This window comes from Leptospira saintgironsiae, from assembly GCF_002811765.1.
Taxonomy (GTDB): domain Bacteria; phylum Spirochaetota; class Leptospiria; order Leptospirales; family Leptospiraceae; genus Leptospira_B; species Leptospira_B saintgironsiae.
Window position 1 is genome coordinate 1 of sequence record NZ_NPDR01000008.1, and the last position, 57,671, is coordinate 57,671.

Sequence of the window (57,671 nt, forward strand, 5' to 3'; positions counted from 1 at the left end):
CATCACCATGGAACAATCTCAGCTAATAAAAAATTTTAATTTCTCATTCGCAGTTATATTTGTTGTTAAAGAACTGATTATTTGCCTCAGCGAGTTTTTCTTTTTGAGGGAAGAGGGCTTCCGTCTTTTTGACTCGTTTGGCTTTGCCGACGATTTCCCATACGGAAAAGGCCGTAAAAACCAATGTAGAGAATTGATGCGACCGGTCAAGGAAAAACGTAGATAATCGATCCAATTTTTCACAGGAAAATCGGAAAAGAAACCGGAAAAAGAATCTTGTTTGCACTGCGGAAAATGCCGATACCAAAGCACTCAATCACAGATTTCTAATATACCCGTATTTTCGTAGAATCGATCACCACCATTGTCTTCTATGATAACCCAACCGTTGGAATCATATTCTAATTTATACCCTCCATCTGCTATCCCGATGGGACGGGTTCCACCACTGGCATAATTATAGCCATAAGCACCACTGTTCTCCGGGAATCCATTCGTATCGTAATCGTTAAACGATTCCGTACTTGAGCTCATTTCGTTCTTTCTAGACAATAACCTTTGAGAAGAATCATACGTATATGTATAATGTTGTCCCACAGTGTTTGCTGGCGTTATCAGCTTATAGCTCTTTAAACCCCTTTGAGAAACCGGCACAGGAGACTCCGGCGGATCGAATAACCCTAACTTAGCATCATTTGCAGAAATATAAGTTCTTACATAAGAAACCCCGGATGCTTTGCAGGTATACACTAACCCGGACGTGGAACATTGATAAGTAGATATAGTCGAAACACCATCATGTTTTCTGACTGTTTTAGGCACAGTCACACAATTCCTGCCGAGTAAGGCGAGAACAAGGGAATCGTTTTTTGAATCTTCTCCACAATTCAAGTGAAAAGTTAAAAGCAAGAAGAGAGGGAAAAATAGGATGCGGTTTTTCATGTTTATGAGTTCTCCAATATATTAATTTTTGTTTTTAAACAGTTTTAGATCATTAGGGAAGCATTAGAATTCAGTAATGCGATAGCGATGTGAAGGGGAAGTCGCGAATGCGACCGGAGCGACAGCGTAGCCCGTAGCAGCGCGACTCCCGCCAAGCGGGAGGATCGCCCAAAATTTGGATCAATCACAGATCTGTAAGGACCCAGTATTCTCAAAATAATAAGTATCTCCGTCCTCGAGTCCTATCGCCCAACCGCTTGGCCCAAAAGAGATACTAGTTCCGCCGACTGTTATATTACCCGGGCGCTTACTTCCTGGTGCATATGAATAGGTTGCAGGGACTCCATCTACGTCTAAGGGAAATCCGTTAAAATCATAATCTCCATAAATGCGATCATTAGAATCAGTCGCGTTGATAGCGGACACTAGGCGATGAGAAGAATCATACGTGTAAGTAAAATCGTAAAATACATTGGTCGGATCGGAATCACTCACGGTCTTATTTCTAAGAAGTCCTCTTTGAGAAGGGAAAAATCCAAAACCTTGGTTACCTCCAGGAGGGTTTACCACTCCTAATAACGCACCTTCGATGGATGAATAGGTTCTGGTTTGGATTATATTGTCTCCGCTGCAAATATAAGCCTTACCGGATACTGAACAACTAAAGTCTACTACAGGATTTCCACCTGAATCAAGTACAGTGACGTTCTTGGGAAGGTTGACACATTTTTTGTTCAATAACAACGCAAGAACTGCGCTTTGATCATCTGACGAGCCATCACAATTGGTGAATATTATAAGAGAGAGAAGTAACCCGAGAGCGTAAATTTTCATATAGAGGTCCCTGAAGAATATGGTAAAAAACTTTTTTAGTTTCAACCAACCGGGATTCTAACATGGGCGGGTTTAGGGGACAAGATCGGCTTCTACTAGGAACTCTTCCGTTTCTTAGTAGAAATACTAAAAGGGCAAAACTTCCTCACCGGTTTCTACTAAAGGAAGCCAGGTCTTTTTTTGTATTAATATTCGTCCTCTTCTGTAGAATAATTCTCGCCTATCGAAAATGCACAAATACGGGATAAGTGAGTATATGATAAGCCGGTTTCTTCTGCCCAAACATTGAATTGTTTCTGAATAGCCGCCAGATCCTTTTTGGATTTACCTGCAGAAGACAAAGGCAAACCTACATCACGTAAACATAATATAACATCGGAAGACAGGATAAAAGAATCTCTTCCGATAAAGCGCAAGAAATATTGGCCGGTGTTCCCACCCAATCTGGAACCGTGTTTGGAGAGAAAATCCAAAAGTCCGATCTGATCCTGGATAGGCCAATCCGCCAAAAATTTTCCGAAACTACCATGTTCCTGGGCAATCTCCACGACAAATTGTGCATTCTTTCTTACCGATGAGATCTTTTGTGCATTACGAATGATCTTTTCGTTCGATCCTAAAGCATCCCAAAATCGGTTTGGCTGTTTAAGCAATTTTGCAGGATCAAATCCTAGGAATACTTCTTCAAATCCAGGCCACTTATTTTCTACAACCTTCCAAACAAAACCCGCGGAGAAAACTCGTTTTGCCATTTCACTAAGCACTCGATCATCCGAGAGGCGACTAAGTTTGTTCTTAGTACTTACTTTAGGAAGAAGAGATTGTAGAGCCTTCTCTCCACCTTTTCTTTTGGCCGCACGCTTTTGGATCTTGTCAAAAGAGCTCATTCATACTCCTAAACATAAACGATAAGATCGTAAAATAAAATGCCTGTGAAAAGTACGAATTTACGCAGCAAGGGAAAAATCCAAAATTTTCGCATCCGTTGTCACATCTCCTTCCTTAGAGCGTCTTTCTTTTAAAAGAGGAAATAAATGAACGCAAGATTCAATTACGCCAAAGTGTATCCCCAAGTTTTAGAAAAAATGATGGAGATGGAAAACTTCGCTAAAAGTTCAGGGATTGACATCAAACTTTACGAGCTAATTAAGATCAGAGCTTCTCAGATCAATGGATGCGCATTCTGCATCAACATGCACACTGTGGATGCTAGGAAATCAGGAGAAGAAGAAAGAAGGATCTATCTTTTGAACGCTTGGAGAGAGGCCCCTTATTATACAGAAAAAGAAAGAGTCGCTCTGGAATTAACAGAGTACGTGACTAAAATTTCAGAACATGGGGTTTCGGATGATCTGTATACAAGAGTTAGAGCTCAATTTGAAGAAAAAGAATTTATCGCTTTGATCGTTGTGATCAATACAATCAATTCTTGGAATCGGATTGCAATCTCCACTGGAATGACCGCTCCAAACTAAAGAGGAGCTTGTTTAAATCTTCATACGTGTCTTTGGATCGGCTTCCGATCGAAGGACGTATGAAATATTCTTTTGAGCTCGCGCTTATGCCCTACTCTAACTTAGTAGCTTCAAGAGTTTTTGTTAAAGATTGAGAAGTAACTTTTAATCTTTCTAAACTAGTTCTGAGCTTTTCTGTGATCTCGGACATTTCCATTGATCTTCTGCTTAAATATTCGATCCCATTCAGGATCTGTTTTGCTCCATTCGATTGTTCTAATGTAGAATTTTTCATCTCTTTAGAAAGATCACGGATATGTTTGTTCTTATCTTCCACTTCTGTAGAAAGGCTTTTTTGTTTATCCACAGAATCTCCTACCTGAGCGAGTGCTTCTCCAATGGAGCCAATTCCAGAAGTCAATTCCCGGAAAGCCTGGACTAATTCTCCAAATTTTTCCGAACTTGTATCGGAGGCTTCTCCCAAAGCACCTATCTGTTTTACGATCTCTTTTGCATTTCGAGAAGAAGAATCCGCAAGCTTACTCACTTCCTCTGCGACTACTGAGAATCCTTTTCCAGCTTCTCCTGCTCTTGCAGCTTCGATAGCTGCATTCAAAGAAAGTAAATTTGTTTTTCCTGCAAGATCTTGGATCACTCCTAAGATCTTACTAACTTCTTGGACCGTACCTTTAAATTGAGAGAACACGTCCAATGCAACTCGGACTGTACCCTCTCCTTCTATCGCAGTTGCTGCTGAACCTTCGCCCAGACTCCTAGCAAAGGATACTGCCTCGAATACTCGGACCATTTGATCTTTCCATTTATCTATAGAAGTAGAAGTGTCATCCCCAAATTCGTCCTGCTGTTCGGCCATCTTTGCGATGGAGTCGATACTTGCGCCCATTTGCTCTAAAGTAGCGGATGTTTCTTCTACCATGCTTGCAAGATCACGGCTACTATCTTCGTTTGCTCTAGCTACATCCTCCACATCTATTAAGGATTTGCGAAGTTCTTCTGCAACCGTTTCGGAACTATGTAAAATTTCCTTCGCAGCAGTATAGTTTCGGATGGTTCTTTCTTCTGCGCTTTGCGCTTCTTCCACTAATCTTCTTACAAACTTGGTTGCATAAGAAATAGTAACTCCGAATGCGAATAAGAATACTCCCATCAAAATTACCAGAGGGGATCTCAACCGAATCATTCCATCGTAGCCCATGGTCAGAAGTTGCGGGTTTAGAATAGTAAGTGCCATCGCCATTGCAGTGAATTGAACTGCAAGAACTGTAGAAGTGATAAAAGTAAATCTGGGATTGAACCTAAAAATGGTCCCTGCTAAAATTAAAAAATAGATCCCATAGTTAGCGGGGCTTAAAATACCATTTGGTTTCCATTGGTCTTCTGTTCCGAAATATCCAACCTGCACGATTGCGTAACCGATAAATTCCATGAACACTGTAGCGTATTTCAGCCAAGGTCTGTAACCGAAAAACTTCATTACAAAAATGGAAAAGAAGATGATGAATGAGTATGCGACGATCCCGCCTATATAATAGCCCAAAACTGCTTGGATACCGCTTTTCCAGATCAGTCCGAATGCAGTCCCGAATATAAAAACTACGGTTAAAAAAATTCGTAGATAGTTTGCTGCAACTTCTCCTTGGCGCTCTAATTCCAAATTTCTATTCATTATTCCTCGGTTAGGCGGTTTTAGTTATTGGCCCAAAATCGCTTCAAATCGACCGAGTGTCAAGCAGGGATATTATGCAGATCTAAATTAGAAGAATTAAAAGTCGATTGGGACCATCAAAGCGAGTTCAAGCGTGCTCATGTGGATTGTATATCCTGAATCTTTGAACAACGGTCCATGCCAACTTAACCTGGCTTTTACAAATCCGAATTTAGGAGTTTCTACATATATCATATATGCGAAAACTTGTTTGTCCTTCGCATTGATGCTTGTCCTAGACAAAGCGCTCAAGGCTAATAATTCTAGAGGATTGTACTTATCCTGCAAATTCGCATAAACTAAAAGTGATATTATATCTGTAGAAAAATGGGTCCCCTGGCTAGCGAGATACGCACCCATCAATTCTAAATTATTTCCTTGGCTTAAATTTACTAAAAGATAATTGAATATAGCATCTCCCCTTCTCAAATCCACCAATCCGGAACTTAATTGTATAAAACTCAATGTATTCAGAAAAGTATCTCTGTCACCCATTGCTCCATACATTTTTCCGATCGTTCCTCCTGGATCCCTAAAGTCCACATTCCCTCTTATTCTCATATCCGCTAATCCGAAACCAAAGCCCATACGAAATCCATCCACTTCCGGATTTCCCCAATAGAATGTGGGTATTATATAATTATAATCTACTTTTACATTAGTTCCAAGATCCGCAGTGACTGTATTTTTATCATTCTTACCTGTGCTATCACTACTGCCAGAAGAAGAGGAACTCGAATTGGAAGAAGAACCTGTATCAGGAGCAGGTACAGAATAGACTTGTTTATCGAATTCTTTTCTGGCAGAATGGAAGAGAAGTTGGAATCCAAATGCTTCGTTAATCTTATAGTCCTTACTTCTGATATCAAAAAAGAAATTCGGCTTTTGAGATTCTGTGGTCATCGAAGCAGACGCTCCTCTACCACTAATATCCAAGTCAGAAATAAAATCATAACTTCCTCCAGGTTGGATGGAGAAAAATCTAGCCTTAGGACTTTTAGGAACGCCTAAATCCCTATCAAACTTATTTGCCTTTTGTGTAGAATCATAATGATCTCTGATCTCCTTTAAAACATCTTCATCCAAGTCTGCTTTTACGGGAGAAGCAAAATTAGAGATCGGAAATAGAATGAAGAATAAAAGTAAGAAGTAAAATTTTGTTTGGATATTTCGCTTCATGTAATACAAAGAAGAATATTGCTTCTATCAATCCCATCTGAGTCAACTAACAAAACAGATTGAATAAGTAATGCTATCATTTAAGATGGAACCAATGGACGGCAGATTTAGATCCTTACTTTTAGTTAGCTTATCCTTCTTATACTTAAATTGTTTAAAAACATTTCCGGTATTAGAGGAGCCAGCTCCAGGAGAAGAAGGTTTAGTCGCTTTCGGACTAATCGTTGCCAAGGGTGGTATCTCAAATGGGATATTCAGAGGTATCGAAGAATCCATTGCAAAAGAAACTCATATCTCTTCTATTACAGGTAACGCCTTACGCATCAATTTAGAAGATCCAGGCAAAGAAATGGAGGGAGATGGAAATTACAGATTCTTATGGGTCCAAAAATTACGATTAGGAAAATCAGAAGAAGGAGTGGCTAAATATTTTGTAGTTACACGCCTCCCACAAAACCAATCTTTAATTTTAGATAGCGCTTCTTATACTTATACTACCACTCACACTTATACAACTGTAAATAAATACGGACAGGTACAAACGCATACATATACAGTTCTTCATACAAATTCTATTCCGATAGAATACGATCCATTAGAAAAACCTAAATTTTCATTCTACAATCCGGGAGGATTGGAGATCCGCTTTATAGGAAATTTTATCGCTCACCCAAAAGGTTTAAATCTATCACTGGGTGGCCCTTATACTGGAACTTATGTTCTGACAAATATAGATACGTATCTAAAAGAAAATCCAAGTCTTACACCTGATTTTAAAAACAAATTTTATGGAAATGAAGAAGTAAGTCCAAAAGGAGCGGAGATCTATTTCCTCAAAAGATTTATCAAAGAAAATCGATCTCGCTATTGGCAGGATATTGCTATCAAAAAACTTTTTAAATTGGATCCTAAAACCAGAGAAGCTGCAATCAAGGCAAAGATACCAATTCCTTCTCAGGACTTAAGCTCCGAAAATCCAATACAACAAAATTAAAATTTCTTTTCTCTGCCCAAAAGTTCGGCTAACAAAACACCTGTAAGCACCAAACTACATCCAATTAAACTTGTAGCATCCAATCTTTCTTCCAAAGTGAAATAGGCAAGGATGGCGGAGAAGACTGGCTCCAAAGAAAAGATAAGACCAGCTCTTGTAGGAGAAATCCCCTTTTGGTATTTTGTTTGTAAGAATGTAGTTCCTACAGAAGAGATCAAACCGTTATAGAATAATGCAGGCATTACTCTTGAATCCATTTTGATAAACAAAGGTTCAAACTCTGTCCAATGTAAGATGAACGCCAAAAGAAAAGCGAATATACTGGTCACTAATGTTTGGGATAAAAGCAGAATGTCCAAAGGACAGGACTTACTCGCCTTATCCACATAGATAATGTATAAGGAAAAGAAAAACGCACCACCTAAGGTAAGAACATCTCCTAGATGATAAGATATTACAAGTTTATGATCTTCTCCTACTGACTCTGCAGAAAGGAAAAATAGACCGAACATTACTACGATCACTCCTAGTAAGTTTCCGGAGCTGGGCATCCGTTTCAAAAATAAAGTTTGTAAGATAGGAGTGATAACTACTAAGGTCCCAGTCAAAAATCCAGACTTAGTAGCAGTTGTGTATTTTAAACCTATTGTCTCGAATGCGAATCCCATAAACATCCAGAAACCCAACAAAAATGCTAAGAAATATAGAGGCTTATTTGTCTTCCAATCCGGATAAGACACTGGGTTCTTTCTGTTCTTAAGAAAAATATAAATTACAAAAACAAAAGTTGCGATCGCAAACCGGATCCCTATGAATAAACAGGAAGAAATTGAAACTAAACTTAATTTTGTAGCGGAGAAGGTTCCACCCCAGATCAAAGTGCAAAAAATTAAGGCGGCCTCGTTTTTATATCTGGTCATGATCTTATTGGGCAGGAGTTTTCTTCCTTAAAACTATATCCAATGCCTTCCAGGATCTCCACGTAGTTCCTTCCCAGTTGACCGTTTCGTATCCTTCTTTTTCAACTTTTAACTTAATACCACGTATCCCAGGAAAAGATTGGAAAAACATTCCGTCTTCTTTACGAGAAGTCCTAATTTCTCCATGATAAAAAAGAATCTTATCGTATTTGATGTTTGCTACTATAGGATTTCCTTGTTCATCTTTGATCTTGAAGTAAAGTTTACTTCCATCTGCAATTTCCTCTAAAAGGATTGTCCAAGCAGGTCTCAAAGATTCTACAATTTTAGGAACATCTGAATAAGGTGGATTCAAGTGAGAAGATTCTATTAAATAAGCTAGAGTCCCGTATTTAAAGAAATAATAATCTTGGTCTACTCCATCCACTCCATAGATATTTTTTTTAGCGCTGAAATTATGATTTGGATTTTTACTTTCTACAGAAGAAGCGATTCTTTTACCTAAATTCCAAACCAAATCAGGTTCAGGATTAGAAGTTCCATCTATAGTATATGGAACCAAAATACAATTCGCAAATGCATGATAACTAATAGAAGCGGCGAACCTCTCCTTCTCCGCTAAATTCATCATTGCTTGTGTCTCAGGTTCAGAACCCGGGTAAGGTCCTCTGAAAAACACACTATTTGATACAGAAGAAGTTTGATTCGATTTTGTTTTTCCCCAAAAGAATGGATAGTTACGATTTATATCCACTCCTGGATTATCTTTTTCAGTGACCTGTCCCCAACCAGGATATCCATTCTTTCTTCCCATAGACATATTCTCATGCCAGAACACACGAGAACCATCCGGGTTTACGATTGGAACCACCCAGATTTTTAACTTCGCGAACAAATCGTTATACTTCTTCTTATGAGCTAAAAGTTCATAGATCACATCATAACAATGTTCTACAGAAACAACTTCATTAGAATGATGGGCACAATTGAATAAAACTGAAATTTTATCTTCGTCTGGAATATTTGAATCAGTGAGTAAAATTGCAGGGATCTCTCTTCCCCTAGCAGATTTTCCGATTATCTTATACTGAGAATGTTTGGGAAAGAGACGATGCACCCAAAACAGATAATGAGAATTTAATATATTATCTTTATAACCTTTCTTGATGTCTGCTAATGCAAAAATGGATTCTGATAATGAATCCTGGTAATTTCCGGAGTAATATTTGAAAGGCATTCCCTTTGCGATATTGATACCTTCTTTAGGAAAGCCATAAACTTTTAGTTTTTCCCTTTGGATAACTGCATAACTATGATCCTTCTCTATGAATGTATAAGGAATTTCCCAAGAAGTGACCTTCTCGAATTCTTCTCTTGCGTTTTTGTCTATTTTAAGAAGAACAGAAATAGATCCGTCGTTTAATGGTCTAGAAGGAATTGTTTCCCTAAGAATCGAGCAGGAAACTAAATAGGAATAAAAGTAGAAGCCGAGTAGAAAGACTCGAAAGAAGCCCGTCACAGTTATAGTTTTTTGAAAGTGAATCGGAAAGAAAAGAAAGAATTCAGTTATTGAAAGGAATATTTATAAACTTATATGAGGAAGGAGGTAACTAATTCGGGAAAAAGTTATCCTCTTCCCCGAACCAGAAATGAATATCAGATTATTTTTTCTGCCAGAATTGGGAACGACCAATCAAGGAGAACCCGATATAACCGCGGACTTCTAATTTTTTTCCGCCATCGGTTGCTTTCAGACTACATTTGTACCAAGTTCCGTCATTTGGATCTAAAATACGTCCGCCAGTCCATTTGTCTCCGTCGGCTCCTAAACCTTTAATGATAACCATTCCTAAGATCGGTTTATCTTTTTCAGCTCCGTCACATTCAGTACAACGAGCTGGTTTTCCATCTTTATCATTTGGATCTATAAGGCTTAGGATTTTTCCGAAAATTTTTCCGTCTTTCTCATAAATCTCAACCGTAGATTCTTCCTTAGTTCCTGCATCATTGAATGTTCTCCATACTCCTGTAACTGGAGCAGGATCTGCAGAAAGACTAAATGCTCCCGCAAAGAATAATGCGAATAAGAATATTGCGCTGATCCTCTTCATCAAATCACCTCGTAAAAATAGAAATAAAACGGGGAGAATCCTCCCCGCTTACTTGGAGTTTTATTTTTTAAGCCAAGTTTGAGTTCTACCGATCAATGAAAAACCGATGAACCCTCTAACGCTCAATTTAGCACCACCGTCAGTGGCTTTTAGTTTACATTTATATGTTTTGCCGTTATTCGGATCCATAATGGTTCCGCCGGAATATTCGTCATCGTCCAGGCTCAAACCTTTGATGATAACAAGACCAATAACAGGCTTGTCCTTATCTGCACCTTCACATTTGGTACAAATTTTCGGCTTACCATCTTTATCCAAAGGATCTCTTAAGCTGGCGATTTTTCCGTAAATTTTGCCACCTTGCTCATAAAGCTCTACTACGGACTTTTCTTTACCGTCTTCGTCATCAATGGTTTTCCATTTTCCGACTACTGGAAGCGCATCAGCAAATATAGATTCGCCAACTAAAAACGCCGCCAAAACGACAAACAAAACGAGTGATTTTTTCATTTTTGATTAACCCCTTAACGTTTCTATTGAAATCGGTTATATTTAGTCTTCTTGGGAACCTAGCAAGCAAACTATTCTTTGAACCATTTTTTTTGCTCAAAAACCTGGATTTTCCAGGAAAAGAGATAGGGTTTTGCGCAAAAACATGCAGTCATATAGGTTAATTATAAGAGAAGCCCAGGTTTAACTGTTTCTCTTGAGTATTTATTATGTTTTTGAATCGTTTTCTCCCCTATTTGCGAGTATTTTCATTCGCCTTAATCTCTGTATTTTTCCTATTCTATTGCTCTCCAGTAGATAAAGGTTCGAAAACAAACGATTTAGTAGCGTTATCCTTACTTACAAACAGAGACCAAGTAGCAGAGGCCTTAACTTCAGCTATGGATCCAGTATCAGGCTCTATGGAAGGTTTAAGCGGAGAAGGTACATCAGTTGCTATCCGAGGAAATCGTATCAGTTGGCCGGAAAGGATTAGTTCTTTAGGACATCGCATTTGGAATAAAGGACCTGATTTCGGAGAACTAGAAGCTTACAATTTTTCATTCAATTGTTGGGGCGGAGGAAATTATTCCAGACAAGTATCTTCTACTGATACAAATGCATACGACTTCTTAGATTATATTTTGAATGGGAACGATCCTTCTTCTTCTTTCTTAGTTTCTAAAGAATTCGGGAATTGTAGATTTTTACCTTTCAGCAATTGGGTGATTGATGGACTGACTGAAAATATTTGGAGTAATCTTTCCGGTTCTTCTCCTTTCGTACAAAACGGTACGAATTTGAAAATTGGAGTGAATCGTACCATCCAAAATACATTCCAAGGAATTTCGGTAAAAGTTACTGGAACTGGCGCACCTCTTTCTTACGCTGTAGGAACTCCAACAACCAATCAGGCTTACTCTTTAACCTGGAATAATATCCTGACTGGAGCTTCTCCCGGAATTTCTTCGTACTCACAAGATGTTTCGGTTTTGAGAGAAGGTTACTCTGGATCAGATCTAATTTTCTCTCACCAAGTTTCTTCTTTAAGTTCCTTACAATATGGAGCGGATAGAAGCGACTCTAATCCTTTATCCTGGTATCGTTTGTGGAGTGCGGGTTCTTTACAAGTAGTCCATGTGGAGAAAAATTTCACATTAACACTTTCAGTAGATGAGCCTGTAAAATGGAAATACATAGACTGTCTTCCTAGAGCAGGAAAAGTATCCTTCACCTTGAGTGGAGATCTGACCGGAACTGGAACTATCTCCTTCTCCAGTGGATCGGGTTATTATGTGTATACTGTGACCGATTCCAACGGGAATAATTCTACGGAGCAGGGAAACCTAGACTTCTCCTCATGTAGCGTTCCACTTTTTATTCTCTAAAATTTTTCGGATCAAAACCTTTCTGAACGGGAGGATGGTCTCCCCTATTCAGTCAATTTTTCTCTTGCATAAGAATGCACCAGGTCGAATCCTCTTGGGAAAGGATTTTTCCAGGTTTGATGAACTCATATTCATTTCGTCCGATCCATTTTATCATTCTATTTTTATCTCTAATTTTCCTGGCTGCTCCCCATGTCCTTGGATCTCCCGACCCAAACAAACCTTGCTACGGAAAAAAAATCAAAGGAATGCAATGTATTCCAGAAGGATTTTTTATCCGTGGAAGTAACACTCACGATGCAGACGAGGCGCCAGAACAAAAAATTTATCTAAGCGACTTCTTCATAGATATATACGAAGTCACAAATGAGGACTTTAGCAAATGTATAGAAGAAGGTTCCTGCAAAGATTGTCTTTACAACGGTACCTGCGATTATATTGGTCCTGCTTATGGTGATCTATATTTAAAACCAAAACAACCTGTACTCGGAGTGAGTTGGTATACTGCAAAAGAATATTGTGAATGGGTAGGCAAAAGACTTCCAACAGAAGCAGAATGGGAGAAGGCAGCCAGAGGTCCGAAAGGAAATTTATTTCCTTGGGGGAATAAACCCGCGAACTGTAAGTTAGCCGTCATCGAAGAAGATGAAAGAAAAGGTTGTGTATATAAAAAAATCAATCCTCCAAATTTAATGCCGACTGCGCCTGTAGGAAGTAGACCTGCTGGAGTATACGGGTTATTTGATATGGCAGGAAATTCTTGGGAATGGGTCCAAGATTGGTATTCCGAAAATTATAAAGTATGTGGCGAAGCATGCAACGGAAAAGATCCAAAAGGACCTTGTGAAGGAGAAGATAACTGTCCTGGTTTTGATAAAAAAACCTTAAAAGGTGGATCATGGTGGTGGCCCTCAAGTTATGCAAGAGGTTCCAAAAGAAGGGCCCATGTTCCTCAAAATTATCCAGAATATCATCATTTTGGCTTCCGTTGTGCGAAAGACGCTGGTTAAAAAGCTATACAACGGACAGCACTCTTATAAACAAATGTAAGAAGCCAAAAATGGTCATGCGAAATGAAAACAAAAAATCTAAAGAAACCAATCGTTTCTCTCATGTTGGTCCTCCTACTGGGATGTGGATCTTCAGGGCCTACTCCAATCGCAGGATCGGAGACCCCATCTACAAATTGGGAACAAGACAAAAGTCCTTACATAATTTCTAATTGGGCGTTTTCAGAAGTTCCTCCCGGAAGTTTTTTCCATGGACATTTCCCAGTTCTACCAGGACAAAATTCCGAAAATCCTTCCGGCCAAGATTCTTACAAAATAGAATCTTTTTTAGCCGCACCTTCTAATATCTCTAATTATAATCCTAAAAGAAAGGATTCCTCTTTTGTATTCTTTCATTCCGTTAAAAGAAGTAAGAACGATCTGGATATATTAATTTCTGCTTATATACCTTTTTGTCCATCAGGATGTTATCTAGGAGTAAAATCAGAAGGAAAAGAACAAATGATCGTACCTGGAGAATCAGAAGATTCCTCCAAACCAAGGATCGTAGTTATTCCATTCCAAAATGAAGAAGTTACACTAGCACTACAATTATTCCCTTTTAACGGCCCCAGGAACATGATGGAAAATCCTGTAGTAGGCAGTTTTTCGGAAATACAAACTGTTTATCTGGTAAAAGCTCTTAGAGTTTTGTTATTCAGCTCTTTGGAGTTTTTTTCCTTCTTCTTTTTTGCGTTCATCTATATCCGAAGGCCTCAAGACAAATTTAATCTTTCTTTTGCTCTTTTAAATTTATCCTTAGCAATCTGGTATCCTGCTTACGAAGGTTGGTTCCAATACGTAGTGGATTCTCCTTGGACCTGGGTTATCTTTGGATATTCTTTAGGAGCATTTCTTCCTATCCTATTTTATGAATTTACAATCGGCATTTTTCAAGCACCCCGAAATATTCCAGGAAGAACATTACAATTTCTTTTTATTCTGCTGACCATCTGGCCTTCTCTGGAATACGGGATCACAGGCGGGCACCAATATTTCGGAAAGGTAGCCTTTCATATATTTTTAGTCATATTAGTATTCTTTTATATGAATACTTTATACATATTTTTCAGATATAGATGGAGCAGTATACTTTCCTTCCGATGGGTGGTCACAGGTTTAATTTTAGTCGCTGTATCATCTTTTTACACTGTGCTTAGTTTTGCAGGTTTTGGCCAAGCCCAGCCTTGGGTGAATGAAAGTTTCTTAGGCTTAACATTATTATTCAGCCTAGCTCTTGCTAAAAGATACGCAGAAGTTTTTAGAGCCTTAGAAAAATCAGAAGGTAAACTCAAATCCTTGAACGAATCCTTGGAAACAAAGGTAGAAGAAAGAACTCAAATTATAGAGCTCCAAAAAGCAGAATTAATACAAAAAGGAAGAATTTTAGCAAAAGATCTTTCTATCGCAGGAAAGATCCAAAACTCACTTCTACCTCGAGAACTTCCTGTTATACCAAATGCAAGGATCTCATACAGATACAAACCAATGATGGAGATTGGTGGAGACTTATTAGATGTGATATACGATCCTTCGACAAGTTCTTTGGGAATGTTCATTGGGGATGTAACTGGCCATGGAGTTTCTGCAGCACTTTTAGCATCCATGTTAAAAATGACTCTGGGAGATTGGTCAATTCTTCTTCAGGATCCATCTTCTCTTCTATTACATATTCGTAATCAATTTGAAGGAAAATTGGACGGACATTTTATCACTGCAACTTTAGTTACTGTGGATCTAAGATCCGGCAAAACACTGATCGCAAATGCAGGGCATCCTGAATGCCTTGTTTTAAGAAAAGGTGGAGTTGTAGAATTTTACAGACCCAAAGGAGTCGCGATCTACGAAGCAATTCCGACCACTTACCAAACTGAATTTGTGGATTTAAAACCTGGAGATAAAGTAGTATTGTATACGGATGGAATTCCTGATTCAAGAAACATAGAAGGGGAATTTTTCGGAGAAGATCGTTTGTCTGATTTGCTTAGAAAAAATTCGGATCAATATCCTGAAGATCTATGTGATTCAGTCATTCATGGTGTACAAGCTTTCCAAGGGGAATTCCAAAACCAAGATGATATGGCTTTGTTAGTCGTAGAATATTTGGGATAATTTAGTTAAATCCAATATTTTTCCAACGGATTTGGGCCTTTGCAAACTTTTGAAAAGCACCAAGATCACATTCAGGATGCCCGGAAAGAGGTATAGATTCTTCCTCTAATTCTCTACATTCAGAATCTTTCCAGTTAACAGAAAATATTCTGATCGAGATCTTTCCGACTATATCCTTTTTTTCTAATGGAGGATAGAAGATAGGAACTATTCCATAGGTCCTATTGTCTTCCAAAGCAACATATTGGTCATTTCCCAAAGTAATCACTTTAAACGGAAAATACAAAAAGAGAGATAATACTGACTGAGGACTTTCGCTGGAATAAATCGTTCTGTATGTTTTCCCGAAATTGGTTTCATCCAGAGAATGATTTAGATTGGTTCTTTCTCCATTCTCCCCCAGATTTACGAAATCTCGATTGAATTCTCCGGAGCGGATAGGGATCCCATTTACATTGATTTCAGTTAATGCAGGAAGATTTTCCTGAGAATATTTATAAGAAACAGTGTCTCTAGGCAAACCGATAAGTCGAGAAGGAAGAATTCCATTCTCCTCAGTTCTTTTTAAGATGGCATCTCCCCTTTTTGGTTCAAAGCCCGATTTTTGGACTAAAACTAGATCTCCCCTTTGAAAATTTGGCTCCATAGAGTCTGATCTGATTTCATAAACATCTATCCAAAACTTTCTTACAAGTTTAGTCCCAAAAATAGAGATCACCAATAGGAATATTAGAAAAGTCGCAAATATATAAATTTTTCCATACGGAAAGAATAAGAAGAAATTTTTATCTTCTTCATGTATGAAATAATATTTTCGAGTGAAATAGAATAACAAAAACGGATAAGCTAATATTCCTAATGCGGAAATCCAAAAGATCAGGTAAGATAAAAATCCTTCTCCGAAAAATCTAAAGAGGGAAAGTAACACCAAGGGAAAAAGATAAACTACCGAAGCCAAAACAACTGAAGAACGAATATCTTTTAAAACCAGAAATCCTGCTGGAGGTAAAAGAAGATTCAAAATGTAAGAAATAGTAAATCGCACAGAAGAAAAGACGGCCAAAAAAGAAAATATACTCTTCCTAATGGATTCAGGCACGGCTAGGTTCCGTAATTTTTAAAGAAAGCAACGAGTTTGAATATTTAGGTAAATGTAGATCTTCTGCGAGTTTCGAAGCTTCACTTAAATAAGAATTAATTAGATCAGAGATTTGCCTTTCTAATTGTATTTCTTCGAAAAGTCCTAAAATTTCCTGCTTTTTATCCCTTTTCCAGTCCTGCCTTTTGTCTTCCGGAAGAAAATAGATCATAGAAGAGATATCGTCATTCTCTAAATCTTCGCTTAAATCCTGGTAATCGTCCAAAAGTCTCCAAGCAACGCCGAAAAATTCGTACATTCTTTTCACAAGCTCAGCTTGGTCTTTGGAAAAAAACGATCTGGCGAGCAAGTACGGCTGCAAAGACCAAATTCCCATTTGAGAACGAAATCTGGATAGATGCGCCTCTAAACTTTCCGCAATTCCCAAATCTACTATAGATTTGAAATATCTATCAATGAATTCCTCCGCGATCAAAACTCCATCATGCACCTCTCTACCGAATAATTTACTAGATTGTGCATATCTGGTCCAAGCCTCGGTCCTAAGTTGGAGAATGATATGATTCGCTCTTAAGGATCCATCTGTTAAATGATCGTCCAGAGAATGAAGTAATAACGCAGAAGAATGAGATTCGAGAAGTAAAGTCAGCCAAGGATTTTCCCAAGGCAAGGCATGAGCAGATTCATTGATCCAATACAGGATAGAATAACTTGGGCTATAATATTTTCTTAAAAAATTGAACCCTTCCGTTATGCTGTTTTGGGAATATTTATATAAAAATAAGACCGCTTCAGTCCTGAGAGAAATTGGCAATCCATAACAAATGCTTAAAGCGGAACGATTCAGTAACTTGCAGAATTCTTCCGCCTCTCCGTGGTTATCCGAAAGACCGAAATCAAGCCTTTGCATGGCCACATTTTGGAGAATTTTCTTTTTTTTACCATTTATTTAATTTCTTCTAGGAAATTTTTGTGATAAATAAGGTTTTTTGAAGATTCTTTCCGGAAATAATATTCCATTTTAGTATTTTAGAATTTGGTAAAGGTTTTACCCCAATCAAGGTAACTTCACATTTCAAACATAGAATGTAATATTAGATTATGTCTCTTGATTTACGCAAAAGTTTCGAAAAACATGCGTTATACTCCTTGTTAACCGAAATCGAATCTTTAGAAGATTATAAATTCGGAATACGGATTCCGTAATTACCTTAATATTATTCTTGCAGATTTCAAATCCCAAGAAGACCTTCCTGGAATCGGTGGAAAATAGTTTGAGAACTTTTTTAGATTTCATTCATACAGAAAAAGCTAATCATCCTCAATTCATGCTAAGCATACAAAAAGAAGATCCTAATTTTTTACAAAATTGGTTCCAAACAATAGGATATGATGTTTCTACTTGGGAATGTTCCAAGGTAATCGAGACATTTAAGACCACATCGGGTCATATAACAATGGACCCGAGACCTTCTGCTTAATATTAAAATTTCTTAAATCGCTATACCGAATAGTATCTGGAGTTGAGCTCCATACGGATTCTGATGAGCTCGGCCTTCTTTCTCTGGTTCTTGCCAATCTTTTTGCAATTGTCTATAATCCCAACTTGTGTTAGTGCCGTAAGAGCCTCTTTGTTCATGAGTGCCTCTTTCCGGATAGAATAGAATATTTCCACCCACATGAATAAAAAATCCTGAAGTGAAAATATATCTAAAACCCGCTCCAGCAGACAGAAAAAGTTTTTGTTGGGAAATATTCCAAGCGTAGTCTTTATAATTTCCACTCGGAACAACACTCTCTGTCTTTCTTTGTTTTTCTGAATAAGTTTCTAATCCCCCACCCGCTGCAAAATAATACGGACCAGAAAAAGGAAACCACTCCATTTGAAGTGCTAATTGTCTTTGGATCTTTTCTGAATTTGTAAGAGTAAATATTCCTGACAAATCTGATTGTACACCATTTACATCCAAATCGAATCTTTGGATCACCCTTTGTTCCTGCCATTGCAGAGAAGCAGCCAATTTAGAAGAAAATTGGATCCCTGAACCGAACCAACTCAGACCGTTTGCGGTAAAACCTCCAATGAAAAATTTTCTGGAACTTCTTCTTTCGGCCTGTTCCAGTTCGCCTGGAACAGGAGCAAGATCATTACTCCCTTGAGCAAAAGCCGCGGATGCAATCAATAAGAAGGATACGAAAATGAGGTTTTGTTTCATACAAGTCCTAAAGCCGGTCCAGGATTCCAAATTTCTTTGAAAAGGTCAAGCTACTCGGAGGAGACGTAGACAGTTCCGCCTTTATTTAAAAATTCTTCCGATTTTTCCTTGAAACCCTCTTCCATGGCCTTTTCATCCGAAAGCCCCTTTTCTTCTGCGTATTTTCGAAGCTCCTGGGTCAAATGCATGGAGCAGAAATGAGGGCCGCACATAGAACAAAAATGTGCAGTTTTCATTCTATCCTGAGGAAGTGTTTCGTCATGAAAGGACTGAGCAGTATCCGGATCCAAGGAAAGTGCAAACTGATCATCCCATCTGAACTCGAATCTGGCTTTGCTCAATAGATCATCCCTTTCTTTAGCGCCGGGATGTCCTTTGGCAAGGTCCGCCGCATGAGCTGCGATCTTATAAGCAATTACTCCTTGTTTTACATCTTCTTTATCAGGAAGTCCCAAATGTTCTTTTGGAGTTACATAACAAAGCATTGCTGTTCCATGCCAACCTATCATCGCGGCACCAATGGCAGAAGTGATATGATCATAACCGGGAGCAATATCAGTCACTAGAGGCCCTAATGTGTAGAATGGAGCTTCCTTACAAATTTCCATCTGTAAGTCCACATTCTCTTTGATCTTGTCCAATGGAACATGCCCTGGACCTTCTATCATTACCTGGATATCTTCTTTCCAAGCAATCTGTGTGAGTTCCCCTAAGGTCCTTAATTCTGAGAATTGTGCCTCGTCGTTTGCATCTGCAATACTTCCAGGACGTAAACCGTCACCCAAGGAGAAGGAAACTCCGTATTTTTTCATTACTTTACAGATCTCTTCAAAACCTGTGTAGAGGAAATTTTCCTGGTGATGAGCTAAACACCATTTTGCAATGATGGAACCACCTCTGGAAACAATACCAGTAACTCTTTTAGAAGTGAGAGGAATATATCTAAGAAGGACTCCTGAGTGAATTGTAAAATAATCCACACCTTGTTCCGCCTGCTCTTCTAAGGTTTCCAAGAATACAGAAAGACTTAAATTCTCCGCCTTACCTTTTACTTTTTCCAAAGCTTGGTAAATTGGAACTGTGCCGATCGGAACAGGAGAATTACGAATGATCCATTCTCTAGTCTCATGGATATTTTTTCCTGTAGAAAGATCCATCACAGTGTCAGCTCCCCATTTGATAGACCAGCGTAACTTCTCCACTTCTTCTTCAATGGAGGAAGAAAGAGCAGAGTTACCTATATTTGCGTTTATTTTCACCAGAAAGTTTTTACCGATGATCATTGGCTCTAATTCCGGATGGTTTTTGTTAGAAGGAATGATCGCTCTTCCCCTCGCAATCTCACTCCTTACGAATTCAGGATCCATTCCTTCTCGAAGTGCCACATATTGCATTTCTTCGGTTATTAATCCCTGTTTTGCGAAATACATTTGAGAATGATTTTCGACAGGAGAAGGACCCGAATTTCTCTTACGGACCCATTCTGCCCTAAGTTTAGGAATTCCTGCCTTCCAATCGGAAGGATTCCATCCATCTTTCCAAGGGCCTTCCGTAGTATAAGCGCTGTAAACGGATCCGTTGCTTAAGCGTATCTCTTTTCGAGGAATTTCGAATGGAGTTTTAGTTTGATTGGATTCCATAGTGTTTCTCCCATGTCGGGGAAAATTCCGGAATCTGAAGATGAGGAAAAGAAAAAGGGACGCTGGAAGAAGTCCATGCGAAATTTATAATCTTTCGCGGACCTAGATCCCTGGCGTTTGTTTTTTTCCGTTTCCCTTCGCAGGCATTATCCTGATCAGGTTCCGGGGACTCTCTCAGAGACTTTTGGTCCCACCCCCAACGGTTCTCTCCATTGGATTCCTAAATTCTAGTCTTGCAAGGAGTTTTTCCGAAACTTCTCACTCGAATTCGAGAGAGAGATTTAACTGATTTTTCTCAAAGTTTTAAAAAACAAAATTAACGAACACATGTTAAGAGCCACATGAAGAAGGAAGTGAAAGTTTATTTTTTACAACAAATGTTCAAAATAAAATCCGATATAACGGACTTTTTTATTTTATCCAGAATATCTGTTTGACACTCAGGTCTGCGTCAATATTGTCCTGTCCAACGCTTGGGCCCAAGATATAGACATAAATGGTCCAGGTGAAAAACCACTCTACTATACGAAAAGTTTAAGGAGCTATTTAAATGGTTCGTAACATCACGAAAGCTTTGCTAGTTTTCGCCGTAATCTGTTCTTCATTCGGCTTAAGCGCAAAGTCTTATATCACTGGAGGCCTCGGTCTTCAATTTGACCTTGGATCATTGGGCGATACAATTGCAACTGACGGTTTGGATTCTTCCACTAACTACAAGGCTACTGCCACGGACGGAACTACAGGAGTTCTACCTCGTCGTGCAATCATCCCTGAAAACCGTTTGCTCAGTTTGCAGCACACTACAATGGGATTGATCAGCGCTAAGACTAGCGGTGCTATGACTGGTCTTACTCTTTCCTTAGGATATGAGCAAGATTTTGGAAAAGCTTTTTTCTGGAGAGTTAACGCACACTACACTCGTAAAGTTATGGGTGGAGAGACTAACGCTAAATTTGCAGGACAAACTTTCTACGATATCACTTGGGACTACCATGCTCTTCAAGTTCCTGTCAACGTTGGTATCAAAATGTCCGTTACTGAAGATACATCCTTCTATATTGGAGCAGGGGTTCACTACTTCAATGGTGGATGGAGTTTAGCAGGAAGCAACCGTTTGAGCGATGTTCACAACGCGTTGTCAGCACTACCTCCAACTACGCCTGGTCTAAATACAATATTGGGACTAGTTGCTGATGGAACTGATCCTTCTGCTAACTGGGAAAAAACCACCTTCCAAGTTTCCGGAGTTGCTCCAAACTGGTTGCTCGGAGCTCAAACTAAAATTTCCGACAAAGGTTCCCTATATATGGAAGTTGAGACTCTGTTCTCCTTCAAATACGGTATTGCTCACCCTAGATCTGCAGGTGGCGCAGTTGGCTTAGCTCCTTCTGTTGCTTATCCTCAAGTTCTTGGTGGAAACCAATACAGATTCGGATACAAACACGAAATCTAATTCTTAGATCTTTGTTTGTGTGCAAAGGCTCTCCGCAAGGAGGGCCTTTTTTATTTTCACTTCCTCCCTATAAACGTTAGCTTTCTTCCTAAATTAATAAGCGAAATATAAGTTTCTCCATCCCTAAGGGTATAAATACGCTCCAATAGATTTTATCACATAACGATCATGTAATAGCCTAAAACGAAAAAACGATGGATAGCTTAGGGTGTATCGATTTCCAGTGAAAATGTTGAAAACTCGCTCTGGAGACAGTCCATGATACAAACCGCCAAAAAAACATTTCTGATCCTTCTATTCTTATTACCTGGAATCTATTTAAATGCAAAATCGTATGTTATGGGTAGTGCTGGGCTACAATTTGATTTGGGAGATTTAGGAAGCACTATCTCCACTGATGGTTTGGATTCTTCCACTAATTACAAGGCAACTGCGACAGATGGGACTACGGGAGTTCTTCCTCGTCGAGCTGTCATTGCTGAAAACCGTTTGCTCACATTGCAACACTCTTCCAACGGTTTGATCAGTGCTAAAACAAACGGAGCAATGACAGGACTTACTCTCTCTTTAGGATATGAGCAGGATTTTGGAAAGGCTTTCTTTTGGAGAGTGAATGCACATTATACTCGCAAGATAATGGGTGGAGATACAGAAGCAAAATTTGCAGGACAATCTTTCTATCATATGACCTGGGATTATAATGCTATCCAAATCCCGGTCAACGTAGGGATCAAACTTTCAGTTTCAGAAGATGCTGCAATTTATATCGGCGCAGGCGTTCATTACTTCAAAGGTGGATGGAGTTTAGCTGGGAATAATCGTTTGAATGATGTGCATGATTTTTTAGTCAATGCAAATATTACAGATACAACTGTTCTAGGTCTAGTTGCCGATGGAACAGATCCTTCTGCAAATTGGGAAAGCACTAAATTTAATGTTTCCGGAATCGCTCCAAACTGGTTGATCGGAGCTCAATCCAAAATTTCCGACAAAGGTCATATCTATATGGAAGTTGAAACTCTGTTCTCCTTCAAATATGGTATTGCCCATCCAAGATCAGAAGGTGGTGCAGTTGGCCTAGCACCTTCCGTTGCTTATCCTCAAGTTCTTGGTGGAAACCAGTATAGATTCGGATACAAACACGAAATCTGATTTTCGCAAAGGACTGCTCAGACCAGATCGGTTCTTCCCAAGAGTGGTACAAACTTTACAGGCAATCGATTTGTTTCTTCAAATTGATTTTGTTTTTTTCTTAAAGTAAGAAGAAGCTGGACTTCTTCTTTCCATTCTACCGGAAGAACTGAGATCCCTTCTTCCGAAAGAGATTCAAAAACCAAACTTCCGGGTCCTGGAAGTTTTGGAAAACATGCAGAAGATACAAATTTGGAAAATTTCCCTTTTGTTTGTGTAAGTAGGTTCGCGTCTCCAAACAAAAGTTTGTTTCTTTTGGTAAATCCAGGAGACCAATCTTCCAAAACTCCTAAAGATCTTTCATACAATTCAGGCACGATTTCCATGGATAGAAGTTTTGCTCCGAGCAAATCCAAAATTGCCGCCAAATATCCGGAACCTGTGCCTATTTCTAAAATTGTATCTCCAGATCTAACCCGAAGTTGATCGGCAATGTATGCGACTATATAAGGCTGGGAAATGGTTTGTTCGTCCCCGATCGGTACTGCTTTGTCTTCGTAAGAATATTCTCTGGTTCGTTCAGGCAGGAAAATATGTCTGGGGACTTTTAGAAATGCGGAAAGTAAATTTGGGTCTTTGATCCCTCTTTCAGAGATTTGTGTTCGGACCATTCTTTCTCTTGCAAGAACAGTCCCCGCATCATCAAATCTGGAGACGAAGCCTAAATCAGGATTTTCCATTGACGTATAGGCCTGACTCAATATTTTGGTTATGGGTTCGGCTTTGTAGCTCAGTCGGTAGAGCAGAGGACTGAAAATCCTTGTGTCGGCAGTTCGATTCTGCCCGAAGCCAAAACCCTCTTATCCGTTCTTTCTTTCCTCTCCCAATTTCCATAATTCGGTAAATACCAGATCTTCCACTTGTTTGCAAAGTTCGGGCTTATATAATTTTTTCACCGGTGGTTTGGGATAGATATGTATCTCGTCCGTGTCCGGTATATAAGTAAGCATCCGTAAAATCTGATCCTCCCCTTCGATTTCGTACATCGTGTAAGACATCCCTTTAGCTGGGATGATTTGAGAAGTTTCTAAGTATTTCATGATTCTACTGCTCTATCAAGTCTAGATCTTTTGGAAAGAGATTTATTCTACGGTTTCGTACGGTTTTCGATTTAGGAAGAATGTTATTCTATTTTGGCTTCTGCGGAATGAATCGTATTTTTGGGGTGTGAAGAGTAGAAATGAGAGAGTTAGGATGAAGAGCTTCAAGAACAGAATAAGTTTTTAGGAAGAGAGAATATTACAAGGGAAAGTTAAGAAAATTACTAAACGAACTAGTTTGCCGAATAATTCTCAACAATAACGAGTGCAATATCAGGATATTGATCAGACGAATTTTCAATTATTTTTTTGACATCATTCCACATTAGACCGCCAAGCCCAGCCCCAATTTTAGGCATCGCAATTTTATTGATATTTCTTTTAAGAGCTTCCTCAAACATTTTGCATATTGCATCACCTATTGCATTTAAATCTGCCTTTGATTTCCAAGTTGTTTGAGTACCCAAATTAAAAACAACCCCCTGTTCATACTCATAAACAAATACATCACCTAATCCAAATTGTTTTTTTGAACATAGTAACTTATACTCTTCGTACATTAAAGGAAACCGTTTCCTAAACTGTAAGGCGATTCCTTTTCCCATGGCCCCAGCACAATTACAACCATGGGCATAATTAAATACGCCGGATAAGTCGAAAATATTTCCATTTTCTACATATTTAATCATGCTTGTATTGAGTTCCAAACCTCGTTAAATTCATCCTCAGTGATAAAGTCTTGATGATCCAACTCAAGATCATCAAGACTTTTATCATAAAGCATATGATCTCCTTTAACTGGATAATCCAGTGATGTAAAGACGATACTCGCTGGGGAAACCTCAATTTGGCGTATAGCTTCGCCGTTTCGAAAATGAAGGTAATATGTTACATCTTCTTCTTCCCAATATTTCTTTATAAAAACATCGCTCATTTTTTCGATTTAAACTGGGTTTTTCCACTACCCAGTATTCTACCAGTTAAATCCAAACTGCCTTCACCAGGCACCATATAATTATACGGCTTATTCTTCACAACATTCAAATTTGTAACATCTATTTCAAGATAATGAGATAAATACTTCTTATTCCATGGAACTCCAAACAGACGAGATGAAGTTTCTCCCAAAGTAAAAGTACCGGGAGCAATATCTGTGAAGTATTGTCCTGAACCATATCTAGCATTTTTTGTTCCAATTGAAGCAAGAAGTTCACTCGACTCCATAATGCCAATATAACCTGCTTCGCTAGTGTAGTGATATAAAATCGTCTTAGTTTCCGAAATTGCACAAGGGGATATTGATTTATAACCGGCCCCCCAGCCATGCCCGAGACTGACCCTCCTTAAATTACCAGTAATTGTTTTAGCTGTACTGCCCTTGGCAAAACGGACGACCTGGCCAGTAGCATAGCCTACTCCAAAGCCGGTTGCTGTGCTACCAATTGCATTTCCTGTCGCTCTCCACGGATCAACAGAAGAAACAATGTTATCATACATCTCGAAAGCAAAATCAGTAGTATTGAGAAAGGATTCCTTAAGACCATCTGATTGAGCTTTTAATAGCTCAATTTTGGCTTTTAACGGATATTTCCTCCCTAATTCAGCCTGCCTTTGCATGTCCTTCTCTATATGCGCGTTCGGGCTACTGAGAAAACTAACCGCATTTTCGTAAACACCTACGAACCAATTTGGAACTCCTTCTGGAATACCAAGGAGAAGTTGCTCAACTTTCTCACCGACCGTTCTCTCATGTCCTGTCGCATCCCTAAATCGAATCGGATTTCCAGCTACATAAGAAAACCGGTTCCAACCTTGCGTTGAACTTGCTCCGTCAATCACCGTATCCGCACTGACAAACCTCGCAATTTGCGGATCGTAATAACGTGCATTATAAAAATAGAAACTAGTTTCTTGATCCAGTTCCTGGGAATTATATTTAGGACTGAAGTTTTGGTTTCCTCTTTGGACGAATGTTTCTCCGTATGGCTCGTATTGTATACGACTGACAGTATGGGCATTATCATCCAGGATTTGACCTACTGAATCTACCTGATCCGTTAAGAAGTAAGCCGCAACCCCATCCTCGTTCAGTGCGGCGATCCGGACACCATTCAGATAAATATTATTAATGCTTTGTAGAGTATTATCTTCTTCTACGTATTCAAGACCGTAGAATTTACTAGGATACAGGATTTGCTGGTTTTTGATTTCGGCGCCTTTCGGTACAAGAGCAGTTTTCCGAACTCGGAAACCTCCTTCGTCATACCAATATCTTCCTACCTCGGCTCCGTCCTTATCTTCTACAAAACTGATCCGATTTTCTGAATCGAAATGGATCTGTTTTTTAAGATCCTTGGAATTATCAGTCTGGGTAGTCATATTCCCGACTGCATCGTACCCCATTTGCAGCGTGCTCAGTCCAGATTGAGTAGAATCAATTTTTGTGACCTGGTGGTTTTGGTATTGGTAAGCCCATTCATCTACAACTTGACCACCAGCGAAATCATGGCGTCGTTTTTTCAGAAGATTTCCGTTTTGAGCATAATCAAAACTCTGGCGGAAGTTTTTGGTATAATTATCCGCAGACTCCGTATAGACCCCGCTTGCATTTACAAGTCGATTGAGTCCGTCATAATCGTAGGTATAATTCGTATTATACTCGGAAGCAGTATTAGAGATTCCTACTATATTATTGTTCTCATTAAATGCATAGACTGCATCTTGTAGAACCTTAGTAGTTCCGTCTACATCTCCAGAAGAATGGATCCTTACTAATCTCTGTTTTACGTCGTACGTATAATCGGTTTGGACTCCATTCCCCAAATTGAATCCGGCAGTTTGGCCGAATTCATTGTATGCAATGTTCTCTACGATGGTTTTGCCACAGAATCCAGGTAAAATTCCGTTCGTATTTACTTGTACCGAAATTCCTGTGATATATCCCGCACTACCATAAGTGTAGCAAGCTTTCATCCTGGTATGACTAACCGGATGTTCCGGATAATGGATGGTGGCTACCCTTCCTAATAAATCGTAGGTATAATTTGTTTCGTACGGCCCTCCGGCATCTTGCAGAGGAATCCCTTTGATAACTCTAGTTTCTTTTTTAGGTCTTCCTAATTTATCATAACTGAATGTCTTAAGTTGAGATGCACTATCGACTGAGACCAGTTTTCCAAGAGCGTTCTCACTTCCATATCCGGAATCATAAGTATAATGAACATCTCCGTCTTGTAATTCCTTGAGGATCATACGACCAAAAGAGTCATAAGTGATTTGAGTAATATACGCCCTGGCATCGGTAGTCTTAGTCAGATCGCCAAAAGCGTTATATTCGTTTTTCGTAATTCCTAAATCGGGATCGCTTTGTGTAATCAATTGACCAAAAGCATCGTATTGCCAATATGCTTGGTTTTTTCCAGATAGATCCTTTTGGTTAATCCCTGTTGCAATATCTCCGCAACTCAGATTCGTTCCGTTTAGGTCGGATTTTTTGACTAGGTTCCCAGAAAGATCATAACAAAAACCAATTTGAGCGCTTGTTCCATCGGTTCCTGAATCTTCTACGAATAGACTCTTGCCTCGTGCATTCTGGATGGTTCTTTTTCTCGTTCCTCCACTTGTTTGCACCAGGACTTCGAATGCACCAGTGTAAGTTGTAGTTGCAAAACTAGCAGTCGTTTCCCCTGCTGCTTGTGGAAGAATAGTTTTAGTCTGTCTTCCAATTGCATCGTATTCAAAATAAGTCGGATTCTTCTCTTCCATATGAAGAGCAAAACTATCCAATTCGGAACCATCCGCCCAATCTGGCTGTCCAATTCGAGCTACTCTTCCTACTGAATCGTATACGATTCTTCCAGTGCGAACGAACTTTCCATTAGAAGCAGTTTTAACCTGGTAGATTGCTCTACCTAAACCATCTGAATATTTGCGGAGGGAAAAGTCCGGATCTCCGGTTCCTGTTCCTAAGTTTGTTAAAGCACTAAGAGGAAAATTAGAACTGTAATTATAGGTAGCGAGAGTTTTGGTCCCAGAATCTGTATCTGCGCTAGTCTCGGTAATACGACCGTATAGGTCATATTCATATTCGGTTTTGTTTCCATTAGGATCGGTTACCCTGGTAGGATTTCCAAAAGCATTGGCATAATCGATTACATATGTAGTCTTAAAACGAATTCCACCACCGAATGCAGTAGATTCTTTTACGAACTGCCGGAGATCATCGTCATAAACGAATTCTTTTCCTCTTGCTGGGGCGGAGCTCGAATCCTTCTCTAATACTTTATTTCCAAGCGTGTCATATGCATATTCTATAATAGAAGTTTTGGTCGCAGGTAGGCCACTTCCTGTATAAGAAGTAACAGTCTTAGTAAGATTCCCGAGAGAATCGTAGGTCATGAGTGCAGTTTTTTCGGTATTACTTCCCTGGAACGAAACGGATTTTTTGATCCGACGTTCATTGGTGGTTGTATCTGTCTCGAAATCGAAAGAATTTACGATTGTTTCTGAAGAATGGGATGCATCCTCGTAATGATCAGTTACACTTTCCACCTTCTTCGTGATGCTATAACTATCTATCGTGAGAAGGTTCGTACTTGTAGTAGTTTTTGCTCCCGACAAGAAGTTTTCCTTCTTTGTAGAATAAGCCACATAGGTCGCGACTCCTGGAGAAACTTCCATCTTTTTTACATCGTAAGATGTCAGTGACTTTCCGTAATCCTGGTTATCAGATCCAAGAATATGCATTTCTTTTTCCGCTCCAGCTAAGGCACGGTTCATCATAAAATCTGAATATGGCATACTATGGAAAGTGTGGACAGTACTTGCTCCTAGACTATCCTTCATGGAGAAGTTAGTGAATCCGAAATAATCTGTCTCTTTTTTACCGTTTATGAATGCGGAGAATGCTACCCCACCACTATACTGATAGGATTTTTGGATACGATTCCCAAAACCATCATCGGCTATAATTTTTGTGCATACGCGATAGGAAGCCGGTAGATCAGGAATCCCATCTCCACCTGTATTATCGAATTTAGTAGAATTATCGTATTCTAAATTGTAGATACCTCCGATTCCATTCTTGATCTTATTAATTATATCAGGAACGGAACCGGTAGACATGGCATAGTACCACGTCGGTTCACGCAAATGAATGATCCCAATATCTGTAATTCCATCTCCGTTATAATCACCTTGGATCCATTCAAAAGGATAAATTTTAGAAAATAGATCTGAACGATCCACTTCGTTTATCAAATCAGATCCCGGCAATGCAACGGATGCAACTTTCGTAATATCATAGATCTTTTTGGTATCGAATTGAACTACGAGAGGATTTCCGGTATTATCGAATTCCCCATTGAAGATAGCTGAAATACCAGAATAAGAAGCCGAACTTACATTTCCGCCAGATATCTTGAACTTATAAAAAGTAGAATTATCTCCGATAGATTTTCCAAGCATAATGGATTTGCCGCTCGATTCTGGATACAAACCGTATGATATTCCTGCCGAAATTTTAGGATCGAATTCGATGGATGTAAGTGGAAGATTCGGCGTCCCAATCACTCCTAACTTTGTGAATGTAATTTTAGAATTCAAAGCATCCACAACGCCTATATACCAGGTATGAGTAGAAGTAGAACGATCCACTATTAGAAGCTGAGAAGTTCCATCACTCGCTCCCAGAAAATTCCCGGAGAAAAGGCTGAAATCCTTTCTCCTTAATCTATTTTGCCCACTCGTTCCCAATCGAAAAAAGTTTGTAAGATTCGTTTGAGTGAGTGCTCCCATCGGAATGAGAGCACGATTACCTGTTGGCCCACTTAATAGTAATTTACCCGTCGCGCCACCAGCGGTGGGTTGATCATCAAAGATCAGAACAGACTTAACACTCGAACTCGAAAAATTATCTATTAGATAGGCGGTATCATCGTAATAAAAATTTCCCACTTCCGAATCAGTAAAAGAGGCAAAATTTACTTTTTCGAAAGAAGCAGAGGAGGCATTTCTAAGAGCTGAGAAAATATTACTAGTTCCGGACTCTTGATAGAATAAGACCTCGTCTTTTGTATTTCTCGTGAACCGATCCGTCTTTCCATTATTAGCGATCCTTAATCCGGAAAGTTCCGGATTAAAGTCAGAAAATACTCCTGTAGTTGTCGCAGCGCCGATCCTGATATCAAATTTTGTAGTTTTTCTATTATAGATCAAAAGTTCGGGAGAAGTAGAGCAATCGTTTACTGTAAAACATCCTGGAAATGCAAGCTCTCCTCTATTTGGAAAATCGCTACCGTCGTATGCGTAATCTAAGAGTATAGTTTTAGTATCAGACGCAGCCTGAACGACTGCGGAAGCCTTGGCTATAGTCACCTCATCCAAAGGTAAAGGTGATTTCATGACTCGCTCCGCAGAAGGTCCGTAATTCATATCGCTATAAACACGATAACGAAATCCAGTACCTGTAGCCTCACCTATCCAAAACTTACCATCACTTGCGGAGTAAAAACCGATATCCGTACTTCCATCTCCATTAAAGTCACCTTGCAACCATTTGGTGATTTCTTTAAATTGAGGAGCACGAGACCAAACTCTAAAATTGATCGTGCGGTCACCAGTTTGTCCTAAAATCCAATCCCCACTGGATCTATCGAATACCAAGAAATCCGAGAATCCATCCCCGTCGAAATCTCCAGAAAAGCGATCTTGAGTAAATAAACGTTGTTCCGGAGCAGTGAAAACTTTATAAACATACCAATCGAATTTAAAATAGAGAGGGCTCGAGGTATCTGGATTCCTATTATTTTCTCCGACGATCCACTTGCCTGAACGAGCATCATAAAGAGAAATATCGGTTCTTCCATCTCCATTATAATCTCCTACGAGAAAGTTAGCGCTAATTCTTCCCTTCCCTTGCCTGGAAATATCTGTAGTGGATTGGCTATCCATATTACCGTCAGGATTATAATCTCCACGATATAGATTCTTAAATTTGCTGGAGAACTTTAAGAATTCGAATTGCCCACCTTTATTGAGCATTAATGTCCATTGACCAGTAGGCTCATCGAATAGGACAGCGTCAGAAAGACCATTCCCATCGTAATCACCTGGAAACCATTCCATTCTAAATATATCCGGAATACCGGTCATCAACCTGCCATAATTTTTAAATTGGAAGTTACTCCCGTTATGTTCAGCTACTATGAAATCGCGTGTTTGAGGAAGATAAAAAGCTATATCTGCTCTCCCGTCTCCGTTATAATCACCGCTTACATTTCCTTTAAAAAATCGTATCTTATCTATGTTATCATAGCCTTGGTAACGACTCGCATAGGTCTTAAATAAATATCCGCCACCAGGTTTTCCTTCCGCGGCCTTCCAATTACCTGTCTTAGAATTAAAAAAGACAATATCGGAAATTCCATCCCCGTTAAAATCTCCTTCAAATAATTGAGAATCTCCCGGTACATCTTCGGGTTCAGAAGAGAATGCGTTAGCCACATTTTGCCAAATCAAAGTACGAGAAGCTGTTTGGTATTCAAACGTAGGTTTAGTAGTATTTCGATCTGAGTCTACGCTTACAAGTTTAGGTCGGCCGGAGTCGTTGGAAATTTCATATATCATCCGATATTCCCAAAGTTTGCTTCCATTATATCCAATTTGGATCTTATCCAGAAGTTTATTCATTTTCATGACGTAGCCTGGAACCTTATTCACATAAGAATCATCACGGGTTTTAGTAATGAAACGAACATACTGTTTCGCACTGACTCCGCTACGTGAATTACCAGTATATCTGATTTCCTTTAAGTATAAAATACGGTTATCAGAATATTCGGAAGTATCATATTCAATATCCATAAAATTCCCATTCGTATCCTCTACTTGTGATAGATTCCAACTATATGTTTTGGTAATTTTATTTGGATCATAAATTCTGCTGGAAGAAGTCTGACCATAAATCGATTTTTGACCGGACGAATCTCTTACTTCCCAAATTCCGCCGTTCTCGATATTCGTTAGTCGTAAAATTGTAAAATCTTCTCCTACGACCTCAGGGCGATAGGTTCCATTCTCATTTGAAGAATCACCCGATACCTTGATTAATTTCTTTCCATTCCAGGAAAAACTGTCTCTCGCATCGTAATACAAAGCCCCATATTCAGGAGTCCGGATGATGCTTCCCATCCCAAGATTCCAACCTACTCCCAGCCAGCCGTCTCCGCCGGAAGAGGAATATGTAAGACCAAGATTAGGTTGTATTCCCGCTCTTCCTGGCGTGATTTCTATAGGATAGTTTAGAGATACTGCTCCAAAATTATTAGGTTCAGGTGGAGAAATAAAAACAGCACCTGAAAGCGGATTAGCCTTACTTTCAGGGTCGTCGATTGCCGAACTATAATTTGTCGAAATAGAATACAGATCACTTCCTTCAGGAGAAGGTGCAGAGCCTGGGGAAGGAAAGGAAGTCGATTGCGCTAAACTTCCGAACGAAAAACTAAAAACCTTAGAGAGTAAATGATTAACCCCTCCGCCTTCATAGCAGGAAGATAAAGAGAATGTGCAGGTTAAAACGAGTACAGTCCGTAAAAGATTTCCTCTACGTGAAACAATCTCTCTTCTAGTTTTTAATTTATCGCCGTTGAACATCGGATTCCTTTGACTTTATAGTGCGGATTCAGATACGCCTCTTCAAAATAAATTGAATACGTATCTGAATCTTTTTTGATCAATATTTGATTTGTGTAGTGATCGTATAATCTCTTTCGATCAATGGAGCGACGAAGAAATTATTCAGACCATACTGTAAAGCACCTGGATTCTGCAGATTAACTGCATATCTTCGGATCAATGGCAAAGGAGTCTCATTAGGAGCTGTCCAGAACGCTACCCCATTAACAGTAGAACTTCCTATCTCAACGGAAGGTGTCGTTTGGATCCCAGCATTTGTCGTGCTCAGGAAAAATTCTCCGTTGCCTATGGCTGAAAAAGAATTAGAGCCCAATAAAGCCAATCTGCCTCTAATCGTTCTACCAGTTCCTTCTGCATGTTCCCAAGCAGCGAATATTATACCAGTGCTCCCAACCACAGGGGCGGCTACGTTACGAGCAGTAGCAGGTAACGCATTGCTTAACACCACATGGTTGTTATACAACAATTGGCCATTCGCCATGGACAGGACTCTTAGGCGCACATCATTTGTGGCAGAGCTATATAAAACCAAACCAGGATCTTGTGAAACGGTAAGTTTAAACGGAGAAGTAAGAGAAACGTTTGAATCTACAACGAATGGCGCTGTGCCAAGGAGGGCCTGAGTATCTAAATTAACTCCCCTCGCGTAGATACTTGCGTTAGGCATCCTATATACAAATACTCCTTTATTCCCAGTCATCCCTACCGAGTATCCGGAAACCGATCCTCCTTTATTTATTGTTTGTCGAACCAAAGCAATATTACTTCCCACTTTGGCGGCTGTAGGCATATCTATCACTGTTGCATCGGCATTTATAGTAGAAGTGCCTGAGTCACCTGAATTCATAAAATAGGTGAGAAAAGCCCGATTACCGGTTGCAGCAATTGCAACGTAATAAGGTTGGCGATTCGTATTGATCCAATTCGGGGTGTAATGTGCAACTCCGAACAAGTTTACACCTGCACCAGTGCTGAGATTGTATATTCGCGTATCGATATAATCGTCATACACAAGACCATTCGGAACTACATTGTCCCAGGCCACAATTGCGTGAGTAGTCCCGATCGCGGCGCTAAAATTCGTGGCTCCACTTGCCCGGGTCATAGCTTTAGCATCAGCATATAATTTAGTTTGAGTACCCAAATCATAGAAATTGACCCATATATCGTTACCGTTTTCCCAGCAAATAATCACCTTACCATTTTCATTTGCTTTGGCGGTAAAAGATCCAGAAACAGCAGTAGTGTTTAACGGTGTTCCCAATGTAGTCGAAGGTGTTCCCATAATCCCAACTTCAAGCTGAGTCGAAAGTCGATAAAATCTACCGTAAAGATTCGTGTCTCTTTTCCAAATTGCTAAAGCGTAGTCTCCACTGGAAACAGTTACGAGTCCAGTTAAAGCTGAGGTGCCAGAGGCATGCTGACTAACTTGAACATCTGAGGATCCAGGTAGTAATTGATACAATTTACCTAAACTATTATTCAGAGACAATAAGCCATTCGCTAAGAAATTACTAAAATCTCCCCCATCTGCCCAAGAACTCCAAGCAGCAACCCCTCGGTTATAATTACCGATCCAATTTACTGCGTTATAATCCGGACGAAGTCCTAAACAGCTCGCAGGATGTTTTGGTTTTGCAACACAATCCACTGAACCAGAGCTTAAAAAGTCTAGATTTTGTGCCGTCATAAAAGCTGTCGGTACGAAACTTACGAGATAATCGGTATTCCATTGAGAAACAAACCCGGTATCTTGTAGAATCTTAACATCCGGAGCTACTAAGCTTCCCTTAGTCGATACTAAGGTCGTTTTGTCTGCCTTAAACGTGGTAGGATTACTAAGAGTAATTGTGGTAACTCCACTCGAGTCAGCTGGGTCCGGAGTAGCAGAAATCGTAAATATATCCGCTTTATCTCCGATGGACAACAGGTCTCCCTGATCGATCCTGCCTCCAGCATTATATATACGGATTGTATTTTGTCCCTCTTCTATGCTGGTGGCTAATTGCCCTCTCATCTTGGACACTTGGGAAAAATGCAATGGCCAAACGCTTTGGCGATACGCATTATTATATGCAGGCCTTAGATAGAGCTCGATTACAGTATTATCAGGATCTAATGTCAAATGTTTGCTAGGAAGCTGGAGGCATAAGGTTAAAGTTTGAGTAACTAAAACAAAGTTTACACCACAGGACTGGAGCTTGTACGGATCCCCAGTTGTGTTAATATCCTTTTCGATATGCAGCCAATCAGTTCGTTGACCGCCGAATCCCATACTGACCTCAAAGTCTGCAATCTGACTGTATTCATACAGATCTTTGGTCACAGATCGTTTCATATCGTAAGAGAAATCTTTAAAGTATTGAAAACTTCCTCCAATGTCTGGAGTTCCGAAATTCGGATTCAAATAACGAGTTTGGTCTAGTTTGATTTGGACGCTCACTCTCTCTCCAAATCCAACTGCACCTAGATATTTAGAATTCTTGGTAGGATAATATGGAGTATCTCCCAGTTGGAATTTATCCCAAGTGGTATTCATTGTAAAAGGAATATTGGTAACAAGAGGAGTTGTTCCGAAATCCTTGATCTTCGCCCCGTAATCCTTTAAAGAAATATAAACTATATCTATTTGATCTCCGGCCCAAATTGTAGAATCGATTCCTTTCAAAACCTGAGCTGGTTTTGGAGAACTAGGATCGAAGGTTACTGCAACCTTGTTCGGATCCTGACCTTGCATTACATATTCAGTAAAGTTATAGTATTTACCTTTTGAGAATACGACCCAGAAACCTGCATTTTCCTTAGCAGTTGGATCCTTTTCGTCCCAGGCACTTAGCGGATCTTGTTCACAAGCAGAACGAGAAGTACCATCTGATCCAACAATATTGGCTCTTGGAGTGCAAGGAACAGATCGAGCAGTTCCTCCTATACTTTTAATACCGCTGCTGAAAATTCTTGCCTTATCAATTTTTGGAGCCATCTCCTCAAAATTGACAATCGTATTTTCATACTCGATAGAGATACCAGAACAGGCAATCCGGTCGAGAGCCTTTCTAAGAGTAATTCCAGGAACCAATGATGTGGCAGTTTTAGCCTTACATGGATCGTTATCTGCACCGACTGCATCGAAAGCAGCCACTCGGTACATTTCTCTAAATCCAGGTCCGAAGATCTTAATTAATGCAGTTCTAGCTTTCGCATTCTCCTCAACGATCTTTAGGTTATCGCCACTAAAATTAACCAACATGGATTTATAATTCGAATCCGGAACATGTGCCATATCGTAATCTACAATATAAATCTTAGGAGTATATCCGGAAGCAATCGCTCTTTGAACCTCAGCAGTATTCAATCCATCAAGTTCGATTACATACGGTCCAAACTTGGTTCCACCATAAACAGATACTTCGAATAAACTATAATCGGCGTTACGTAAACGAAAGCTTTGAATTGGAATTAAATCCCCTTGTGCAGATTCAAACATCAACGAGCAAAGAATGTTTTTCAACTTGACCGGCATATTTACCGATTGGTTTTCGATATATAGAGCTGCTCTTACATAGCCTGCATTCGGATCTACCTTAGATGTTTCGTTAATCTTCTCGGATTTTTCCCTGCGGAATTTTCTAGCCTTATCAGTGCTGGAACTTGCCTTTACGTTCCACCCTTCTCGATCCAAATTATTTTTAAATGGTTTATCTGCCCATTTGGTCACTGTTTTATTTGTGGAGTAAGTTCCTCCCCAACTTTTAGTGGAATTATTGCTGTAATTAACTCCAGTACCTTCATTCTTACTGTTAGTAGTCTTACCAGTAACGTAGTTATTGACAGCATTACTAACCCCATCGCCAACAGTAACCCCACCATCTACACCCGAACCGCCGCCTATCCCTACCGTCAGGGAACTTCCGTAAGTATCCTCATATTGCACAGTTCTAAGACTTATCTCGTTCTGGTGAATATTTTCAGATCCTTGGTTTCGAGTAGATTCAAAGTCCTGGGAACTGATCTCGCTTATGATCTCATCACTCTTTTGCTCAGAACTATAAAGAATCTCGATCTTCATAGTGACAGGAGGAGCGATAATCGTATTCACTTGCGGATAATCGGCTACCCAAACGTTAGTTGTTGTTTCATTGGCATTTAAAATCCCATCCCCGTCGAAATCGTTTACTATATTCGTCCCAGTGGGATCGATAGCTCCACCCAAAGCAGCAGCTTTGACCTCTGTCCCAGGAGCAAAATTGAAGAGTTGATTCGGTGCAGGAGGCTTCGGGTCTTTTATGAGGGGAACTCTCTCAGCAGTCAGCTTGATTGCAGTAGAAAGATCCACATCTCCATTTTCGTCCCCAAAAAATGCACAAGATCCAAATAAGGATAATGATAAGACTACAATCCAAAAGGATCCGCGAAACAAAGAATCTAAACCTAAGAAAAGTGCTCTGCTATTCATATGATTTCTACCTAATATAATATTTCTCATATCCCTTTCCTTAGAATTTAATCTTCGATATGATCGTATAATCACGCTCGATAAGAGGTGAAACGAAGAAGTTATTCAAACCGTATTGCAAAGTTCCTGGATTTAGAAGATTGACATTAAAACCACGGATCCTCGGCTGGAGAGCATCCTGAGAAAGCCAGAAAGCCATTGCAAAATTCGAATTTTGTAATGTAGAGACAACCGCACCTGTTTGAGCTCCCTGATTGAGAGTGCTCAAGAAGAACTCACCACTCCCTTTCAAAAAGAATTTGTCGACCGTGCTATCATCAAGGATAGCCACCCTTCCACGGATGGTAGATTTAGCCCCCTCAACATGTTCCCAAGTAGCTAACGCATTTTTACCATTCAAAACCGCAGAACCTGCATTACGACCTGTTGCGGAAGAATTCGAATTTAAAACGAGAGAAGTATTATAAGCCAACTGTCCATCTGACAAAGACAAAACTTTCATACGCATTGCGTTATCCGCTATCGTCGAATAGAGAACTAATCCCTGATTCTGATTTGCAGATACATTCCAAGAGTTTGTGACGGTATTCGGATCCACCCGGAAGGCAGGTTTTACTAATGCCCCTGTCGTCAGATTCACACCTGCCCCATTCAAGAAACCGCTATTGGTTCTCCACAAGGTCATAGCGTATGGATTGGTTCCACCCACAGAATAGGCAACGGATCGGATCGAATTTGTATAACCTCCTACATCATTTACGGTGTTAAGACTACCAACATTCGCAGGTGTAGAAAGATTGTAAGCCTGATGATAAGCAACTCCATAAGCATCAAATGTAGCATAACCTGAAAGCAAGGCGTAATTGCCGGTAGCACTCGCCGCAACAACCATCTTCCCTCTGCCAGCTGCGTCCTCTCTATAAGCATAAATGAAAGTTGCAGCTACCGGATTACCAGTCGTTGCATCATAAACTCGAGCTACTGCATCGTGTCTTGTCCATATAGCTATATAATCTAATACTTGAGTTACGTAACTTTGGTTGTATACAACAACCGCTCGACTCGTTCCGATCGCAGCATCTATAAACAACCCGCCTACTTCATATGGTCGAGTGACCACTTTAGAATCAGTACCAATTTTGGTCGGTGTAGCTGTAGTCATATTCCAGAAGTTTACGAAGATATCGTTTCCATTCTCCCACACCAAAATTACTTTACCATTTTCATTCACTTTCGCTACGAACTTGCCATTGGTACCGATATTCATGCTTGCAGAATTCATATCGAATTGAGCAGCTAAAGGTTGCTGGGTTGAAGTGGTATACATTCTTCCCCAGATATCCCCATCTTTTTTCCAAATGACTAAGGTATAATCATTGTAAGTCACAGTTTGTGGATTACTCAAAGGATTAGAGCCGGTATGTTCTCCGACAATATAGTCAGAAGCCCCTGCTTCCAATCGATAGACGAGACTATTGCTAGTAGCAAGGCCGAATAATCCATTCGATAGAAAACCGTCAAAGTCACCTCCGTCCGCCCAAGAACTCCAAAGAGCGACTCCCTGATTATAATTTCCCATCCAATTGATCGCATTGAAATCAGGATAAAATCCCAAACACCCAAGAGGATGTTTGGCTTCCGTTGTACAACTAACGGATGAATTAGCGCGGAACGGTAAATTTTGTGCTGTCGTGTAAGAAGTTGGATTGGTCGTTTCCAAGTTCCACTTTGCAATAAACCCAGTGTCTTGCGTGATCTTGACATCCGCTTGTGTAAGGCCACTCTGCGTAATGACAGTAGTTGTTTTATCAGCCGAGAAGGTGACCGGTTGATCGAGCTGAATCGAAACCCCTCCATCAGTGTCTGGGGTCGTAGAAAAATTAACTACAGAGAATGTCTGAGGATTATTACCGATCTGTAATACATCATTTTTCTCTATCAATCCATATGGCTTCATCACTCGAATCGTCAGTGAGTTATTAGCGCCCACTATTGCATCGGCCAAAGTTCCACGCATCTTTCCTACCTTAGAATAAGCCAAAGGCCAGACCGTTCTACGGTACGCGTTATTTAAGGCAGGTCGGATATATAATTCTACAACGGATGTCTCTACATCCAAAACATCGTGCTGGGTAGGAAGCTTCACGCAAAGTTTCAAAGTCTGAGTTGCATGACTAAAGGTCACACCGCATGATTGGAGCTTGTAAGGATCGGAACTTCCTAAATCCTTTTCGATATGCATCCAATCTGTTCTTTGAGCCCCGAAGCCCATACTGATCTCAAAATCAGCCATCTCGGTCCTTTCAAAGAGAAGAGAAGAAGTTATCCTGTTATATGAGAAATCCGTAAAGTATTGAAGAGGACTAGTTGAAGACGGAACCCCAAAACTTGGATTCAAGTATTGAGTTTTGTCTAACTTGATTGTTAATTCAATCTGTTCACCAAATCCTACTGCTCCCAAGTAAACAGAGTTAGTATTCGGATAATAAGTGTGATCTCCTAAAGATGCGAGATCCCATGCTGTATTCAATTTGAATGGAAGATTGGTGACCAGAGGATTTGTTCCGAAATCACGCAGCTTCGCTCCGTAATCGCGCATGGAGATATATACGATCTCAATCGTATCTCCTGCCCAAATCATTGAATCGATTCCTTTTAGGACGGAAGCCGGTCTTGGACTTGCGGGATCGAAAATAGCAGTCTCTTTATTACTTCCAAATAATACATATTCAGTGAAATTGTAATACTTACCTTTTGAGAATACAACCCAGAAGCCTGCGTTATTTTTCTCTTCTTCAGTCCAAGCGCTAATCGGTTTTTGGATGCAGGCTTTTCTTTTTACACCATCCGATCCGGTATATTCTAAATCTCCAGGCTCACAAGGAACAGTATTCTTGATCCCTCCAATCGACTTGATCGAACTAGCAAAGATCCGGGATGAATTTAATTTTGGTGCAACCTCTTGCATATCAACGGCGACGTTTTCATACGTTATTTCTAATCCAGAACATTCGATTCTTTTTAAAGCATTTCGCAAAGTGATTCCGGGAGATAAATTCGTGGAAACGGAAGTTGTATTGCATAAATCCACATCAGCCACACCTGCATCAAAGGCAGCTACTCTATACATTTCTCTAAAGCCCGGTCCGAAAATTTTCACAAGCGCAGTTCTTGCCTTTGAGTTTTCTTCGACGATCTTTAAGTTATCCCCTGTAAAATTCAAAAGAGAAGAGCGGTAATTCGAATCAGGAACATGTGTCATTTCATAATCTACGATATAGATCTTTGGAGTGTATCCAGATGCAATCGCCTTCTCTACCTCGGCCGTGTTTAGCGTGCTTAACTCGATCACATAGGGTCCAAACTTAGTTCCCCCATACACCGAAACTTCAAAAGGACTAAAATCAGAATTCAAAAGTCTGAAACTTTGAATTGGAATTAGATCTCCTTCTCCCGTTTCAAACATTAGAGAACAAAGAATGTTCTTAATTTTAACCGGCATATTTACTGTTTGGTTTTCAATATATAACGCAGCTCTTACATAACCTGCATTTGGATTTACCTTAGAAGTAGTACTTACTTTCGCAGCTTTATCTCTACGATACTTCATCGCTTTATCGCTAGAAGAATTTGCTTTAACGCTCCAAGCTTCTCTATCTAGATTATTTACAAAAGGTTTATCTGCCCATTTAGTTAATGTCTTCGAAGTGGATGCGGTAACTCCCCAGTTCTTAGAGGAGCTTGTCCCGTAGTTAGCTCCTGTTCCTTGCCATTTAGCGCCCATACTTTCCGAGAATGAACTAGCGGAATTCAATGATATAGAATCAGAGTAAGTATCCTGGAACTGAACGGTCTTTAAGTTCAGTTCGTTCTGATGAATTTTCTCAGAACCTTCATTTCGGGTAGAGGCAAAATCTTGGGATCCGATCTCACTTATAATTTCGTCTGCCTGTTGGCTTGAATTTAATTCGATCGCTATCTTCATCGTTACCGGCGGAGCAATGATAGTGTCGATCATCGGGTAATCGGCCACCCATACGTTAGTCGTCGTTTCATTTGCATTCTGGATCCCATCACCATCGAAATCGTTTAGGATATTTGTTCCTGTGGGATCGATTGCTCCACCTAATGCTTTTACGCTTACCTTAGTTCCCGGAGGAAGGCTGAAAAGATTATCTATAGGAACGATAGGAGGTGTCGGCAAACCAGGAAGGCCGCCTTTATCGCGAATTAATGGAACCTTTTCAGCAACAAGCCAAGTTGCTTTTGTTAAATCTACGTTCCCGTTCCCAAAACCTAGATCACTTAAACAACCTGCAAAGGTAAATGCAACCGAAGCTAATATAAATTTCCTAACAACAATCCTGACGATCAAATCGTACATCGAACGAACCCCCGGCCCTATCACTTAAAGAACCCAATACAAAATACAAAACATCCCGGACAAATTTTTCGACGTGAGTCGACTTTTTTGACTAAGTTCAAATTTCTACTCACAGTTATGCCTGATTCACCTTTAAATCGAAACACAACTCGGACGTTTGGAAGGACGTTTCAAAAAAGTTCCCATTTTTGTCTAATTTTTTGTGTGAAACTTAAAAAAATTTTTGGAAATGTAGAGAATATAAACAGTTATCGCGATGAAACGAAGCTAACAGAAAAAATTTTGGGAACTCTTTCTCTCAAATGGGGTAACGCGTTTTCTTAAACGTGTATCCCATAACGGATACTTTACAGTATCCTAATATGGGATATTTTTACGGAAGATTTTTCACCAAAAGAAGGAACTTGCAATTTTTATAATATATAAATTCAATATTTTAGAAATTAATTATTTATAAAATGACCGATGTAATCTCGGTTAGCAGGGAAATCAAAGTATACATACCTTTGTTTCTTTATTTAAATCTGCAATGGCCCATACATTGCGAAGGATATTCCTCCCTTTTATTACTATAAAAAGCTTGTACTAAAAAGCCTTTTCATATAATCTTTCCCAATGACTCGGTCCTCTCTTAGAACTGACAGGGCTTTTCTTGTCGGGATCACTGGGATGATCGGTGGAGGTAAATCCACCGCGGCTCGGATCTTAGAAGAGTTGGGCGGAGTAAGGATCAGCGCTGACGAAATTGCCCGTAAATATACGGACCCAGACAGCCCGATCTCTAAGGAACTGATAGATTCCTTGGGTCCAGAAATTCTGGATGAGTCTGATAAAATAGATCGAAAAAGGATCGCAAAGTTAGTGTTCGGTAATCCCGAAAAACTAAAGATCCTAAACTCTTTAACACATCCGAGGATACGTAAGGAGTTTTTGGAAGTTCTGGGCAGCTTGAAAGAAGCGAGCCTGGTGCTGTGGGAAGTCCCACTTCTATTCGAAACGGACTCTTATACACTTTGTGATACTACAGTCTGTGTGATCTCAGACCCTGAAGTTTCCTTAGAAAGGACAGTAAAAAGGGACGGGATTAGCAGAGAAGAAGCGGAAGCCAGGGCAAAAAGCCAGCTTTCACTTCAGGAAAAAGCGAAGAAGGCCGACTATTCCATTAAGAACACAGGGGATTTGCAGGACCTTCGTAAAGAATGCGAATATTTGTACGCTGAGTTAAAAGGAAGAATGAAATGAAGGAAAAAATTTTCTACGTCATCAATCTGGACAATAAAAGGATCTCCCTACTCTCTCTATTTTTAGTGGGACTTCTTTTTTCATTCTTCTTCTTAGGAGTTTCCGTAGGTAGAAAGAGAGGCCAAGTGCAAGACGACCTGGCTCTGAACTCCAATAGAGATAATATACAATCCTTATCTTCTTCCGCTGTGAACCAAGCGATAGAAGAATCATCAGCTACTTCTAATATTAAAAAAGAAGAAGAAGTTAAATTCAGAAATCTTCCTCCTGGTGCAGAAGTTGTGGATCTAAGATCCGATATTTCTCCTGCAAAAAAAGAAGAACCATCTAAGATTGAAGTAGAAGCTCCATCTTCTTCTCATCCTGAAAAAAAATTAGTTCGGAAAGAAAAGGAATCTAAAAAATCCGTTCATACTTCTCCTCGTAAGGCGGCGGTACACAAGGCCGATAATGATTTTTTCGTTCAAGTAGCGGCGTTTAAGACCAAAGAAAAGGCAGATGAACTCAAGTCGTCTTTAGGTGGGAAGTCCTACGTGAAAAAAACTAAAAATGGCTATTTTACTGTCCGCATGGGAAATTTTCCGTCCAAAGATGACGCTGAAAAATCTATGAAAAAACTTCCAGGTAACTTGAAAGAAAACGCTTTGGTCTCTAAGGAATAATTTTTTTAGATATTCCTCTAGTTGAACTTCTGCATTTTTTCAATTGACCTAGGAACCGTGAAACCCCAAGTTCGTTGTTAACAGAAATGGATCTGAAAGAACTCGAACCAGTTCGTCTTGCCGTTGTCAGATCCACAATCGAAAGATTGCGTCATACATATTCGGATCTTTTAACATCGATTAAGGGATACGATGGGATTCCCTCCTTTTTCGAAAACAATCTCTATGCTCCTACCAATAAGGAAGAAAGAGACAATGCACTCGAAAGTTTATACGAAAAATTAAAAACGGTCGCGGGTAAGTCCATGACCGATAATATCCATCAGATTATTCTACTAAACAAACTCACTGACTCTTTGGATTTTGATACTGCAAAAGTAGTGATCGAAAACAATCTGATGGAGAATGGAGAAATTCCTCAAGAAAGCCTTTATGCAGCTTTGGGTGCGACCGGCAGATTCGATGATAGAAGAGCTCAGATCAGCATGGTGGGAGACACTCTAAAGTTCTTCTTCTCCCTTTCCAAACTTCCTATGGTAAAACTCATTATGGCGCCGATCAAAGTTGCGGCATCTATGGTAGGGGCGACTTCTTTAGTGGATACTATGGAAGCAGGTTATAATCTTTCTTCAAAGATCAAAGATTTACAACCATTCATTGATTCATTTATAGATAGAGAAAACAGACTTTTAGGCAAACTGATCAACGGCGAAAAACACGAGCCTATCCAATTTTAATTTTTCCAAAGAACTCCTTTTTGGATTCCCTCTTGCCTTTTTTTAGATTTCCTAAATCCTTTGCTCCGGCCGAATTTTTGGCCTTGGGGCAAACTCATGTTTATAGGACATTATAGCGTTTCTTTCGCTTCTAAAAAAGCGGAACCTAAAACTCCTCTTTGGGCGAGTTTTGTGGGAGTTCAGTTCGTAGATATTCTGTTTATGATCTTTATCTTATTCGGGATCGAAGGTGTCAGATTCGTTCCGGGATTTACCGAAGTAAATAATTTTGATCTTTATTATATGCCAATCACTCATAGTTTAGTGGGTGGGATCGGCTGGTCGATCTTATGTTTTCTGATATTTAAATTCGTTTTTTTAAGATCCAAACCATATTCAGATTCTTTAAAGAACAAAATTTCAGGACTCATTGGTTTGACTGTTCTTTCTCATTATTTCCTGGATCTTCCTATGCATACGCAGGATTTACCGATTCTATTTGATTCAGGTCCTAAAATAGGATTCGGCCTCTGGCATAATAGAACTCTTTCAATAGCAACAGAAGTAACTCTTACTCTAATCGGTTTGATCTTATATTTTAGAGCGACTAAACCTGGTCCTACATTCGGTGGTAAATATGGAATGCAGATCTTTGGTGGAATACTTTTGGTTTTAGCGATTGCTACCCCATTCTTCCCTCCTCCAGTTAGTATTCCAGAATTGGGAATCCAAGGACTAGTAGGTTATGCGGTGCTTGCTTGGGTGGCAGGCTGGTTAGACGGCAAAAGATTACCAGCTTAAGTCCAGATCTCATTAGGTAAATTTTTAAACTGTGCAAAATAAAACTCATTCATTCTTAGGAGCATTCGGTCTTTGCTTTTTAGTGATAGTTACGGGTCTTGGAATTGGGATCGCGTTTGCGATCCTTCAATCCGTAACAAAATTGAATTTAGATGCAAAAGTTATCACTGCAATAGGGAACTCTCTTTCATTTGGATTCGCAATTTGGATCGGACTTAAAATTTCCGGAAAAGAATATTCTGAAGTTTTAAGATTCCGGTCTCCAAAAGTTTTAGAGAGTCTCAGTTTTGCAATCACTGCGATTGGGTTCTCGTTTCTTCTTTCTGAAGTGGATAATTTGTTTTCTATGTTAGTCCCTAAGCCGGACTTTATCATAAACTTATTCCAAGGACTGTTCGATGGGGAGAATATATTTTTATCTGCGATCTTACTTTCAGTTGTAGCTCCACTCACAGAAGAACTTATGTTCAGAGGAGTGATCTTAGATAGATTTTTAAAACACTTTTCTGTATCTTCTTCTTTTCTTCTCTCTTCTTTCTTATTCGGGCTAATACATTTAAATCCATGGCAATTTATAGGATCCAGTATTCTTGGGATCTATATGGCTTGGGTGGTTTATAAAACAGATTCGATCTGGAATTCAATTATAGTCCATGCAGTCTTTAATGGGATCCCGCTTATCGTTCTGCACGGGCTGCAACTCGAGATCCCAGGTTTTTCGGCACCGATTGCTGGAAAAATTCAGGTTCTTCAACCTGTTTGGCTAGACCTTTTGGGCTTACTGATTACGTGTTTTGGACTATCTTTAACATTCTTTTTATTTAGAAGTCGTAACGAAAAAACCGCATAAGCTAACAATCCGAAGACTCATTTTTCCTATTCGGATTACAACTGTGTAGTTTTTTCGTTTTTAGAAGTCGAAGAGTATTGGCCGAACCATCTCGGCCATTCGTATATTCGGGTCACTCCGTTAGAATTAGAAAGGCAAACAAACAATGGTGGAAAACTCCGTCCAAACTACAAATTTTTCAGAAAAGGGAGCGATTAGCATCAATAGGATCCGAATCGGATTTTCTATAGTGATGCTTTTTGTAAACGTTCTGGCTTTATTCTCTCAAGGCTCCAGTTCTCAAACAAGTACACTCATAAACTTCTTAATAGAACTCACTATTTTCGGTTACGGAATCGCTCAGATCTTTTTACTCAAAAAAGGAAAACTCAAGAGCTCTTTTGTTACTCTCTGTGTATTCTTAGATATTTTAATGTATTCACTCATTTTCATCACAGTGACCATTTTTGCTGCGAATGCGGAAGCAATGGTCGGAACATTGAAGATGCCATTCTTCATCATGTTATACTTTTTTGTGATGATCTATTCTGGACTTCTTCTTTCCCCTAAAACCACTTTGATGGTCGGGTATCTAGCATTGATCGGAACATTCTCCATGGATTATTTTGCATGGTTGAATGGAGTGGAATTCAAATATAATACGGATAAGGCCACGGAGATCTCCGTATTTTTCGAGATCATACGATTCGTATTTTTCGTTTTAGGAATTCATATCCTAACTTCCGTAGTAAAATTTTTAGTTTCGGTTTCAGATGTGGCGATCAAGTCAACTGTCGAAGCAGAAGCTAAAAGTGAAGAAGCGGAGAAGGCCAAAAATAGAATTACTAGCGAAGCTTCTACACTTAACAAAAATACTTCAGAAATGAAAACTGAGATGGATACTCTGAACTCTGAGATCCAAAGCCAGGTTTCCAGTATGGAACAGATCAGTGCTTCCTTGGAAGAATTAGCAGCATCCACAGACAGTGCGGCGGAATTCGTAAAAGCTCAGTTTGGTAAGATAGAAGAATTAAACAAAGAGAGTGATACCTTAAATTCAATTTTAAAAGAAGTAAGAATTTCCACTGACTCTCTCTCCAAAACAACAGAAGAATCTAAGGTTTATAGCAAAGATGTTTCTGGAGCAATGGAAGTATTAGGAAATAATTTCGGAGAAGTAAGTAAATCCTTCCAGAAAGTCCAAGATGTAAACGATATCATGAGAGAGATCGCGGACAGAACCAACTTACTTGCATTAAACGCTTCTATCGAGGCAGCAAGAGCCGGGGAACACGGAAAAGGATTCGCAGTAGTGGCACAAGAAGTTGCGAAACTTGCTGATAGCGCTTCCGAAAACGCAGCCACAATCTCCAAAATTATTGGAGAAGCAGCAAAACTGATCACAAACGGAAACACTGCAGCAGAAGAAACAAAACGAAAAGTTTCGGTGCAAGAATCCGGATTTACTTCGGTAGTAGATAACCTGAACCAATTGAGATCTAGGGTAGAAAACCAAGGAAAAATCCATGAGTCCTTCTTAAAATCTTTCCGAGAATTATTTGATCTATCCAGACAGATTGAATCCATCGCGAGCGAGCAGAAGAACGGAACTAAAGAAGTGGTCCAAGCTCTTTCTTCTATTGAACAATCTTCGAATATAATTTCGGAAGGTTCTAATAGAATGAGAGCCAGCTTAGAGGAACTTTCGGAGCAATCTAAAAGGCTGGTAGTTCAGTAAGGTTGCCAGCGGTTTTTTAGAAGTTCAATATTCTTGACTTCCCGACATCCGTTGAAAAACTGACTTTCGTAACCCGTCGCGAGTGTGGTGAAATTGGTAGACACGCCAGATTTAGGTTCTGGTGCAGTAATGTGTGGGGGTTCGAGTCCCTCCACTCGCAAAAGCTTTCCTCTTCAAAACAATCAAACATTCTAGTTAAACAAGTCTTAGGGACTCGAAGCTTTTGAGCGAAAGAGTTTGCAGCGACCCATAGGGAGCGTAAGCAAACTCGTCCCGAGCCACGGATGGCGAAGGGCGCGAAAAAGACGCCGTGGAGCCAACTTTGCCAGGAAGGCAAAGTGCGTAACGGCGAGTCCCCTCATGTTGGAATTCCTACAAAAGATTCCAGTAAATCTGTTTGCCAAAAATCCAAAACTGTGATACGAGGTTTTCGCTAAAACACGAAACCACCGCACCGGCCCCCGCCCAGGAAGGGTGGGGATTCCTTATTTGCAAAACGGAACAGGGAATCCATATTAAACATTATAAATCATTAATACTATTGAACTAAATTTCAAAGATCCATTCTTCACCCACAAACCGCGAAGGATCGAGCCGGGGTCAAAAAATCGTGGATACGATTTTTTGACCGGAGGTGAGAGCCTGGCCCGAAGGGCGCGGCCTAGTCCTTCTGAAAGCTTTGAAACAAAGGTAAAATCGCCTCTGCTAAGGCAAGGTCGGACTTTTCTGTAATCTTGAGATTGTATGGATTAGATTCTACCAGTTTGGAACTTATCCCATGACTTTGAGCCCAGGTGCATAGGTCCGTCGGTTCGATAGTAGACGGTTTTTCCATGATCTTTTTCAGGATGTCTCCACGAATTCCTTGTGGAGTTTTCATAAACCAGATCTTCTCTCTGTTTAAAAACTTGATACTGTCTTTCTCTTCTTCTAAAACTGTTTCATGATTTTTAGAAGCAAGTGTGGCCACTCCAAATTCTTCTGTTGCACTGGATAATCTGTCCAGATCGTCCGGAGAAACGAAAGGTCTCGCAGCATCGTGGATTAAAATGATATCATTTGCAGAAAATTGAATACTTGATATCCCAGCTAATGTGGATCCGTGTCGAGTGTCTCCACCTTCTACAATTCTATCTCTTTCTCTAAGTAAGGAAGAACAAAGTGTTTCGGAGTCTATAATATAATCTTTGTGAGATACGAGGATTATACTTTTGGTTTTTCCCCAGTCTATAAAAGTTTCCAGACTATGGAGTAAGATTGATTTTCCGTTTAATTCTAAAAATTGTTTCGGAATATCTGACTTCATTCGGGAGCCTGTTCCTCCCGAAAGAAGTAGTAAATAAATATTACCCGAGGGAAACCAGGAGTTCATTTTCTAGGATTTGTTCCAGAGTTTGTCTTTGTCTTACAAGTTTGGTTGTTCCGTCTGTATCGATCAATACTTCAGATGTTTCCGGATAAGAATTATAGTTCTTTGTAGACATAGAAGAACAGTAAGCTCCTGCTCCTTCCATCACAACCAAGTCTCCGATCTCAGGAGTATGCGTGGTCCTAAGTTGAGGGCCACCTCCTTCTTCCTGAGTGATCAAGTCTCCACTTTCGCAACAATGTCCTACGTATACAAAGTCACCTGTCTTTTGGTCGGAGTTTTCCTTTTGGGGAATGACTATTAATGGATGTTTTGCAGCGTATAGAGCAGGTCTTGTATTCACATCCATTCCCATATCCAGTTTTACGAAAGTATACCCACCATCTCCAGTATAGACAATATCATCTACCTGAGTGAGGATTGCTCCGTTATTCACCATTAAGAAGGAGCCAGGTTCTATTTCCATTTTGAGTTGGATGCCCTTTTCTTTGGCATAATTTTCAAAGAGCTCTTTGACTGGTTTTCCAATACTTTGAGGATCGGTTGTTTTTTCACCGATCATTCTTCCTACCTTGAAACCTCCGCCCAAATTCACAGTCCTACAATCAGGGAATTGCGCTGCGATCTCTAAGGTATAATGTGCAACTGCCTTCCAAACTTCCGGATCGGAACCTGAACCTATATGAGTATGAACTCGAACCAGTTTAAGTCCGTATTTAGAAACGATCTCTTTTACTTTTCCGATCTCTTCATGCCAGATACCGAAGGAGGATGTTTTACCTCCTACATCTGTCTTCTTTGTAGCTCCGGAACCTAAACCTGGATTAAAACGAACGCTTACTTCTTTTCCTGGGAAGTTTTTTCCAAATTCTTCCAGCTGCCTGAGAGAACATGCGTTGAACTGAACTCCTTGTGGGATCAAATCCTTTAAGGATTTTGCCAATTGTTGGGAAGTTAGTAGAATATCAGAAGGTTTGAATCCTGCGAGTATCGCACGCTTCACTTCGTGTTCAGAGGATGCATCTATATGTATGCCCTTCTTCTTTAATATTTCCAGAACTGTTCTGCCTGGATTTGCTTTCATTGCAAATCGAACAGTAAGGCCGAAAGCGTTAGGAAAGGCAAGTGCGTCATCGCAACTTTTTTCAATTCCTTTGCGAGAGTACACAAAAAGTGGGGTCCCGAAATTTGTTGCGATTTTTCTAGCTTCTTCGGGGGTCAAAAATTTAAGATTTTCTATTGATTGCATAGGGTTAGAGGGTTTTCTAGATAGTTCTAGGCCATCTTTTAGAGCGGTCCGGGTTTTTTCAAAGGCAAAATTCCGATATGGCAGGCAAAATCACTCATCTCGAAGCTCTTTCCCAAGTCTGCAAACATCTGGATCACGGAACTGCAGAACAAAGAAAGATCGCAAAACTTTTAAGAGAAGAAGGTACTCGTAAGTTTGCCAATATTGGCGCGATCGCTCCCGATATTTTTTATTTTTATCATGTTCTTTCTCCTGTTCGGACCAAAAAGGCACTTCCTTGGGGAGACCTAAGTCATCACGAAAACGTTTTGGAACTAATCCTGAACTTTTTGGACGGGGTCCTTACTGTTGAAGAAGGAATTTATAGAGATCGTTTCTTAGCATTCACTTTAGGTTATATCATCCACTGCGCTGTGGATATCATCACTCATCCTTATATCTTTTTTATTTCCGGAGATTATTATAACGCTGATAAAGAGATCAGCTCCAAGGCTCAATACAATCATATGAGAGTAGAGTTCGCTTTGGACTCTTGGCTTCTAGATTTCAGATGGGGAATGACTCCTAAAGCATATGATTTTGTACAACATGTGGATGTGATCTTCAAAGGGAAAGATGGGCAGAAAAAAATGGACCCTATGCTTTGGAACTTTTGGTTAAAAAGTTTAAAGGCAACCTTCCCGAAAGAGTTTAAAGAGAAATATATTGGCTCCGAAGAAAAGATCATCCCCGGAGATATTCTAAACGAATCTTTCCTAGGTTATTTGTATTTCCATAGATACTTGGATTCCAGAAGTAAAATAGTAAGAGCAGCACTTAGCTTTTTAGATAAGATCACTTTGCATAAAGTTAATTCTTCCGTTCTAATGCTTCCACTAAAGGAACATATAGATAAAAGGATCATGAACGAAGAAAAAAGAGAATGGTCTTATCCTGCGGACCCAAATTTAATTCGTAATGATTCTTTCGTAGAACTTATCAACAGAGCTTGTGAAGCCGCAAAAGATGCAGTTACAAATGCTTGGGGTTATGTTCACGACAAAACTTCTCGTTCTTCCATGATCAAAGAATACCAAGGGTATAATCTAGATACCGGACTTAGGTTCCACGGCATAGATAAGATGCGTCAATTTTCGCCTTTATAAGAAATCAGAAATAAAACCAAATGAAACACGAACCCGTAGATTTTTTCACAAGATATTTCGTAGTACTTTTTAGAGACAGGGTCCAATCCCGTTTGGATTCTTCTGATCCTGTTCGTAAACTTTTGTATCTTGTTTTGGGACTTATCTTTCTAAACGGATTTCTATTCGTATTCTCTATCAAAGATATTTGGCAGGTCCCTAAGGCGGATCGTTATGAAAAACCTTCTCTACTTTTCGGGCTCAATACAGAAGGTAAATACGAACCTATTGCAGAGTTTTATAGATTTTCCAGAGTAGTAATCACTGACGAAGATCTTCCTGGCGGCTGGGATGATAATAAGGTCATTCGTTGTTTTGTTTCTACTGAAGATAATAATTTCAGATCTCATAAAGGTTTAGATCTTCGAGGGATTTTCAGAGCTACTATGGTAAACCTTCTTGCAGGAAAAGTAAAAGAAGGTGCCTCTACAATCACTCAACAGGTTGCGAGATTAAAATTTTTAAATACAGAGAGATCTTTTTTGCGTAAAGCAAGAGAGGCTTGGCTCGCATTACTCTTAGAATTAGTATTCGATAAGAAAACTTTAATCGGGATCTATTTAAATGAGATCCCACTCGGCCACGGAACAATTGGCGTAGGCGCTGCTGCAAAATTCTATTTCAGAAAAGATATCAAAGACCTAAGCTGGGGAGAAGCTGCACTTCTCGCAAGTTTGACCACAAGACCCAAAGAATTTTCTCCTTTGGTAAATCCGAATACATCTGCTTCTAAGGTAAGAGTTGTATTCAAAAAGCTGGTTGAGAACGGGATCCTGGATGTGGAAACCGCTGAAAGAGAGTTTGAAGCATTCTCGGAATATTATATAACCTTAAATCGTTCTCCTAACGATTCTGCATTCTCCGATCGTCTTAACAAATTCCCTTATTTTACGGAATATGTGCGTAAGAATCTGGCCCGTTATATACCTTCTCAACAGATCTATGAGGGCGGTTTAAAGATCTATACCACCCTAAATATACAGCACCAAGCCCAGGCAGAAAAGGCGCTTGTCGCAGGCCTAAAACAACAGACCCAATTATCCAACCAAAGGGCTTTCACCAAAATTGATTCTTTCGAAGATTCCTACGGCTCTACCTATAAACTTTTAGCTGAACTTCACGATCTTCCTGAATTCAAATTTAAGATCTCTCGTTCTTACAGAACATTTAATAGAGCCTGGCAGGAAGAATTCAGAGATGATTTATCTGTTTTAAATTTGATCTCGGGCACTGAGATGTTGGGAGAAGCAATCGACTGGAATTATAGAACCCAAGCAACAGAAGACCATCTACTTCCTGTAGAAGGAGCGTTAATTTCCATTCGTCCAGACACAGGCCATATCACCGCAATGGTAGGAGGTTCTGGATTTAGATCTGATAACCAACAGATCCGTGCATTCCAAGCATATAGACAACCAGGCTCTGCATTCAAACCATTAGTATATGCATCTGCGATGGAATTTTATCATGAACATCCGGATGATAAGAAAAATGTCACAGCTGCTTCTCTATTTGATGATTCTCCGCTTCAATATGTTTTGGAAGACGGAGATGAATGGAACCCAAGCAATTATTCAGGAGAATATTCCGGATTCATCCGTTTGAGAGAAGCACTCGAACTTTCCAGAAATAGTGTTGCTGTTCGATTATTAGAACATACAGGTTTAAATAATCTTCTACCAAGACTCGAAAAACTTTTACAAGTAGAGAATAGAAATCTTCCAAGAGATTTTTCCATTGCACTCGGAAGTTTTGAAGTTTCTCCTTATGAACTCGCAAGATCTTATGCAGTATTTGCTTCCGGAGGAAAACAAGTATTCCCTCTCAGCGTTTTATATGTAGAAGACGAACAAGGAAATCTAATCAAAGATTTCAGAAAAGAATTCGAATCCAAAGAAAGAAAAAGATTACTCTCGCCTGAAACTAGTTACGTCATCACTTCTATGATGGAAGACGTGATCAAAAAAGGAACAGGAACCGGAGCCAGATCTCATGGACTCACTCGTCCTGCCGCAGGAAAAACTGGAACCACAAATAATTTTAGAGATGCATGGTTCGCAGGTTACACTCCTGAACTTGTAGCGGTCGTTTGGGTGGGATATGATACAGGAACACTTTCACTCGGTCGCGGAATGTCGGGTGCCGTTGTAGCCGCTCCAATCTGGGGAAGATTTATGGCAAACGCACTTGTTAAAGAAAAATCTAAATCATTCGATTTCGGAGACGCAAAAATTGTGCGCAGGACCATCTGTTCTATCTCCGGAAAACTTCCAGGGTCTCATTGCTACCAAACAGAAGAAGAAGTATTCGACAAAGACACAGTTCCGAAAGAAGTCTGCGAAGACCATAGAGGAATGAGTGAACCGGATCCAACTCCGACCCACACCACAGACCCGGGAACGACCAAAAAGAAAAAACCGAATCTCTTTGAAGGTGACGAGGACGTAATCCGGTAAGTTCTAATACAAAAAGAGTTGTCGATTTCAGAACCGCCCACCAAATAGATGAATCAGCAGTCAGGAGTAACAGATGGCCATCGGTAAGGATAATAATAACAGCGTAATCGGCCCAGGTTCCATATTTGAGGGCAAATTCTATATCGCTGGTTCCCTACGTATCGACGGAAAATTCGAAGGGGAAATTAAAACCGACGACGCATTATTTATTGGAGAAACCGGTAAGGTTCGAACAAACATTTCTGCAAGAGAAGTGATCGTAGCAGGAACCTTGATCGGAAATATTAAGGCGGAATCAGAAGTCCGCTTGGAAGAAACTGGACGTCTCTTAGGGGATATTATCGCTCCCGCTCTTTCCCTGGCAAAAGGTGTGGTAGCGAAAGGAAATATCACCGTAACCGGAGGCCAAAAGAAAGACGTTAAAAAGATCGTAGAAGAATCTTTTGGCGGCACAAGGACCCTGGACAACGGAAAGGAAGAATAACTCTTAAACCCCGAGTTCTTTTTCCCACCCCTTAGATTTGTTCAAATCAAAAACTCGGGTGGTTCTCCGCCCGATCGACCGATACTGATAGTATGATCTTCAAGAAGCCCAGGCAATTGACCGCAGGAAAGGAAATCCTCCGGACAGATAATTTCACCCTGATCTACCTGGGCGCTTTCCATTTCCATTATTCCTTTTATTTCAGAGGAAACCTATACCACGGGAACCTGGATTTCAGAAGACGCAAGTTCCGTGTTATCCCTCTTGTAGCATCAGTCATTTTTATGGTACTATTCTTAGGAATTTGGATGAGCCCATCTAACGCTTCTATGGAATCTGCATCTACAGAAGTGACGGAAAACGATTCAGAAGATCTAAAAGCCAAAAAAGGTGACGAAAAATTCTTAGAAGAATCGGAAAAAGCAAAACTCACCATCTTGATGGCAAATGAGATCAAAAGTGCTTCTGACAAAAAGAAACAACTTAAAGTTGTTACCTACAAAGTTAAAAGAAACGAAACACTTTCAGAGATCGCAACTCGCTATAAGGTCTCCATGGAATCTATCGCAGGTTCCTCTAATATCAATTTAGAAGATACTTTATATCCGGGACAAATATTACAGATCCCGAATAAACAAGGTCTATTATATAAATTCAAAGCGGGAGATACTGTTGCTAAGGTAGCTTCTCTTTACAAAGTAAACCTGGATGAAATTTTAGAAGAGAATAAACTGGATGATCTGGACATTCTTCGTCCTGGCCAAAAAGTTTTTCTTCCAGGAGCTGTGATCCCGGATCCTGCACCTAAATGGGTGGTGCCTGTTACTTCTCATGTGGTCACATCCAATTATGGATGGAGAACCTTCCCTCAACATAAATTCCATGAAGCACTGGACTTGAAGGCAAACTACGAAGCAGTCATGGCTGCACGTAACGGTAAGGTTGTTTTCTCCGGATGGATGGGCGGTTACGGAAACGCAATCGTGATCGAACATAACGACGACTTCAAAACATTGTACGCTCACAATTCCAGACTGAATGTAAAACGTGGGGATTATGTGGTCGCAGGGAAAAAGATCGCAACCTCAGGATGTACTGGTTACTGCTTCGGACCTCACTTACATTTCGAAGTTATTCAAAAAGGGAAATCAGTAAACCCTGGAAAATATCTAAAAGGCCTCAGCTACAAAAGGGGCTCTAAACCGAACCATTAAGATTATGATGTTTCGATCTTTCCTTTTTACTCTTAGTTTTGTTCTTATATCAGGCTGCGGCCCTTCTGTTTCCGAACATCTGGAAAAAAGGACCAATTCCCAATATTCTTCCACTTATGGAATCGAAGTATTTTTTAATACTTCCAGAGCAGTTAATCCAGGAACACAAGTCGCCTGTTCTAATTCTTATTTTCTGAATTTCGGGAATATGGGAACACAATCCGGTTCCTGTTTGATAAATGTTCCTGCAGACAGAGAGATTGGCTCACTCCCCTTTGGCCTGGGAAATAAAGAGAAATCATTTCAATTTTTAGAACATAGAGTTGCTATCCAAGGGAAAACCAAAGAAGAACAAGAAAAACTTTGGTGGAAAAGAATAGAAGAAGATCCTTTCGAAGAAGTGATCGTATTTGTTCACGGATTTAATGTTAACTTCGAAGAAGCTATTTTAAGAGCGGCTCAACTTAAATATGATCTGAAATTTCCTGGTAAGGTAGCTCTGTATACTTGGCCAGCAGGAGGAGATGGTTCTATGCTTGGGACCTTCTTCCTGAAAAACACTTACGAAAAAAACTTAATCTCTGCAAGAAGCAGTAGAGATTCATTCAAATATTTCCTGAAAAGAATGGCCGCGACCAATAAGAAGATCCATTTGTTGGTACATTCTATGGGTCATCAAGTGGTCCTAAATTCAGTTTCAGAACTTTCTAAAGAATGGGGAGACAAACCTTTTCTAAAGGAATTGGTATTGAATGCTCCAGATTATGATACAGGTGAGTTCATACTCATCTTAGATAGTTTGCTAAAATCTTCGGAAAGGATCACATTATACTGTTCTCCCGGAGACTCTGCATTATTTGCTTCTGCCCAAATCCACCAGACAGGAAGATTAGGCGCCTGTTCCAAATTTCCTGGTGTGGATGTGGTAAATGTAAACCCGATCGACGCCTCCTTATTGTCATTGGGTCACGGATATTATTCTTCTCGCCCAATCCTGACCGATCTATACCAACTGTTTTTGGGCTTAGGGGCGGAGAAGAGACTGTTCATCCGTAAGTCCTACGGAAACGAAAACTACATTCTCCGAAATTAAATCCTTCTAAACCCAGAATCGATCCACCTGTCCCAGGGACGGGGAATCTGCTTAGTAACGCACGTTAGACGATATATCAAAAAATTGCCGGTTTTAGTCCGAAAGGATTAGGGATATTTTTATATCCTAATGGTTGTTTCAAAAAAGATTACAAGGTAATAAGTAATCCTTACAAAAATCTCACTTATATTCGATTTTACTTGCAAGGATCGCTATTAATTTTTGGCCCATATTTCCGTAGAAATTTTCATTCATCATTTTTCATTTATATGGTTGAAACAATCAGTTTTATTCGTAGATTAGAAGTATGCTCACAAAACCTAAGATCCTAGTTGTAGAAGATGAGATCATAGTCGCAGTTAACTTGGGCCAGAAACTTAAAAAATTAGGTTACGATCTAGTGGGCATCACTTCCTCCGGAGAGGAGGCCATCCAAAAGGCAGAAGAGAATCATCCCGATCTGGTCCTAATGGATATCAATATAGAAGGGAATCTGGACGGGATCCAAACTGCAGAACTTCTCCGAAACAGATTCCAAACTCCCGTTATTTATCTTACAGCATACGCGGACGAGAACACTCTTAATAGAGCCAAAAGGACCCAGCCTCTCGGTTATATAGTCAAACCATTCGAGTCAGACCAACTTCGCTCTTCTATCGAAGTTGCTTTGTATAAAAATGAGCTGGAACATAGAAACCGCAAAAACGAAGAATCCTTAAAATCCACTCTGAACCAAATGGAGTCAGGAATTATCACCACAGACGAAAACGGCTTGGTATTATTCTGTAATCCAGTGGCAGAAAAGATCGCTGGTCTTAGTTATGCAGAATCTATAGGACTTTCCTTAACAAAGATCCTAAAATTAGAAGATTCAAATTTTTCTTCTTATACTCTTCCACTTTCGGATGTATTGTCTTCTAACCAAACGATTGAGAAAAATGGAATATTCGCTGTCGATAGTATTGGAAATAAAACTTCAGTTTCTATCCAGATCTCCCCTATCTTAAATACAGAAGGAAAATCCAGTGGCTCGATCACTGTTCTTCGTTTGGGAGAATCGGATAATACCAATCAATCTTATCTGAAAGAGATCCATCATAGGATCAAAAACAATTTAACTGTTATTTCTTCCCTGCTAAGCATGAACGCTTCCAACCTAAAAGACCAGGAAACCTTGGATATTTTCAAGGACAGTCAGCATAGGATACAAGCAGTGGCACTTCTGCACGAAGTGCTTTATGAAAATCATGATCTATCTTCCATCAG

Annotated in this window: 43 protein-coding genes, 2 tRNA genes and 1 riboswitch (1 of these 46 running past the window's edge); of the genes, 23 read left to right on the plus strand and 22 right to left on the minus strand. The window is 39.8% G+C overall.

The window, feature by feature from the left end; all coding sequences use genetic code 11:
* On the plus strand, positions 1–226 hold a 226-nt coding region (locus CH362_RS19310; protein ID WP_208859600.1), incomplete at its 5' end, for a hypothetical protein.
* An 86-nt stretch (positions 227–312) separates the two neighbouring features.
* On the opposite strand, the gene CH362_RS15800 is transcribed toward CH362_RS19310, so the two are convergent.
* The 3 genes from CH362_RS15800 to CH362_RS15810 all read right to left on the minus strand — a co-directional run bounded on the left by CH362_RS15800 (position 313) and on the right by CH362_RS15810 (position 2,663).
* On the minus strand, positions 313–942 hold the full coding sequence (locus CH362_RS15800) for a hypothetical protein (RefSeq protein ID WP_100711295.1): 630 nt from the start codon (positions 940–942) through the stop codon (positions 313–315).
* A gap of 180 nt (positions 943–1,122) precedes the next feature.
* Positions 1,123–1,776, minus strand: coding sequence for a hypothetical protein (locus CH362_RS15805; RefSeq protein WP_100711296.1), 654 nt, complete (start codon positions 1,774–1,776; stop codon positions 1,123–1,125).
* A 185-nt stretch (positions 1,777–1,961) separates the two neighbouring features.
* Positions 1,962–2,663, minus strand: coding sequence for a DNA-3-methyladenine glycosylase I (locus tag CH362_RS15810; RefSeq protein ID WP_100711297.1), 702 nt, complete (start codon positions 2,661–2,663; stop codon positions 1,962–1,964).
* 147 nt (positions 2,664–2,810) lie between these two features.
* Here CH362_RS15810 and CH362_RS15815 point away from each other — a divergent pair, with 147 nt between their 5' ends.
* Positions 2,811–3,251, plus strand: a complete 441-nt coding sequence (locus tag CH362_RS15815; protein ID WP_100711298.1) for a carboxymuconolactone decarboxylase family protein — start codon at positions 2,811–2,813, stop codon at positions 3,249–3,251.
* Positions 3,252–3,342: 91 nt separating this feature from the next.
* Here CH362_RS15815 and CH362_RS15820 read toward each other — a convergent pair whose 3' ends face one another.
* Both CH362_RS15820 and CH362_RS15825 read right to left on the minus strand, forming a co-directional pair.
* On the minus strand, positions 3,343–4,917 hold the full coding sequence (locus tag CH362_RS15820; protein ID WP_100711299.1) for a methyl-accepting chemotaxis protein: 1,575 nt from the start codon (positions 4,915–4,917) through the stop codon (positions 3,343–3,345).
* A gap of 96 nt (positions 4,918–5,013) precedes the next feature.
* A complete protein-coding gene (locus tag CH362_RS15825; RefSeq protein WP_100711300.1) occupies positions 5,014–6,135 on the minus strand; it encodes a hypothetical protein in 1,122 nt (373 codons plus the stop codon).
* Positions 6,136–6,205: 70 nt separating this feature from the next.
* Here CH362_RS15825 and CH362_RS15830 point away from each other — a divergent pair, with 70 nt between their 5' ends.
* Positions 6,206–7,129: a hypothetical protein gene (locus CH362_RS15830; RefSeq protein ID WP_100711301.1), complete on the plus strand. Its 924-nt coding sequence runs from the start codon at positions 6,206–6,208 to the stop codon at positions 7,127–7,129.
* On the opposite strand, the gene CH362_RS15835 is transcribed toward CH362_RS15830, so the two are convergent.
* From CH362_RS15835 to CH362_RS15850, 4 genes are all read right to left on the minus strand, one after another.
* Complete coding sequence (locus tag CH362_RS15835) at positions 7,126–8,049, minus strand: DMT family transporter (protein ID WP_100711302.1); 924 nt, start codon at positions 8,047–8,049, stop codon at positions 7,126–7,128. The genes CH362_RS15830 and CH362_RS15835 overlap by 4 nt on opposite strands.
* Positions 8,050–8,053: 4 nt before the next feature.
* Positions 8,054–9,568 carry a M14 family zinc carboxypeptidase gene (locus tag CH362_RS15840; protein ID WP_100711303.1) on the minus strand — a complete coding sequence of 505 codons (1,515 nt, stop codon included), beginning with the start codon at positions 9,566–9,568 and terminating at the stop codon, positions 8,054–8,056.
* A gap of 142 nt (positions 9,569–9,710) precedes the next feature.
* Entirely contained in the window at positions 9,711–10,160 is a 450-nt protein-coding gene (locus tag CH362_RS15845) for a DUF2147 domain-containing protein (protein WP_100711304.1), read from the minus strand.
* Between the two features lie 60 nt (positions 10,161–10,220).
* Entirely contained in the window at positions 10,221–10,670 is a 450-nt protein-coding gene (locus tag CH362_RS15850; RefSeq protein ID WP_100711305.1) for a DUF2147 domain-containing protein, read from the minus strand.
* Positions 10,671–10,879: 209 nt separating this feature from the next.
* On the opposite strand from CH362_RS15850, the gene CH362_RS15855 reads away from it, so the two are divergent.
* The 3 genes from CH362_RS15855 to CH362_RS15865 all read left to right on the plus strand — a co-directional run bounded on the left by CH362_RS15855 (position 10,880) and on the right by CH362_RS15865 (position 15,198).
* On the plus strand, positions 10,880–12,037 hold the full coding sequence (locus tag CH362_RS15855) for a hypothetical protein (protein ID WP_100711306.1): 1,158 nt from the start codon (positions 10,880–10,882) through the stop codon (positions 12,035–12,037).
* Between the two features lie 119 nt (positions 12,038–12,156).
* Positions 12,157–13,047 carry a formylglycine-generating enzyme family protein gene (locus tag CH362_RS15860; protein WP_100711307.1) on the plus strand — a complete coding sequence of 297 codons (891 nt, stop codon included), beginning with the start codon at positions 12,157–12,159 and terminating at the stop codon, positions 13,045–13,047.
* Between the two features lie 63 nt (positions 13,048–13,110).
* Positions 13,111–15,198: a PP2C family protein-serine/threonine phosphatase gene (locus tag CH362_RS15865; RefSeq protein WP_100711308.1), complete on the plus strand. Its 2,088-nt coding sequence runs from the start codon at positions 13,111–13,113 to the stop codon at positions 15,196–15,198.
* A 1-nt stretch (position 15,199) separates the two neighbouring features.
* Here CH362_RS15865 and lepB read toward each other — a convergent pair whose 3' ends face one another.
* Together lepB and CH362_RS15875 are read right to left on the minus strand one after the other, a co-directional pair.
* Positions 15,200–16,243 carry a signal peptidase I gene (lepB, locus tag CH362_RS15870; RefSeq protein ID WP_165780281.1) on the minus strand — a complete coding sequence of 348 codons (1,044 nt, stop codon included), beginning with the start codon at positions 16,241–16,243 and terminating at the stop codon, positions 15,200–15,202.
* Between the two features lie 46 nt (positions 16,244–16,289).
* Positions 16,290–17,207, minus strand: a complete 918-nt coding sequence (locus CH362_RS15875; protein WP_208859601.1) for a class 1 isoprenoid biosynthesis enzyme — start codon at positions 17,205–17,207, stop codon at positions 16,290–16,292.
* Positions 17,208–17,571: 364 nt separating this feature from the next.
* On the opposite strand from CH362_RS15875, the gene CH362_RS15880 reads away from it, so the two are divergent.
* Positions 17,572–17,778: a hypothetical protein gene (locus CH362_RS15880; RefSeq protein WP_100711401.1), complete on the plus strand. Its 207-nt coding sequence runs from the start codon at positions 17,572–17,574 to the stop codon at positions 17,776–17,778.
* A 12-nt stretch (positions 17,779–17,790) separates the two neighbouring features.
* On the opposite strand, the gene CH362_RS15885 is transcribed toward CH362_RS15880, so the two are convergent.
* Complete coding sequence (locus CH362_RS15885; protein ID WP_100711311.1) at positions 17,791–18,513, minus strand: hypothetical protein; 723 nt, start codon at positions 18,511–18,513, stop codon at positions 17,791–17,793.
* A 50-nt stretch (positions 18,514–18,563) separates the two neighbouring features.
* On the minus strand, positions 18,564–20,153 hold the full coding sequence (gene thiC / locus CH362_RS15890) for a phosphomethylpyrimidine synthase ThiC (RefSeq protein WP_100711312.1): 1,590 nt from the start codon (positions 20,151–20,153) through the stop codon (positions 18,564–18,566).
* A gap of 115 nt (positions 20,154–20,268) precedes the next feature.
* Positions 20,269–20,361: riboswitch (TPP riboswitch) on the minus strand.
* Positions 20,362–20,703: 342 nt separating this feature from the next.
* On the opposite strand from thiC, the gene CH362_RS15895 reads away from it, so the two are divergent.
* Both CH362_RS15895 and CH362_RS15900 read left to right on the plus strand, forming a co-directional pair.
* Positions 20,704–21,606 (plus strand): porin OmpL1, encoded by a 903-nt coding sequence (locus CH362_RS15895; protein WP_100711313.1) that lies wholly within the window; start codon positions 20,704–20,706, stop codon positions 21,604–21,606.
* Positions 21,607–21,864: 258 nt separating this feature from the next.
* Positions 21,865–22,758 carry a porin OmpL1 gene (locus CH362_RS15900; RefSeq protein ID WP_100711314.1) on the plus strand — a complete coding sequence of 298 codons (894 nt, stop codon included), beginning with the start codon at positions 21,865–21,867 and terminating at the stop codon, positions 22,756–22,758.
* Between the two features lie 17 nt (positions 22,759–22,775).
* Here CH362_RS15900 and CH362_RS15905 read toward each other — a convergent pair whose 3' ends face one another.
* Entirely contained in the window at positions 22,776–23,477 is a 702-nt protein-coding gene (locus tag CH362_RS15905) for a protein-L-isoaspartate O-methyltransferase family protein (RefSeq protein ID WP_100711315.1), read from the minus strand.
* 39 nt (positions 23,478–23,516) lie between these two features.
* Between CH362_RS15905 and CH362_RS15910 the strand changes: the two genes are divergently transcribed.
* Positions 23,517–23,589: transfer RNA gene (locus CH362_RS15910), tRNA-Phe, on the plus strand.
* Positions 23,590–23,597: 8 nt separating this feature from the next.
* On the opposite strand, the gene CH362_RS15915 is transcribed toward CH362_RS15910, so the two are convergent.
* The 6 genes from CH362_RS15915 to CH362_RS15940 all read right to left on the minus strand — a co-directional run bounded on the left by CH362_RS15915 (position 23,598) and on the right by CH362_RS15940 (position 41,368).
* Positions 23,598–23,837: a hypothetical protein gene (locus CH362_RS15915; protein ID WP_008593308.1), complete on the minus strand. Its 240-nt coding sequence runs from the start codon at positions 23,835–23,837 to the stop codon at positions 23,598–23,600.
* A gap of 233 nt (positions 23,838–24,070) precedes the next feature.
* On the minus strand, positions 24,071–24,544 hold the full coding sequence (locus CH362_RS15920) for a macro domain-containing protein (RefSeq protein ID WP_244280620.1): 474 nt from the start codon (positions 24,542–24,544) through the stop codon (positions 24,071–24,073).
* Complete coding sequence (locus CH362_RS15925; protein ID WP_100711317.1) at positions 24,523–24,771, minus strand: hypothetical protein; 249 nt, start codon at positions 24,769–24,771, stop codon at positions 24,523–24,525. The genes CH362_RS15920 and CH362_RS15925 overlap by 22 nt, the downstream gene beginning before the upstream one ends.
* Positions 24,768–32,489, minus strand: a complete 7,722-nt coding sequence (locus tag CH362_RS15930) for an HYD1 signature containing ADP-ribosyltransferase family protein (protein WP_100711318.1) — start codon at positions 32,487–32,489, stop codon at positions 24,768–24,770. Before CH362_RS15930 ends, CH362_RS15925 begins: the two co-directional genes overlap by 4 nt.
* Before the next feature lie 79 nt (positions 32,490–32,568).
* On the minus strand, positions 32,569–37,014 hold the full coding sequence (locus tag CH362_RS15935) for an LIC12048 family lipoprotein (RefSeq protein ID WP_100711319.1): 4,446 nt from the start codon (positions 37,012–37,014) through the stop codon (positions 32,569–32,571).
* Positions 37,015–37,024: 10 nt separating this feature from the next.
* Complete coding sequence (locus CH362_RS15940) at positions 37,025–41,368, minus strand: LIC12048 family lipoprotein (RefSeq protein WP_100711320.1); 4,344 nt, start codon at positions 41,366–41,368, stop codon at positions 37,025–37,027.
* A 615-nt stretch (positions 41,369–41,983) separates the two neighbouring features.
* Here CH362_RS15940 and coaE point away from each other — a divergent pair.
* The 7 genes from coaE to CH362_RS15975 all read left to right on the plus strand — a co-directional run bounded on the left by coaE (position 41,984) and on the right by CH362_RS15975 (position 47,516).
* Positions 41,984–42,610, plus strand: a complete 627-nt coding sequence (coaE, locus tag CH362_RS15945; RefSeq protein ID WP_100711321.1) for a dephospho-CoA kinase — start codon at positions 41,984–41,986, stop codon at positions 42,608–42,610.
* Positions 42,607–43,272 (plus strand): SPOR domain-containing protein, encoded by a 666-nt coding sequence (locus tag CH362_RS15950; RefSeq protein WP_100711322.1) that lies wholly within the window; start codon positions 42,607–42,609, stop codon positions 43,270–43,272. Before coaE ends, CH362_RS15950 begins: the two co-directional genes overlap by 4 nt.
* Before the next feature lie 86 nt (positions 43,273–43,358).
* Positions 43,359–44,009, plus strand: a complete 651-nt coding sequence (locus CH362_RS15955) for an FFLEELY motif protein (protein WP_100711402.1) — start codon at positions 43,359–43,361, stop codon at positions 44,007–44,009.
* Positions 44,010–44,105: 96 nt separating this feature from the next.
* Positions 44,106–44,789: a hypothetical protein gene (locus CH362_RS15960; RefSeq protein WP_100711323.1), complete on the plus strand. Its 684-nt coding sequence runs from the start codon at positions 44,106–44,108 to the stop codon at positions 44,787–44,789.
* Between the two features lie 31 nt (positions 44,790–44,820).
* Positions 44,821–45,639 (plus strand): CPBP family intramembrane glutamic endopeptidase, encoded by an 819-nt coding sequence (locus CH362_RS15965; protein ID WP_100711324.1) that lies wholly within the window; start codon positions 44,821–44,823, stop codon positions 45,637–45,639.
* A gap of 145 nt (positions 45,640–45,784) precedes the next feature.
* Positions 45,785–47,356 (plus strand): methyl-accepting chemotaxis protein, encoded by a 1,572-nt coding sequence (locus tag CH362_RS15970; RefSeq protein WP_100711325.1) that lies wholly within the window; start codon positions 45,785–45,787, stop codon positions 47,354–47,356.
* A gap of 78 nt (positions 47,357–47,434) precedes the next feature.
* Positions 47,435–47,516, plus strand: a tRNA-Leu gene (locus CH362_RS15975).
* Between the two features lie 501 nt (positions 47,517–48,017).
* Here CH362_RS15975 and CH362_RS15980 read toward each other — a convergent pair.
* Together CH362_RS15980 and CH362_RS15985 are read right to left on the minus strand one after the other, a co-directional pair.
* The gene (locus tag CH362_RS15980) at positions 48,018–48,728 is read right to left on the minus strand and encodes an IspD/TarI family cytidylyltransferase (protein WP_100711326.1); all 711 of its coding nucleotides are present in this window, start codon (positions 48,726–48,728) and stop codon (positions 48,018–48,020) included.
* Positions 48,703–49,974, minus strand: coding sequence for a diaminopimelate decarboxylase (locus CH362_RS15985; protein ID WP_100711327.1), 1,272 nt, complete (start codon positions 49,972–49,974; stop codon positions 48,703–48,705). The genes CH362_RS15980 and CH362_RS15985 overlap by 26 nt, the downstream gene beginning before the upstream one ends.
* 77 nt (positions 49,975–50,051) lie before the next feature.
* Here CH362_RS15985 and CH362_RS15990 point away from each other — a divergent pair, with 77 nt between their 5' ends.
* The 6 genes from CH362_RS15990 to CH362_RS16015 all read left to right on the plus strand — a co-directional run.
* Complete coding sequence (locus CH362_RS15990) at positions 50,052–51,119, plus strand: zinc dependent phospholipase C family protein (protein WP_100711328.1); 1,068 nt, start codon at positions 50,052–50,054, stop codon at positions 51,117–51,119.
* Between the two features lie 20 nt (positions 51,120–51,139).
* Positions 51,140–53,614, plus strand: coding sequence for a penicillin-binding protein 1A (locus CH362_RS15995; RefSeq protein WP_100711329.1), 2,475 nt, complete (start codon positions 51,140–51,142; stop codon positions 53,612–53,614).
* A 73-nt stretch (positions 53,615–53,687) separates the two neighbouring features.
* Positions 53,688–54,098: a bactofilin family protein gene (locus tag CH362_RS16000; RefSeq protein ID WP_086446969.1), complete on the plus strand. Its 411-nt coding sequence runs from the start codon at positions 53,688–53,690 to the stop codon at positions 54,096–54,098.
* Between the two features lie 92 nt (positions 54,099–54,190).
* On the plus strand, positions 54,191–55,312 hold the full coding sequence (locus CH362_RS16005; protein WP_100711330.1) for a peptidoglycan DD-metalloendopeptidase family protein: 1,122 nt from the start codon (positions 54,191–54,193) through the stop codon (positions 55,310–55,312).
* A 7-nt stretch (positions 55,313–55,319) separates the two neighbouring features.
* Positions 55,320–56,405 (plus strand): alpha/beta hydrolase, encoded by a 1,086-nt coding sequence (locus CH362_RS16010; protein ID WP_100711331.1) that lies wholly within the window; start codon positions 55,320–55,322, stop codon positions 56,403–56,405.
* Between the two features lie 307 nt (positions 56,406–56,712).
* Positions 56,713–57,671 carry the 5' portion of a histidine kinase dimerization/phosphoacceptor domain -containing protein gene (locus tag CH362_RS16015; protein WP_100711332.1) on the plus strand. 418 nt of this gene lie beyond the right edge of the window, so 959 of the gene's 1,377 nt are visible here — the first part of the coding sequence; its start codon is at positions 56,713–56,715; the stop codon falls past the right edge of the window.

What these genes read in the sequence shown, in the direction of transcription:
- CH362_RS15815 (WP_100711298.1), top strand. Translation starts at nt 2,811, where the DNA reads ATGAACGCAAGATTCAATTACGCCAAAGTGTATCCCCAAGTTTTAGAA.
- CH362_RS15810 (WP_100711297.1), bottom strand. Translation starts at nt 2,663, where the DNA reads ATGAGCTCTTTTGACAAGATCCAAAAGCGTGCGGCCAAAAGAAAAGGT.
- CH362_RS15845 (WP_100711304.1), bottom strand. Translation starts at nt 10,160, where the DNA reads ATGAAGAGGATCAGCGCAATATTCTTATTCGCATTATTCTTTGCGGGA.
- CH362_RS15825 (WP_100711300.1), bottom strand. Translation starts at nt 6,135, where the DNA reads ATGAAGCGAAATATCCAAACAAAATTTTACTTCTTACTTTTATTCTTC.
- CH362_RS15990 (WP_100711328.1), top strand. Translation starts at nt 50,052, where the DNA reads ATGGCAGGCAAAATCACTCATCTCGAAGCTCTTTCCCAAGTCTGCAAA.
- CH362_RS16010 (WP_100711331.1), top strand. Translation starts at nt 55,320, where the DNA reads ATGTTTCGATCTTTCCTTTTTACTCTTAGTTTTGTTCTTATATCAGGC.
- CH362_RS15835 (WP_100711302.1), bottom strand. Translation starts at nt 8,049, where the DNA reads ATGACCAGATATAAAAACGAGGCCGCCTTAATTTTTTGCACTTTGATC.
- CH362_RS15980 (WP_100711326.1), bottom strand. Translation starts at nt 48,728, where the DNA reads ATGAACTCCTGGTTTCCCTCGGGTAATATTTATTTACTACTTCTTTCG.
- CH362_RS15985 (WP_100711327.1), bottom strand. Translation starts at nt 49,974, where the DNA reads ATGCAATCAATAGAAAATCTTAAATTTTTGACCCCCGAAGAAGCTAGA.
- CH362_RS15915 (WP_008593308.1), bottom strand. Translation starts at nt 23,837, where the DNA reads ATGAAATACTTAGAAACTTCTCAAATCATCCCAGCTAAAGGGATGTCT.
- thiC (WP_100711312.1), bottom strand. Translation starts at nt 20,153, where the DNA reads ATGGAATCCAATCAAACTAAAACTCCATTCGAAATTCCTCGAAAAGAG.
- CH362_RS15885 (WP_100711311.1), bottom strand. Translation starts at nt 18,513, where the DNA reads ATGAAACAAAACCTCATTTTCGTATCCTTCTTATTGATTGCATCCGCG.
- CH362_RS15875 (WP_208859601.1), bottom strand. Translation starts at nt 17,207, where the DNA reads ATGCAAAGGCTTGATTTCGGTCTTTCGGATAACCACGGAGAGGCGGAA.
- CH362_RS15895 (WP_100711313.1), top strand. Translation starts at nt 20,704, where the DNA reads ATGGTTCGTAACATCACGAAAGCTTTGCTAGTTTTCGCCGTAATCTGT.
- CH362_RS15905 (WP_100711315.1), bottom strand. Translation starts at nt 23,477, where the DNA reads ATGGAAAATCCTGATTTAGGCTTCGTCTCCAGATTTGATGATGCGGGG.
- CH362_RS15850 (WP_100711305.1), bottom strand. Translation starts at nt 10,670, where the DNA reads ATGAAAAAATCACTCGTTTTGTTTGTCGTTTTGGCGGCGTTTTTAGTT.
- CH362_RS15995 (WP_100711329.1), top strand. Translation starts at nt 51,140, where the DNA reads ATGAAACACGAACCCGTAGATTTTTTCACAAGATATTTCGTAGTACTT.
- CH362_RS15925 (WP_100711317.1), bottom strand. Translation starts at nt 24,771, where the DNA reads ATGAGCGATGTTTTTATAAAGAAATATTGGGAAGAAGAAGATGTAACA.
- CH362_RS15930 (WP_100711318.1), bottom strand. Translation starts at nt 32,489, where the DNA reads ATGTTCAACGGCGATAAATTAAAAACTAGAAGAGAGATTGTTTCACGT.
- CH362_RS15865 (WP_100711308.1), top strand. Translation starts at nt 13,111, where the DNA reads ATGAAAACAAAAAATCTAAAGAAACCAATCGTTTCTCTCATGTTGGTC.
- CH362_RS15950 (WP_100711322.1), top strand. Translation starts at nt 42,607, where the DNA reads ATGAAGGAAAAAATTTTCTACGTCATCAATCTGGACAATAAAAGGATC.
- CH362_RS15820 (WP_100711299.1), bottom strand. Translation starts at nt 4,917, where the DNA reads ATGAATAGAAATTTGGAATTAGAGCGCCAAGGAGAAGTTGCAGCAAAC.
- CH362_RS15855 (WP_100711306.1), top strand. Translation starts at nt 10,880, where the DNA reads ATGTTTTTGAATCGTTTTCTCCCCTATTTGCGAGTATTTTCATTCGCC.
- coaE (WP_100711321.1), top strand. Translation starts at nt 41,984, where the DNA reads ATGACTCGGTCCTCTCTTAGAACTGACAGGGCTTTTCTTGTCGGGATC.
- CH362_RS15860 (WP_100711307.1), top strand. Translation starts at nt 12,157, where the DNA reads ATGAACTCATATTCATTTCGTCCGATCCATTTTATCATTCTATTTTTA.
- CH362_RS16005 (WP_100711330.1), top strand. Translation starts at nt 54,191, where the DNA reads ATGATCTTCAAGAAGCCCAGGCAATTGACCGCAGGAAAGGAAATCCTC.
- CH362_RS16000 (WP_086446969.1), top strand. Translation starts at nt 53,688, where the DNA reads ATGGCCATCGGTAAGGATAATAATAACAGCGTAATCGGCCCAGGTTCC.
- CH362_RS15940 (WP_100711320.1), bottom strand. Translation starts at nt 41,368, where the DNA reads ATGTACGATTTGATCGTCAGGATTGTTGTTAGGAAATTTATATTAGCT.
- CH362_RS15900 (WP_100711314.1), top strand. Translation starts at nt 21,865, where the DNA reads ATGATACAAACCGCCAAAAAAACATTTCTGATCCTTCTATTCTTATTA.
- CH362_RS15830 (WP_100711301.1), top strand. Translation starts at nt 6,206, where the DNA reads ATGCTATCATTTAAGATGGAACCAATGGACGGCAGATTTAGATCCTTA.
- CH362_RS15955 (WP_100711402.1), top strand. Translation starts at nt 43,359, where the DNA reads ATGGATCTGAAAGAACTCGAACCAGTTCGTCTTGCCGTTGTCAGATCC.
- CH362_RS15970 (WP_100711325.1), top strand. Translation starts at nt 45,785, where the DNA reads ATGGTGGAAAACTCCGTCCAAACTACAAATTTTTCAGAAAAGGGAGCG.
- CH362_RS15805 (WP_100711296.1), bottom strand. Translation starts at nt 1,776, where the DNA reads ATGAAAATTTACGCTCTCGGGTTACTTCTCTCTCTTATAATATTCACC.
- CH362_RS15935 (WP_100711319.1), bottom strand. Translation starts at nt 37,014, where the DNA reads ATGAGAAATATTATATTAGGTAGAAATCATATGAATAGCAGAGCACTT.
- CH362_RS15960 (WP_100711323.1), top strand. Translation starts at nt 44,106, where the DNA reads ATGTTTATAGGACATTATAGCGTTTCTTTCGCTTCTAAAAAAGCGGAA.
- CH362_RS15800 (WP_100711295.1), bottom strand. Translation starts at nt 942, where the DNA reads ATGAAAAACCGCATCCTATTTTTCCCTCTCTTCTTGCTTTTAACTTTT.